General features: G+C 70.9%; 56 protein-coding genes, 1 rRNA gene, 3 pseudogenes and 1 riboswitch (1 of these 61 running past the window's edge). Of the genes and pseudogenes, 23 read left to right on the top strand and 37 right to left on the bottom strand.

The window, feature by feature from the left end; all coding sequences use genetic code 11:
- A protein-coding gene (gene lnt / locus ACWCQS_RS39490) for an apolipoprotein N-acyltransferase (protein ID WP_451008965.1) crosses the window boundary here: on the top strand, window positions 1-1,094 show its 3' portion. It extends 481 nt beyond the left edge of the window; the window shows 1,094 of its 1,575 coding nt (coding positions 482-1,575); its start codon lies off the left edge, out of view; it ends in the stop codon at window positions 1,092-1,094.
- On the opposite strand, the gene ACWCQS_RS39485 is transcribed toward lnt, so the two are convergent.
- Both ACWCQS_RS39485 and ACWCQS_RS39480 read right to left on the bottom strand, forming a co-directional pair.
- Entirely contained in the window at window positions 1,012-1,923 is a 912-nt protein-coding gene (locus ACWCQS_RS39485) for a Gfo/Idh/MocA family protein (protein ID WP_451008964.1), read from the bottom strand. The genes lnt and ACWCQS_RS39485 overlap by 83 nt on opposite strands.
- Before the next feature lie 10 nt (window positions 1,924-1,933).
- Window positions 1,934-3,103, bottom strand: coding sequence for an FAD-dependent monooxygenase (locus tag ACWCQS_RS39480; protein ID WP_451008963.1), 1,170 nt, complete (start codon window positions 3,101-3,103; stop codon window positions 1,934-1,936).
- Between the two features lie 81 nt (window positions 3,104-3,184).
- Here ACWCQS_RS39480 and ACWCQS_RS39475 point away from each other — a divergent pair, with 81 nt between their 5' ends.
- The 3 genes from ACWCQS_RS39475 (at window position 3,185) to ACWCQS_RS39465 (ending at window position 4,911) form a co-directional block, all read left to right on the top strand.
- The gene (locus ACWCQS_RS39475) at window positions 3,185-3,775 is read left to right on the top strand and encodes a TetR/AcrR family transcriptional regulator (RefSeq protein WP_451008962.1); all 591 of its coding nucleotides are present in this window, start codon (window positions 3,185-3,187) and stop codon (window positions 3,773-3,775) included.
- A gap of 43 nt (window positions 3,776-3,818) precedes the next feature.
- Window positions 3,819-4,331 (top strand): DinB family protein, encoded by a 513-nt coding sequence (locus ACWCQS_RS39470; RefSeq protein ID WP_451008961.1) that lies wholly within the window; start codon window positions 3,819-3,821, stop codon window positions 4,329-4,331.
- Window positions 4,332-4,446: 115 nt separating this feature from the next.
- Window positions 4,447-4,911 carry a hypothetical protein gene (locus tag ACWCQS_RS39465; RefSeq protein WP_451008960.1) on the top strand — a complete coding sequence of 155 codons (465 nt, stop codon included), beginning with the start codon at window positions 4,447-4,449 and terminating at the stop codon, window positions 4,909-4,911.
- Window positions 4,912-4,929: 18 nt separating this feature from the next.
- Here the strand turns inward: ACWCQS_RS39465 and ACWCQS_RS39460 are convergent, their stop codons facing one another.
- From ACWCQS_RS39460 to ACWCQS_RS39430, 7 genes are all read right to left on the bottom strand, one after another.
- Complete coding sequence (locus tag ACWCQS_RS39460) at window positions 4,930-5,379, bottom strand: hypothetical protein (RefSeq protein WP_451008959.1); 450 nt, start codon at window positions 5,377-5,379, stop codon at window positions 4,930-4,932.
- A gap of 122 nt (window positions 5,380-5,501) precedes the next feature.
- The gene (locus ACWCQS_RS39455) at window positions 5,502-6,185 is read right to left on the bottom strand and encodes a uracil-DNA glycosylase (protein ID WP_451008958.1); all 684 of its coding nucleotides are present in this window, start codon (window positions 6,183-6,185) and stop codon (window positions 5,502-5,504) included.
- 105 nt (window positions 6,186-6,290) lie between these two features.
- Window positions 6,291-7,865, bottom strand: coding sequence for an ABC transporter substrate-binding protein (locus ACWCQS_RS39450; RefSeq protein ID WP_451008957.1), 1,575 nt, complete (start codon window positions 7,863-7,865; stop codon window positions 6,291-6,293).
- A gap of 187 nt (window positions 7,866-8,052) precedes the next feature.
- A complete protein-coding gene (locus ACWCQS_RS39445; RefSeq protein WP_451008956.1) occupies window positions 8,053-8,820 on the bottom strand; it encodes an SDR family oxidoreductase in 768 nt (255 codons plus the stop codon).
- Window positions 8,821-8,833: 13 nt separating this feature from the next.
- Complete coding sequence (gene fabG, locus ACWCQS_RS39440) at window positions 8,834-9,595, bottom strand: 3-oxoacyl-ACP reductase FabG (protein WP_399178871.1); 762 nt, start codon at window positions 9,593-9,595, stop codon at window positions 8,834-8,836.
- A gap of 149 nt (window positions 9,596-9,744) precedes the next feature.
- Window positions 9,745-10,194, bottom strand: a complete 450-nt coding sequence (locus tag ACWCQS_RS39435; protein ID WP_451008955.1) for a DUF3037 domain-containing protein — start codon at window positions 10,192-10,194, stop codon at window positions 9,745-9,747.
- The gene (locus tag ACWCQS_RS39430; protein WP_451008954.1) at window positions 10,191-10,955 is read right to left on the bottom strand and encodes a HipA family kinase; all 765 of its coding nucleotides are present in this window, start codon (window positions 10,953-10,955) and stop codon (window positions 10,191-10,193) included. Before ACWCQS_RS39430 ends, ACWCQS_RS39435 begins: the two co-directional genes overlap by 4 nt.
- Window positions 10,956-11,116: 161 nt before the next feature.
- Between ACWCQS_RS39430 and ACWCQS_RS39425 the strand changes: the two genes are divergently transcribed.
- The gene (locus tag ACWCQS_RS39425; protein ID WP_451008953.1) at window positions 11,117-11,608 is read left to right on the top strand and encodes a Rieske (2Fe-2S) protein; all 492 of its coding nucleotides are present in this window, start codon (window positions 11,117-11,119) and stop codon (window positions 11,606-11,608) included.
- A gap of 6 nt (window positions 11,609-11,614) precedes the next feature.
- Here ACWCQS_RS39425 and ACWCQS_RS39420 read toward each other — a convergent pair whose 3' ends face one another.
- On the bottom strand, window positions 11,615-12,259 hold the full coding sequence (locus ACWCQS_RS39420; protein ID WP_451008952.1) for a cysteine hydrolase: 645 nt from the start codon (window positions 12,257-12,259) through the stop codon (window positions 11,615-11,617).
- A 118-nt stretch (window positions 12,260-12,377) separates the two neighbouring features.
- On the opposite strand from ACWCQS_RS39420, the gene ACWCQS_RS39415 reads away from it, so the two are divergent.
- Window positions 12,378-12,848, top strand: coding sequence for a pyridoxamine 5'-phosphate oxidase family protein (locus ACWCQS_RS39415; RefSeq protein ID WP_450985495.1), 471 nt, complete (start codon window positions 12,378-12,380; stop codon window positions 12,846-12,848).
- A 3-nt stretch (window positions 12,849-12,851) separates the two neighbouring features.
- Here the strand turns inward: ACWCQS_RS39415 and ACWCQS_RS39410 are convergent, their stop codons facing one another.
- Entirely contained in the window at window positions 12,852-13,754 is a 903-nt protein-coding gene (locus tag ACWCQS_RS39410) for a LysR family transcriptional regulator (protein WP_451008951.1), read from the bottom strand.
- A gap of 74 nt (window positions 13,755-13,828) precedes the next feature.
- Between ACWCQS_RS39410 and ACWCQS_RS39405 the strand changes: the two genes are divergently transcribed.
- Window positions 13,829-14,761: a DMT family transporter gene (locus tag ACWCQS_RS39405; RefSeq protein WP_451008950.1), complete on the top strand. Its 933-nt coding sequence runs from the start codon at window positions 13,829-13,831 to the stop codon at window positions 14,759-14,761.
- Window positions 14,762-14,801: 40 nt separating this feature from the next.
- Here the strand turns inward: ACWCQS_RS39405 and ACWCQS_RS39400 are convergent, their stop codons facing one another.
- Window positions 14,802-16,133: an aminotransferase class I/II-fold pyridoxal phosphate-dependent enzyme gene (locus tag ACWCQS_RS39400; protein WP_451008949.1), complete on the bottom strand. Its 1,332-nt coding sequence runs from the start codon at window positions 16,131-16,133 to the stop codon at window positions 14,802-14,804.
- A 76-nt stretch (window positions 16,134-16,209) separates the two neighbouring features.
- Here ACWCQS_RS39400 and ACWCQS_RS39395 point away from each other — a divergent pair, with 76 nt between their 5' ends.
- The gene (locus ACWCQS_RS39395) at window positions 16,210-16,890 is read left to right on the top strand and encodes a pyridoxamine 5'-phosphate oxidase family protein (protein ID WP_451008948.1); all 681 of its coding nucleotides are present in this window, start codon (window positions 16,210-16,212) and stop codon (window positions 16,888-16,890) included.
- 283 nt (window positions 16,891-17,173) lie between these two features.
- Here ACWCQS_RS39395 and ACWCQS_RS39390 read toward each other — a convergent pair whose 3' ends face one another.
- Both ACWCQS_RS39390 and ACWCQS_RS39385 read right to left on the bottom strand, forming a co-directional pair.
- Complete coding sequence (locus ACWCQS_RS39390) at window positions 17,174-18,178, bottom strand: EamA family transporter (RefSeq protein ID WP_451008947.1); 1,005 nt, start codon at window positions 18,176-18,178, stop codon at window positions 17,174-17,176.
- A gap of 70 nt (window positions 18,179-18,248) precedes the next feature.
- Complete coding sequence (locus ACWCQS_RS39385; RefSeq protein WP_451008946.1) at window positions 18,249-18,824, bottom strand: Clp protease N-terminal domain-containing protein; 576 nt, start codon at window positions 18,822-18,824, stop codon at window positions 18,249-18,251.
- Window positions 18,825-19,054: 230 nt separating this feature from the next.
- On the opposite strand from ACWCQS_RS39385, the gene ACWCQS_RS39380 reads away from it, so the two are divergent.
- Window positions 19,055-19,483, top strand: a complete 429-nt coding sequence (locus ACWCQS_RS39380) for a type II toxin-antitoxin system Rv0910 family toxin (protein WP_451008945.1) — start codon at window positions 19,055-19,057, stop codon at window positions 19,481-19,483.
- Window positions 19,484-19,546: 63 nt separating this feature from the next.
- Here ACWCQS_RS39380 and ACWCQS_RS39375 read toward each other — a convergent pair whose 3' ends face one another.
- Both ACWCQS_RS39375 and ACWCQS_RS39370 read right to left on the bottom strand, forming a co-directional pair.
- The gene (locus tag ACWCQS_RS39375) at window positions 19,547-20,173 is read right to left on the bottom strand and encodes a PadR family transcriptional regulator (RefSeq protein WP_451008944.1); all 627 of its coding nucleotides are present in this window, start codon (window positions 20,171-20,173) and stop codon (window positions 19,547-19,549) included.
- Window positions 20,174-20,665: 492 nt separating this feature from the next.
- Window positions 20,666-21,232: a TetR/AcrR family transcriptional regulator gene (locus ACWCQS_RS39370; RefSeq protein ID WP_451008943.1), complete on the bottom strand. Its 567-nt coding sequence runs from the start codon at window positions 21,230-21,232 to the stop codon at window positions 20,666-20,668.
- An 18-nt stretch (window positions 21,233-21,250) separates the two neighbouring features.
- Between ACWCQS_RS39370 and ACWCQS_RS39365 the strand changes: the two genes are divergently transcribed.
- The gene (locus ACWCQS_RS39365; RefSeq protein ID WP_451008942.1) at window positions 21,251-21,745 is read left to right on the top strand and encodes a nuclear transport factor 2 family protein; all 495 of its coding nucleotides are present in this window, start codon (window positions 21,251-21,253) and stop codon (window positions 21,743-21,745) included.
- Window positions 21,746-22,027: 282 nt separating this feature from the next.
- Here the strand turns inward: ACWCQS_RS39365 and ACWCQS_RS39360 are convergent.
- Window positions 22,028-22,381, bottom strand: a pseudogene (locus tag ACWCQS_RS39360) (MerR family transcriptional regulator); the annotation flags it as partial.
- Between the two features lie 92 nt (window positions 22,382-22,473).
- Between ACWCQS_RS39360 and ACWCQS_RS39355 the strand changes: the two are divergent.
- A complete protein-coding gene (locus ACWCQS_RS39355; protein ID WP_451008941.1) occupies window positions 22,474-22,908 on the top strand; it encodes a hypothetical protein in 435 nt (144 codons plus the stop codon).
- A 44-nt stretch (window positions 22,909-22,952) separates the two neighbouring features.
- Window positions 22,953-23,765, top strand: a complete 813-nt coding sequence (locus ACWCQS_RS39350) for a PhzF family phenazine biosynthesis protein (protein WP_451008940.1) — start codon at window positions 22,953-22,955, stop codon at window positions 23,763-23,765.
- Between the two features lie 9 nt (window positions 23,766-23,774).
- Here ACWCQS_RS39350 and ACWCQS_RS39345 read toward each other — a convergent pair whose 3' ends face one another.
- Together ACWCQS_RS39345 and ACWCQS_RS39340 are read right to left on the bottom strand one after the other, a co-directional pair.
- Window positions 23,775-24,587 (bottom strand): CPBP family intramembrane glutamic endopeptidase, encoded by an 813-nt coding sequence (locus ACWCQS_RS39345; protein ID WP_451009015.1) that lies wholly within the window; start codon window positions 24,585-24,587, stop codon window positions 23,775-23,777.
- Between the two features lie 106 nt (window positions 24,588-24,693).
- On the bottom strand, window positions 24,694-26,211 hold the full coding sequence (locus ACWCQS_RS39340; RefSeq protein ID WP_451008939.1) for a glutamate--cysteine ligase: 1,518 nt from the start codon (window positions 26,209-26,211) through the stop codon (window positions 24,694-24,696).
- Window positions 26,212-26,780: 569 nt separating this feature from the next.
- Between ACWCQS_RS39340 and ACWCQS_RS39335 the strand changes: the two genes are divergently transcribed.
- Together ACWCQS_RS39335 and ACWCQS_RS39330 are read left to right on the top strand one after the other, a co-directional pair.
- On the top strand, window positions 26,781-27,380 hold the full coding sequence (locus tag ACWCQS_RS39335) for a hypothetical protein (RefSeq protein WP_451008938.1): 600 nt from the start codon (window positions 26,781-26,783) through the stop codon (window positions 27,378-27,380).
- Between the two features lie 277 nt (window positions 27,381-27,657).
- The gene (locus ACWCQS_RS39330) at window positions 27,658-27,864 is read left to right on the top strand and encodes a DUF5999 family protein (RefSeq protein WP_067045924.1); all 207 of its coding nucleotides are present in this window, start codon (window positions 27,658-27,660) and stop codon (window positions 27,862-27,864) included.
- 99 nt (window positions 27,865-27,963) lie between these two features.
- Here ACWCQS_RS39330 and ACWCQS_RS39325 read toward each other — a convergent pair whose 3' ends face one another.
- The 3 genes and pseudogenes from ACWCQS_RS39325 to ACWCQS_RS39315 form a co-directional block, all read right to left on the bottom strand.
- The gene (locus tag ACWCQS_RS39325) at window positions 27,964-29,010 is read right to left on the bottom strand and encodes an endo-1,4-beta-xylanase (protein ID WP_451008937.1); all 1,047 of its coding nucleotides are present in this window, start codon (window positions 29,008-29,010) and stop codon (window positions 27,964-27,966) included.
- Window positions 29,011-29,039: 29 nt separating this feature from the next.
- Window positions 29,040-29,570, bottom strand: a pseudogene (locus tag ACWCQS_RS39320) (carbohydrate ABC transporter permease); the annotation flags it as partial.
- Window positions 29,571-29,858: 288 nt separating this feature from the next.
- Window positions 29,859-31,333, bottom strand: a pseudogene (locus ACWCQS_RS39315) (glycoside hydrolase family 43 protein).
- A gap of 206 nt (window positions 31,334-31,539) precedes the next feature.
- Here ACWCQS_RS39315 and ACWCQS_RS39310 point away from each other — a divergent pair.
- The 3 genes from ACWCQS_RS39310 to ACWCQS_RS39300 all read left to right on the top strand — a co-directional run bounded on the left by ACWCQS_RS39310 (window position 31,540) and on the right by ACWCQS_RS39300 (window position 35,095).
- Entirely contained in the window at window positions 31,540-32,070 is a 531-nt protein-coding gene (locus ACWCQS_RS39310) for a universal stress protein (RefSeq protein WP_451008936.1), read from the top strand.
- Between the two features lie 189 nt (window positions 32,071-32,259).
- The gene (locus ACWCQS_RS39305; RefSeq protein WP_451008935.1) at window positions 32,260-32,835 is read left to right on the top strand and encodes a hypothetical protein; all 576 of its coding nucleotides are present in this window, start codon (window positions 32,260-32,262) and stop codon (window positions 32,833-32,835) included.
- Between the two features lie 304 nt (window positions 32,836-33,139).
- Window positions 33,140-35,095 (top strand): APC family permease, encoded by a 1,956-nt coding sequence (locus ACWCQS_RS39300; protein WP_451008934.1) that lies wholly within the window; start codon window positions 33,140-33,142, stop codon window positions 35,093-35,095.
- 41 nt (window positions 35,096-35,136) lie between these two features.
- Here ACWCQS_RS39300 and ACWCQS_RS39295 read toward each other — a convergent pair whose 3' ends face one another.
- Window positions 35,137-35,718, bottom strand: coding sequence for a DUF1707 SHOCT-like domain-containing protein (locus tag ACWCQS_RS39295; protein ID WP_451008933.1), 582 nt, complete (start codon window positions 35,716-35,718; stop codon window positions 35,137-35,139).
- Window positions 35,719-35,843: 125 nt separating this feature from the next.
- On the opposite strand from ACWCQS_RS39295, the gene ACWCQS_RS39290 reads away from it, so the two are divergent.
- A complete protein-coding gene (locus tag ACWCQS_RS39290; RefSeq protein WP_451008932.1) occupies window positions 35,844-36,239 on the top strand; it encodes a TOBE domain-containing protein in 396 nt (131 codons plus the stop codon).
- Between the two features lie 18 nt (window positions 36,240-36,257).
- Here ACWCQS_RS39290 and ACWCQS_RS39285 read toward each other — a convergent pair whose 3' ends face one another.
- Together ACWCQS_RS39285 and ACWCQS_RS39280 are read right to left on the bottom strand one after the other, a co-directional pair.
- Window positions 36,258-36,509, bottom strand: a complete 252-nt coding sequence (locus ACWCQS_RS39285; protein ID WP_451008931.1) for a PucR family transcriptional regulator — start codon at window positions 36,507-36,509, stop codon at window positions 36,258-36,260.
- 160 nt (window positions 36,510-36,669) lie between these two features.
- On the bottom strand, window positions 36,670-37,158 hold the full coding sequence (locus tag ACWCQS_RS39280) for a molybdopterin-dependent oxidoreductase (RefSeq protein WP_451008930.1): 489 nt from the start codon (window positions 37,156-37,158) through the stop codon (window positions 36,670-36,672).
- 206 nt (window positions 37,159-37,364) lie between these two features.
- On the opposite strand from ACWCQS_RS39280, the gene modA reads away from it, so the two are divergent.
- From modA to ACWCQS_RS39260, 4 genes are read left to right on the top strand one after another with little or no spacing between them, the layout of a single operon-like run.
- The gene (gene modA, locus ACWCQS_RS39275; RefSeq protein ID WP_451008929.1) at window positions 37,365-38,186 is read left to right on the top strand and encodes a molybdate ABC transporter substrate-binding protein; all 822 of its coding nucleotides are present in this window, start codon (window positions 37,365-37,367) and stop codon (window positions 38,184-38,186) included.
- Entirely contained in the window at window positions 38,183-39,043 is an 861-nt protein-coding gene (gene modB / locus ACWCQS_RS39270) for a molybdate ABC transporter permease subunit (RefSeq protein WP_451008928.1), read from the top strand. The genes modA and modB overlap by 4 nt, the downstream gene beginning before the upstream one ends.
- A gap of 41 nt (window positions 39,044-39,084) precedes the next feature.
- Window positions 39,085-40,170: an ABC transporter ATP-binding protein gene (locus ACWCQS_RS39265; protein ID WP_451008927.1), complete on the top strand. Its 1,086-nt coding sequence runs from the start codon at window positions 39,085-39,087 to the stop codon at window positions 40,168-40,170.
- Window positions 40,171-40,198: 28 nt separating this feature from the next.
- Complete coding sequence (locus tag ACWCQS_RS39260) at window positions 40,199-40,618, top strand: TOBE domain-containing protein (protein WP_451008926.1); 420 nt, start codon at window positions 40,199-40,201, stop codon at window positions 40,616-40,618.
- A gap of 74 nt (window positions 40,619-40,692) precedes the next feature.
- On the opposite strand, the gene gcvP is transcribed toward ACWCQS_RS39260, so the two are convergent.
- A complete protein-coding gene (gene gcvP / locus ACWCQS_RS39255) occupies window positions 40,693-43,578 on the bottom strand; it encodes an aminomethyl-transferring glycine dehydrogenase (protein WP_451008925.1) in 2,886 nt (961 codons plus the stop codon).
- A 168-nt stretch (window positions 43,579-43,746) separates the two neighbouring features.
- Window positions 43,747-43,841, bottom strand: a riboswitch (glycine riboswitch).
- Between the two features lie 119 nt (window positions 43,842-43,960).
- Between gcvP and ACWCQS_RS39250 the strand changes: the two genes are divergently transcribed.
- Window positions 43,961-44,332 (top strand): PRC-barrel domain-containing protein, encoded by a 372-nt coding sequence (locus ACWCQS_RS39250; protein WP_388632405.1) that lies wholly within the window; start codon window positions 43,961-43,963, stop codon window positions 44,330-44,332.
- Here ACWCQS_RS39250 and ACWCQS_RS39245 read toward each other — a convergent pair.
- The 11 genes from ACWCQS_RS39245 to rrf form a co-directional block, all read right to left on the bottom strand.
- Complete coding sequence (locus ACWCQS_RS39245; RefSeq protein WP_451008924.1) at window positions 44,254-45,669, bottom strand: DNA polymerase IV; 1,416 nt, start codon at window positions 45,667-45,669, stop codon at window positions 44,254-44,256. The two genes, ACWCQS_RS39250 and ACWCQS_RS39245, sit on opposite strands and share 79 nt — an antisense overlap.
- Before the next feature lie 67 nt (window positions 45,670-45,736).
- On the bottom strand, window positions 45,737-46,420 hold the full coding sequence (locus tag ACWCQS_RS39240) for a MerR family transcriptional regulator (protein WP_388632400.1): 684 nt from the start codon (window positions 46,418-46,420) through the stop codon (window positions 45,737-45,739).
- Between the two features lie 228 nt (window positions 46,421-46,648).
- On the bottom strand, window positions 46,649-47,122 hold the full coding sequence (locus tag ACWCQS_RS39235) for a bifunctional nuclease family protein (protein WP_053666762.1): 474 nt from the start codon (window positions 47,120-47,122) through the stop codon (window positions 46,649-46,651).
- 84 nt (window positions 47,123-47,206) lie between these two features.
- The gene (gene ftsR / locus ACWCQS_RS39230; RefSeq protein ID WP_451008923.1) at window positions 47,207-47,944 is read right to left on the bottom strand and encodes a transcriptional regulator FtsR; all 738 of its coding nucleotides are present in this window, start codon (window positions 47,942-47,944) and stop codon (window positions 47,207-47,209) included.
- Between the two features lie 44 nt (window positions 47,945-47,988).
- Window positions 47,989-48,525, bottom strand: a complete 537-nt coding sequence (locus tag ACWCQS_RS39225) for an FHA domain-containing protein (protein ID WP_450985471.1) — start codon at window positions 48,523-48,525, stop codon at window positions 47,989-47,991.
- 481 nt (window positions 48,526-49,006) lie between these two features.
- Window positions 49,007-49,855 (bottom strand): DUF881 domain-containing protein, encoded by an 849-nt coding sequence (locus ACWCQS_RS39220; protein WP_451008922.1) that lies wholly within the window; start codon window positions 49,853-49,855, stop codon window positions 49,007-49,009.
- Between the two features lie 5 nt (window positions 49,856-49,860).
- A complete protein-coding gene (locus ACWCQS_RS39215; RefSeq protein ID WP_003988855.1) occupies window positions 49,861-50,193 on the bottom strand; it encodes a small basic family protein in 333 nt (110 codons plus the stop codon).
- Window positions 50,190-51,098, bottom strand: a complete 909-nt coding sequence (locus ACWCQS_RS39210) for a DUF881 domain-containing protein (RefSeq protein WP_451008921.1) — start codon at window positions 51,096-51,098, stop codon at window positions 50,190-50,192. The genes ACWCQS_RS39215 and ACWCQS_RS39210 overlap by 4 nt, the downstream gene beginning before the upstream one ends.
- Before the next feature lie 156 nt (window positions 51,099-51,254).
- Window positions 51,255-53,750 carry a sugar phosphate nucleotidyltransferase gene (locus tag ACWCQS_RS39205; RefSeq protein WP_388632389.1) on the bottom strand — a complete coding sequence of 832 codons (2,496 nt, stop codon included), beginning with the start codon at window positions 53,748-53,750 and terminating at the stop codon, window positions 51,255-51,257.
- Between the two features lie 116 nt (window positions 53,751-53,866).
- Window positions 53,867-54,475 (bottom strand): CDP-alcohol phosphatidyltransferase family protein, encoded by a 609-nt coding sequence (locus tag ACWCQS_RS39200; protein ID WP_228616882.1) that lies wholly within the window; start codon window positions 54,473-54,475, stop codon window positions 53,867-53,869.
- 107 nt (window positions 54,476-54,582) lie between these two features.
- A 5S ribosomal RNA gene (gene rrf, locus ACWCQS_RS39195) occupies window positions 54,583-54,677 on the bottom strand; the annotation flags it as partial.

The raw sequence follows: 54,677 nt of genomic DNA, 5'->3' as shown, positions 1-54,677 counted from the left end.
CGGTCGGCGGAGTGTGGCTGCTGAGCTTTCTGGTGGTGGCCGTCAACGTGGCGGCGGCCGTGCTGATATCCGTGCGCGAGGCCCGCGTCCCGGCCGTGGCCTCGCTGGTCGCCACGGCCGCCGCGACCTCGGCCGTATGGGCCTGGGCACCGCGCCCGCAGGTCGACGGGCAGGTGCGGATCGCCGTCGTACAGCCCGGGATCGTGGACGGGCACGACAGCGGCGAGAAGCGGTTCGACCGCGAGGAGCAGCTGACCCGGCGGCTCGTCGGACAGGACCTCGACCTGGTCGTGTGGGGCGAGTCCAGCGTCGGGTACGACCTGGGCCACCGGCCCGACCTGGCCCGGCGGATCGTCGCGCTGTCCCGCGCGACCGGCGCGGACGTGCTGGTGAACGTGGACGCCCGCCGCTCCGACCGGGCCGGGATCTACAAGAGTTCGGTGCTGATCGGTCCTGACGGCCCGACCGGCGAACGGTACGACAAGATGCGGCTCGTGCCCTTCGGCGAGTACATACCGGCACGCTCGCTCCTCGGCTGGGCCACCTCGGTCGGCAAGGCGGCCGGCGAGGACCGCAGGCGCGGCACCGAGCAGGTCGTGATGAACGTCGGGCACGGGCTGCGGATCGGCCCGCTGATCTGCTTCGAGACCGCGTTCCCCGACATGAGCCGGCATCTCGCCGAGGACGGCGCCGACGTCCTGCTCGGGCAGTCGGCCACCTCCACCTTCCAGGACAGCTGGGCACCGGAGCAGCATGCCTCGCTGGCCGCGCTGCGGGCCGCCGAGACCGGCCGCCCGATGGTGCACGCCACCCTCACCGGCGTCTCGGCCGTGTACGGCCCGGGCGGGCAGCAGCTCGGTCCGTGGCTCGGCACCGACGCGAGCACTGCCCGCGTGTACGACGTACCGCTCGCGCACGGCATCACGCCGTACGTCCGCTACGGCGACTGGCCGGTGCACGGCGCGCTGCTGGTGCTGGCGGCGCTGTGCGTCACCGAGAGCCTGCGGACGCTCAGGCTGCGGCGGAACGGTCCCGAACCGCTCGTACCACCCGCTCGCACAGCTCATGGGTCGCCAGCGCGTCCCGGGCACTGAGCACCTTCCCGGCGCGCACGGCGTCGAGGAAGGCGAGGACCGCCTGTTCGATGCCGCGCTGCCGGGCCACCGGCACCCAGTCGCCGCGCCGGCGCACGGTCGGCTGGCCCTTGTGGTCGATCACCTCGGCGAGGTTGAGCACCTGGCGCTTGGTGTCCTGCCCGGAGACCTCCAGGATCTCCTCCGTGGACCCGCTGAGCCGGTTCATCACGCCGAGCGCGGTGAAGCCGTCCCCGGCGAGCTGGAGCACGACATGGTGCAGCAGCCCGGCCTCGACGCGGGCGCGCACGGTGATGTCGTCGATCGTCCCCGGCACCAGGAAGCGCAGAGTGTCGACGACGTGGATGAAGTCGTCCAGGATCATCGAGCGCGGTTCCTCGGGCAGCCCGACCCGGTTCTTCTGCATGAGGATCAGCTCGCGCGGGTGCTCCAGACACTGCGCGTACCCGGGCGCGTACCGACGGTTGAAGCCGACGAACAGGGAGGCCCCGCGCTCCTCGGCGAGGCTCACCAACCGCTCGGAGTCGGCGAGTTCGTAGGCGAGCGGCTTGTCCACGTACGTCGGTACGCCCGCGTCGAGCAGCCGGGTGACGATCTCGGGGTGGACGGCGGTCGGCGCGTGCACGAAGGCCGCGTCGAGACCGGCGGCGAGCAGGGAGTCGAGCGTGGTGTGGCGCCGGCCGGGCGGCAGATGCAGGCTGTCCGCGACCCGGTCCAGAGTGGCGGGCGTCCTGGTCTGGAGGTGCAGGTCGACCCCCGGCTGCATGGCCAGCACCGGCAGGTACGCCTTCTGCGCGATGTCCCCGAGTCCGATGCAGCCGACCTTCACGTGCTCTCCCCTACCGCTCGATTGCCTCTCCGGCAGCATACGGGGGCCGCCAGCCGGCGATGTCGTCGAAGCCGCGCAGGAGGAGCGCGGGTGCGGCCTTGGACAGGGCCGCGATCACGGTGTCGCGTACGGCGACGGCGACGGGGTCGCCGGCCATGTTCACGCGGGCGGCCTTGACGGCCCGGCGGGCGATCGCGGTGGTGCGCGGCAGCCGGGCGGCGGTGTAGGCGGCGAGGTCACCGCTGTGGTGGGCGAGCACGACGGCGTCCTCGATGGCCTGGTTGCCGCCCTGGCCGAGGGTCGGCGGCATGGCGTGGGCGGCGTCGCCGAGCAGGGCCACCCGGCCGAAGTGGTAGGCGGGCAGGGGCGTGACGATGTGGTGGACGTCGTGCCGGAGGACGTCCTCGGGGCGGACAGCGGCGAGCACGGCGGGGATGGGGTCGTGCCAGTTGCCGAACAGGCGCAGGAGTTCGGCCTTCTCGTCGTCGGGCGCCCGCCCGCCGGCCGGGGTCATGGCCGCCGCATAGGCGTAGACGCGGCCGTCCTTGACCGGGTGGGTGCCCCAGATGCGGCCCCGGCCCCAGGTCTCGTGCGAGGCGAACTCCACGCCGGGCACCGGGGTAAGCACCCGCCAGGTGGTGAACCCCGCGTACACCGGGCCGGGATGGTCCGGGAACAGGGCGCCGCGGACGCGGGAGTTGATGCCGTCCGCGCCGACCACCAGCTCGGCCTCCAGTTCGTCGTGGCCGATGCGCACCCGGGCGGGCCGCCCGCCGTCGCCGGGGTCGGCGAGATGCGCGGCGGTAGCCGTGCGGACGGCACCCGGCGGGAGCAGGGCGGCGAGGCGGTCGACCAGGGCGGCGCGAGGCAGCAGGACCAGCGGGCCGCCGAAACGGGCGGACGCCGCCTCGGCGCTGGACCGGGACAGCCACCGCCCGCCCGGCGTACGCAGTCCGCCGTCCCCCTGCCAGGCAGCCAGATCCCGGATCTCCTCACCGATGCCGAGCACGTCCAGGGCGCGCAGGGCGTTCGGCGCGAGTGAGATGGCCGCGCCGACCGGCTCCAGGGAGCGGGCCCGCTCCAGCACGCTCACCTCCCAGCCCCTGTGGTGGAGAGCCGCCGCCGCGGCCAGACCTCCGATGCCGCCACCGATGACGATCGCGCGCCCCGACCGAGCCATGGCTCCTCCGAAACTCCTCGAACTACATCTGTAGTGAGTGCGACTCTACTACAGCCGTAGTGAGACAGATAGGGTCACCTCATGTCCGTACGCACCCCCAGTGCCTCCCGAGCCGACCTGGTCGCCGACGCAGCCCTCGCCCTGCTCGCCGAGCGTGGGATGCGCGGGCTGACGCACCGGGCGGTGGACGAGGCGGCGGGGCTGCCGCTCGGCTCGACGTCGAACGTGGCGCGCACCCGGCAGGCCCTGCTGGAACTGACGGTACGGCGGCACGCCGAGCGTGAGGCCCGGGTACTGGACCTGGCCGAGATGCCGGATCCGAGCGGCGGACCCGACGCGCTCACCGACGGGCTGGCGCTGGCCGTGCACCGCTCCCTGACCCGGGGCCGCGACCTGCTGATCGCCCGCTACGAACTCGCCCTGGAGGCCACCCGCCGCCCCGAACTGCGCGCCTTCTACGACCGGACCGGTGCCGTCTTCAGGGAGCAACTGGCCGCGATGCTCACCGCCGTGGGCTCACCCGACCCGGCCCGGCATGTGCTGTCCCTGGTCGCCTGGGCGGACGGGCTGATGTTCTCCTGCGCGGCGGGGTCGTTCAGCGCTGATCAACCGGGCCTGGAGGACATCCGCAAGGGCCTGCGGGAACTGCTCGCGGGGATGCTGGGCCGCTGAAAACCCTTGGTGGGGGGCATGGAACCTCGGCGAGGATACGGGCATGACGACCGAACGCCGAGAGCCCGCCCTGAACGCCGGTGAACGCGCCATGCTGGAGGGCTGGCTGGACTACCACCGCCGGACGCTGGCCTGGAAGTGCGAGGGCCTGACCGACGAGCAACTGCGGACCGCGTCCGTGCCGCCCTCCGAGCTGTCCCTCATGGGCCTGGTGCGGCACATGGCGGAGGTGGAACGCGGCTGGTTCCGCAAGGTGCTCGTGGGCGACGACCCCGGCCCGATCTACTACACGGAGGACGACCGGGACGGCGAGTTCCATCTCACCGAGGCCGACACCTGGCAGGAGGCGTACGCGACCTGGCAGGCGGAGATCGAGATCGCCCGGCGCAACGCGGCCGGCTTCGCTCTCGACGATCCGTCCAAGGGACCGAGCAGGTTCAGCGACGAGCCGTTCAGCCTGCGCTGGATCTACACCCACATGATCGAGGAGTACGCCCGGCACAACGGCCACGCCGATCTGATCCGCGAACGGATCGACGGCACCACCGGCGACTGAACGTCAGCCCCGTCACCCCGAACCCCTCCGTACGGGGCACGAGATCACCCGTGCGGGGGCAACAACCTCGGCTCCCTGGTGCCAACCCGGGCACCGAACCAGCAGAGTTGACCGGGTGCATCGAACGACGACCACCACAGCGCTCCTGGTCACCGTGGCCGTCTCGGCCCTCTCCGGCTGTGTGACGGTACAGCGCCCCGCGGCACCCGCGCCACCGAGGGACATGGCCGCCTCGCTCCCGACCGCACCCCGGCCGGACGGCAGCGCCAAGCCACGGATGGTACAGGCGCCGGCCCAGGAGGCACTGGAGATGACGGGGCCGTCCCGGCGCCCGAGGCGCGCCACGCCGGCCACGCCGCAGCCGACGGTGGAGGCACCCCGGGTCGTACATCAACCTCCGGCGGCTCCCCCAGCTCCGTCAGGTCCCCACGAGCGCCCCCGGCGGTCGCACACCGCCGCCCCGGACCTGTCGAACGCGGTCCCGAAGGCCCCGAACGTGTGCGCCCTGGGGGGGCAGTACGGCGGCTGGCGAGCAGACAGCCCGGAGGCGGAGATCTGCGAGCAGACGTACGGCCACTGAAGCGCACCCCGGAGGGCGTCAGTCACCCAGCCGCGACTCCAGCCGCCCGATCGCGGCCCATACCCCATCGCCGTACCCGTCGTCGGGCAGGACGTCCGCGGCATCGCGCGCCCGTCGCAAATGGCTGCGGGCCGCCTCGTCCCGGCCCAGCTTCACATAGTCGGCGGCAAGATCGAGATGGAGCGAGGGGACCAACCCCCGCACGCTCGGCGGGGCACCCCGGTCCTCCGCCGCCGACAAGGCCCTGAGATCCCAGGCGAGTTCGTCCTCCGGGTCGTCCTGGGTGTCCGCGAGGTAGTGGGCCAGGGTGCAGCGGTGCAGTGGGTCGCCGTCCTCGCCGATCTCCGCCCACAGGTTCAGAAAGCGGCTGCGGGCCTCCTCGCGGTCGCCGCCGTGGTGCAGCATCACGACCTGCCCGATCCGCGTCAGCAGGGCATCCGGTGCCGCCTGCTCCTGTTGCTCCGCCACGGGGGCCCTCCGGGCTGTCGACCGTTGTGTGGTCCTGACGCTAAACGGCGCCGTCTGGATTCCTCGGCAGGCGGCGCCGATGTGGCTCGGGCCGGTGGTCGGCTTCGAGGCGCCCCCTGTCCTCAGCCCAGAGCCGGGATGCGCCAGTCGATCGGCTCATGGCCCTGCGCGGCGATCGCCTCGTTGATCTGGGTGAAGGGGCGGGAGCCGAAGAACTTCTTCGCGGACAGCGGCGAGGGATGCGCGCCCTTGACCACCACATGCCGCTTTTCGTCGATCAACGGCAGCTTCTTCTGCGCGTAGTTGCCCCACAGGACGAAGACCGCCGGGTCGGGGCGGGAGGCCACCGCGCGGATCACCGCGTCGGTGAACTTCTCCCAGCCCTTGCCCTTGTGCGAGTTGGCCTCGCCGGCCCGGACCGTGAGGACCGCGTTGAGCAGCAGCACGCCCTGCCGGGCCCACGGCATCAGATAGCCGTTGTCCGGGATCGGCAGGCCCAGCTCCTCCTTCATCTCCTTGTAGATGTTGCGCAGGGAGGGCGGGGTCTTCACGCCGGGGCGAACCGAGAAGCACAGGCCGTGGCCCTGGCCCTCGCCGTGGTACGGGTCCTGGCCCAGCACGAGGACCTTGACCTGCTCGTACGGCGTCGCGTCGAGCGCGGCGAAGACCTCCTCGCGCGGCGGGTAGACGGGACCCTTCGCCCGCTCCTCCTCGACGAACTCGGTCAGCTCCTTGAAGTAGGGCTGCTGCAGCTCGTCGCCCAGAACCCCGCGCCAGGACTCGGGCAGCATGGCGATGTCGGTCACGTCAACGTCCTCATGGTCGATCGACTACGTCGTGCGGTCACTTGCAGGATTCAGAACCTACAGGTGACCACTGACAATCGCTGCCGCAAGGGCCGTTCACCGGGCTCACCAGCTGGTCTTGCGGTGCAGCGCCCACATCATCATGATCGTCGACGGGTCGAGGGCCTGCTCGCCGCCGGAGATGTCCTCGCTGGCGGCGATGAACTGCCGGCCCTGCCACAGCGGGATCAGCCGCGCGTCGTCGACGAAGATCTGCTGGGCCTGCTCCATGTCCTTGACCGTCTGGGCGCGGTCGCTCTCGGCACGCGAGTGGGGCAGCAGCTTGTCGGTGATCTCCTTGGCCGGGTAGGGCGTACCGAGCGCGTTGTGCTCGCCGACGAACGGGGCGATGAAGTTGTCCGCGTCGGGGAAGTCGGGGAACCAGCCGCGGCCGAACACCGGGTACTCGCCCTTCTGGTAGCCGACCACATAGGTCTTCCAGGGGCGGCTCTTGAGCGTGATCGTGAACAGCCCGGAGGCCTCCAGCTGCCGCTTCAGCTCCTGGAACATCAGCGCGGTCTCGGAGCCGTAGCGGTCGGTGGTGTACCAGAGGGTGAGCGGCACGGGCTGGTGGATGCCCGCGTCGGAGAGGATCTTGCGGGCCTTGGGGACGCTCGGGTCGCCGTAGTTGTCGAAGAAGCCGGTGGTGTGTCCGGTCAGGCCCCTCGGGACCATCGAGTACAGCGGGTCGACGGTGTCCTTGTAGACCTTGTGCGCGATGGCACCCCGGTCGACGATCTGGGCGACGGCCTTGCGCACGGCGGGCTGCTTGGCCCAGGGGTCCTTGGGGTTGAACACCAGGTAGCTGATGTCGATGCCGGAGCCGTCGACCAGCTGGAGGTTGCTGTCGCTGTGCTGTTGGAGGGCGAGGATGTCGTCGGCGGCGAGGCCGCGGTAGGTGACGTCGATCTGCTTGTCCCGCAGCGCCTTGACCATCTGGGCCGAGTCCTGGAAGTAGCGGATGGTCACCGCGTCGTTCTGCCGCTTGGCGAAGCCCTGGTAATTGCCGTTGGCGACGAGGACGACCTGCTTGCCCTCCGAATAGGACTGGACCTTGTACGGCCCGGAGCCGTAGACGTTGTCGTCCTTGCGCAGGGAGCGCGCGGGGTAGTCGTCCGGGTCGACGATGGACATGGCGGGCGTGGCCAGCACGAACGGGAAGGTGGCGTCGGGCTGGTTGAGGTGGAAGACGATCTCGCGGTCGCCGAGCGCCTGCACCCGGTCCAGGCTGCCGAGCAGACCCGCGGGGCCGCCGGGGGCGTCGATCGTACGGATGCGGTCGATGGAGTGCTTGACGGCCTGGGCGTTCAGCGGGTCGCCGTCGGCGAACTTCATGCCCGCGCGCAGCGTGCAGCGGTAGGTGCGGCTCGACGTGTCGGTGAAGGAGCAGCTCTCGGCGGCGTCGGGCTGGGGAGCGGCGGCACCGCTGGGGAAGGCCATCAGCGTCTGGAAGATGTTGCGGTACAGCTCCCAGGAGCCGTCCCAGGCGCCGGCGGGGTCCAGCGTGCTGGGGGCGCTGGTGGTACCGACGACGATGGGGCCCTTGCCGTTGTTGTTGTCGGACAGCAGGCTGCAGCCGGCCACCAGGGATATGGACGCGATCGCCGCGACTCTCCGCAGGAATCGGTTCCGGTTGAACACGCGCACGCTCCTCGATCTGCCATACCAAGGGTCGGCAGACCATACCGCAGCGTTCGACGCCCTGAACCTCCCCTGAAACGAGGCTTCTTGATCGATTTCGCGATGACGACGTTGTCAGTCCGCTGTGCGGATTCCATACGGTGTTCCGGGCGCCGATCCGTCCGAAAATCGGCGCCCGGAAGTTGGCTCAGCCCACGCCGGCGTTCAGGAAGATGCCGCCGTCCACGACGAGCGTCTGACCGGTGATCCAGTCGGACTGCTCGGAGGTGAGGAAGGCGGCGGCCCCGCCGATGTCGGAGGGCACGCCGAGCCGGCCGAGGGGGTAGGCGGCGGCCGCCTCCTCCTCGCGGTTCTCGTACAGCGCCTGCGCGAACCTGGTCTTGACCACGGCCGGGGCGATCGCGTTGATCCGCACCCTGGGCGCGAACTCGTGCGCCAGCTGCTGGGTCAGATTGATCATCGCGGCCTTGCTGACGCCGTAGGCGCCGATGAACGGCGAGGGCGCGAGGCCCGCGACCGAGGCTATGTTGACGATCGCGCCGCCGTTGTCCTTCTGCCAGGCGTGCCAGGTCTTCTGGGCGAAGCCGAGCGCGGAGATCACGTTGGTCTCGAAGACCTTGCGGGCCACGTCCAGGTCGAGGTCGGCGATCGGACCGAAGACGGGGTTGGTGCCCGCGTTGTTGACCAGGAAGTCCAGGCGGCCGAAGGCCTCCATGGTGCGCTCGACGGCCTCGGCCTGGTGGGCCAGGTCGTGCGCCTTGCCGGCGACGCCGATGACCCGGTCGGAGCCGAGCTTGTCGACGGCCTCCTTCAGCGCGTCCTCGTTGCGGCCGGTGATGCACACGCGGTCGCCACGGGCGACGAGCGCCTCGGCGACGCCGTAGCCGATGCCGCGGCTGGCGCCCGTGACGAGGGCGACCTTGCCCGAGAGCTCGGGGAGTTCAGCGGAAGTCATGTACCCGATTCCCTTAGTTGAGCGGTCCGCCGGCGACGTACAGCACCTGGCCGGAGACGAAGCCGGCCGCCTCGCCGGTGAAGAAGGCGATGGCGTTGGCGATGTCCTCGGGCTCGCCGACGCGCTGCACCGGGATCTGGGTGGCGGCGGCCTTCTTGAAGTCGTCGAAGCCCATGCCGACGCGGTCGGCGGTGGCCTTGGTCATCTCGGTGGCGATGAAGCCGGGGGCGACTGCGTTGGCGGTGATGCCGAACTTGCCCAGCTCGATGGCGAGGGTCTTGGTGAAGCCCTGGAGGCCGGCCTTGGCGGCGGAGTAGTTGACCTGGCCGCGGTTGCCGAGCGCCGAGGAGGAGGAGAGGTTGACGATCCGGCCGAAGCCCGCGTCGACCATGTGCTTCTGGACGGCCTTGGTCATGAGGAAGGAGCCGCGCAGATGGACGTTCATGACGGTGTCCCAGTCGGAGACGCTCATCTTGAACAGCAGGTTGTCGCGCAGCACGCCCGCGTTGTTGACCAGGATCGTGGGGGCGCCCAGCTCCTCGACGATCCGGGCGACGGCCGCCTCGACCTGCGCCTCGTCGGACACGTCGGCGCCGACCGCGATCGCCTTGCCGCCGGCCGCGGTGATCTTCTCGACGGTGTCCTTGCAGGCGGCCTCGTCGAGGTCGATCACGGCGACCGCGCGCCCCTCGGCGGCCAGTCGTACGGCGGTGGCGGCGCCGATGCCGCGCGCCGCGCCGGTGACTACCGCGACCCGCTGTTCAGTGGTGGACATTGCTGCTTCTCCTCGCCCTTGAGAGAACCTGTCGGGGCCCTCGGAACCGAGCCCCTCGTGCGGTGAGCGACCGCTTAGTACCTTCAGTACACGTGACGCTAGAAGCCCTGGCACCCGGTGTCAACGGCACACCGGGCGCGTGTGATCCATTACCTCACCAAGAGGTCCAGCAACCGCTCCGTCTCGGCGGCCGGGTCGGTGGTCAGGCCGGTGTGCACGGGACCGGGCTGGACGATGGTCGAGCGGGGCGCGATCAGCCAGCGGAAGCGGCGGCCCGCGTCGTCCCCGGCGGCCTGCCCGGCCTCCTCCCCGCCCGCGCAGTGGCGCTCGATCGCACCGAGCGCCGCCCGGATCCCGGCCAGGTCCGCCTCCGGGTCCAGGGCGAGCAGCCGGGCCTCGTCCAGATGGGTACGGGCGCCGACGTAGCCTCGCGCGCGGCTGTAGACGACGACGCCCGCGTTGATGCACTCGCCGCGCTCCACGCGCGGTACGACCCTGAGCAGCGCGTACTCGAACACGTCCCGGTCGCCGCCCTGGCCCGCCCGGGTGATGTGCCGCTCGGTGACATGGCCGGCCATGTGGATGTGGGTCTCGCTCACTTGGTCCCCTCGATGCCGGTGATGCGTTCGGCGATGACGGCCGCCCGCGCGAGCAGCGGGCCGGCGTAGGCCCGGCGCAGGTCGTCCGGGGTGTCGAAGCCGGGCTCGTCGGTGAGCCAGGCGTCCGGGATCTCGGCGGTGACCTCGGCGAGCAGGTCCTCGGTGACCCGGGGCGCCAGGGCGGCCGCGGCGGCGGCGACGTCCGGGGCGAAGCGGGCGAGGGCGTGGTCGGCGGCGTCGTAGGGGCGGGCCGCGGAGGCCTCGGCGGAGGGCCAGTTGTGGTGCCAGATCATGGTCGCGCCGTGGTCGATGAGCCACAGCTCGCCGCGGTGCACCAGGAGGTTCGGATTGCGCCAGGACCGGTCCACGTTGTTGATCAGCGCGTCGAACCAGACGATCCGGCCCGCTTCCTCGGGGCTCACCGGGAAGGCGAGCGGGTCGTAGCCGAGGGCGCCGGAGAGGAAGTCCATGCCGAGGTTGCTGCCGCCGCTGGACCTGAGCAGGTCCTGCACCTGCTGTTCGGGTTCGCCGAGGCCCAGGACCGGGTCCAGCTGGACGGTGACCAGGCGGGGCATCCGGAATCCGAGGCGGCGGGCGAGTTCGCCGCACACCACCTCGGCGACCAGTGTCTTGCGGCCCTGTCCGGCGCCGGTGAACTTCAGGACGTAGGTCCCGAAGTCGTCGGCCTCGACGAGCCCCGGCAGCGAGCCTCCCTCACGCAGTGGCGTGACGTAACGGGTCGCGGTGACTTCCTTGAGCATCGCCCCAGGTTACTGGTGGCGGCCGACAGCAGGCCCACAGCGGGCGCCTACGGCCGCCTCATACCCGGACGGCAAGGATCTGGCTGCCCGTCTGAACGGGCGGCGCCCGGGCGCCGTACCCCTGGACGGATCACGAGAAGCTCCGCGGAAGGGAATCCCACATGACCAGCGCCTCGTCCCAGCCCCTCGCCGGACCGGCCCGCCGCACGGTGGTGGCGGCGGCCGGAGCGGCGGGGCTCGCCGCCGCGCTGACCGCCTGCGGTTCCGGCGACAACAGCTCGTCCGACACGGTCAACACCGGGTCCGGTTCCTCCGGCACGACCGGCTCCACGGGAGCGTCGCAGAACAGCGGCGGCTCCACCGGGGGCGCCGCGCTCGCCAAGACCTCCGACATCCCCGAGGGTGGCGGGAAGGTCTTCAAGGACCAGGGCGTGGTGGTCACACAGCCGGCGGCGGGCACGTTCAAGGCGTTCTCGTCCAAGTGCACCCATCAGGGGTGCGCGGTCGGCAGTGTGGCGAACGGCGTGATCGTCTGTCCGTGCCACAACAGCCACTTCTCCGCCGAGGACGGAAGTGTGAAGCAGGGCCCCGCCACCCAGCCGCTGCCCGCGGCGAAGATCACCGTCTCCGGCGACGAGATCAAGCTGGCCTGAGCCGGCTCAACCGCGCGGGCGCGGCCGTTTCAGACAGCCGAGCACCTCGTCGGTGGTCGAGACCGTGGCGACCAGCGCGAGGGTGTGCCGGATCATCGCGGAGGTGTACTCGGCGGGCACCCCCGCGACGGCGTCGGCCGGGACGACGGCGGTGTAGCCCAGGTTGACCGCGTCGAACACCGCGTTGGGTATCGCCACATTGGCGGAGACACCGGTGACGATCAGTGTGCGGCAGCCGAGGTTGCGCAGCAGGGCGTCGACGTCGGTGCCGTGGATCGGGGACAGGCCGTGCAGCCGTCGTACGACGAAGTCCTCCTCGGTGACCTCGATCGGGGGCGCGACCCGCACCGCCGTAGTGCCGCTCAGCTGCTGCACGGGAAGCCGCTCGGCGGCCCGGAACAGCCGGGCGTTGCGGCTCGCGCCCCGGCCGTCCGGGCGGCGCTCGGCGATCGCGTGGACCACCTGGACACCGGTCTCGTGGGCGGCGGCGACCAGCCGGGCCACATTGCGCAGTGCGCCGGAGGAGCGGGCCTCGCGGGCGAGTTCGGGCAGGGCGCTGTCCGGGCCGACGACCCCCTGCTGGCACTCCACGGTGAGCAGGACGGTGCTCACGGGGTCGAGGAGTTCGCCGAGCTGTTCGTACGACGGCATGGCGCGCCCCCTTGAGACGATCCCGTTGAAACCGGCCTGTTCTCTTTTCTGACGTGATGTCAGAGGATCACCAGGACACCATAGTTCTCTGGCACGACGTGGGAGAAGAGGGGGCCGCATGACCGTCACTGAGCAGCGCCGGGGCCGGAAGATCATGATGACGCCCGGCGAGCTGGACGAGTTCCTCACCAGTCAGCGCACCTGCCGGGTCGCGACCGTCTCGGCGGACGGCGCGCCGCATGTGAGCGCGCTCTGGTTCGCCTGGGACGGCACCTCGCTGTGGCTGTACTCGGTGGTGCGCAGCAGGCGCTGGGCCCAGCTGCGCCGCGATCCGCGGGTGGCCGTCGTGGTCGACTCGGGCGAGGAGTACGACCAGTTGCGCGGGGTCGAGCTGTCCGGCCGGGTGGAGTTCGTGGGAGAGGTGCCGCGCACCGGAGAGCTGTGCGCCGAACTCGACACGCCCGAGACGCTGTTCGCACGGAAGAACTTCGGGCTGGACGAGATGCCGCACGACGGCCGCCACGCCTGGGCCCGGCTGACCCCGGAGAAGATCGTCTCCTGGGACTTCCGCAAGCTGGGGTCGCCGTAGGGCTCAGCCGACCTTCTGTGCGGCCGCGCGCAGGGCCTCCACCGCCGCCCGGATCGAGGGGCGGCGGTCGGCGTCCGCTCGCCAGACCACGTACACGTGCCGGCGCACCCGCTGCTTGAGTGGCACGAGGACCACGCCCTCCGGGACGGGATGCCGGCCCAGCAGCGGCGCGATGCACACACCCAGTCCGGCGGCGACCAGACCGAGCTGGGTGTGGGTCTCGCCCGCGCGGTGGCCGACGATCGGCTCGACGCCCTTGGACCGCAGGGTGAACATCAGCCACTCGTGGCAGAACTCGCCCTCGCCCCAGGTGATCCACTCGTCCTCGGCGAACTGAGTGAGGTCCACCTCGTCCCGGCCGGCGAGCCGGTGCCCGGCCGGCATGGCGACCTCGGCCGGGTCGTCCAGCAGGGGTGCCTTGACCAGGCCGTCGGGCACGGGCATCGGCTTGTTGTACCAGTCCAGGACCACCGCGAGATCGAGATCGCCCCGCACGACGGCCGCGATGCCCTGCTCCGGCTCCAGCTCGCTGGAGCGCACGCGCAGCCCGGGATGCCGGGCCCGCAGCGCGCCGAGCGCGACCGGGAAGAGCCCGCGAGCGGCGGTCGGGAACGCGGACAGCCTCAGCTCGCCGACGACCTGCCCGCGATGCGCCTCCAGGTCGGACTCGGCGAGCTCGACCTGCGACAGGATGCGCGCCGCATGCTCCGAGAGCAGCCGGCCGGCGTCGGTGAGCCGCACCCCCCGGCCGTTCTTGGCGAGCAGCTGCTGGCCGATCTCGCGCTCCAGCTTGCCCAGCTGCTGGGAGACGGCGGATGTGGTGACGTGCAGCGCGTCCGCGGCCGCGCTCACCGAGCCGTGCCGGGCGAGGGCGTCCAGGGTGCGCAGGCGCTCCAGGTTCAACATGTAAGGGATTCTAAGAGGTACCAGGTGGGAAATGTCGATTGTGCTACGAGGTTGCCTCCAGCATCCTTGAGGCCATGAGTACGGCCACCGCACCCACGACCCAGTCCCTCGCCCCCGCCCGGCCCCGCGCCCGCCTCGACTGGCGACTCCGCTTCGGCGCGCTGTCCCTGATCTGGGGCTTCAGCTTCCTGTTGATCAAGGTGGGCACGGAGGGCTACGCACCCTTCCAGGTCACCCTCGGGCGTCTGGTGTTCGGTACGGCGGTGCTGGCGGCGGCGATGGCCGTCAAGCGGGAGAAGCTGCCGCGCGGCGCCCGGCTGTGGGGGCATATGGCGGTCGCCGCGTTCTTCCTGAACGCGCTCCCGTTCTCGCTCTTCGCCTATTCCGAGCTGACGATCCCGTCCACGCTGGCCGGCATCTGCAACGCCACATCGCCCCTGTGGGGCATGGCCCTGTCGCTGGTCGCCCTCTCCGAGGACCGGCCGACCCGGGTTCGCGTGGCCGGGCTCGGGCTGGGATTCCTCGGGGTGCTGACGGTCCTGGGCGCGTGGCAGGGCTTCCATGGGCTCGACGCCACGGGTACGGCCATGGCCCTGCTGGCCTCGCTGAGCTACCCGGTGGGCTGGATCTACGTGCGGCGGACGCTCGCGGGGACGGGCAACTCCCATCTGTCCATGACGGGGGCGCAGTTGCTGCTCGCGACGCTTCAGCTGGCGGTCGTCACCCCGCTGTTCGCCGGGTTTCCCACGCATGTCTCGCCGGTGCCGCTGCTCGCGATCGCCGCGCTGGGCGCCCTGGGCACGGGGCTGGCGGTGCTGATCCAGTACGGCCTGGTCGCCGAGGTCGGCCCGACGACCGCGCAGATGGTCACGTACTTCATCCCGGTCATCGCCACGGCGGCCGGTGTGGCGATTCTCGGGGAGTCGCTGCGGTGGACCACCCCGGTGGGAGCGTTGATCGTTCTTGCGGGGGCCGCGCTCACTCAGGTGCGGCGCAAGAGCGCCTGATGGGGAGGGGTGCGGGGCTGTATCGATGTGCGGCTCCGCCTCAGCCATAGACGCGCGCCGCTGACGGTCGTACCGCTGCTGCCACCGCGTCTGCCAGGAGGCTGATGTCCTCCTCGGTGAGGGTCGAGATCGTGATGCGGATCGCCGGGCCGCTGTTCAGGCGGAAGCGAGCCCCCGGTGCCACCGCCCAGCCCGCCTGCAGCAGTCGGGCCACCGCGCCGGTCTCGTCGGGGACCGGTACCCACACGTTCATGCCGCTGCGGCCGTGGGCGGCGACTCCGCGTTCCGCCAGCGCGTCGACCAGCGCGTCCCGCCGGGCGGCGTATGCCTTCGCCACCGCCGGCCGGTCCACCGCGCCCTCGGACCACAGGCGGGCCACGGCCCGCTGTAGCAGCAGGCTCACCCAGCCCGGGCCGAGGCGCTGGCGGCCGCGTACCCGGTCGACGGTGACCGGGTCGCCGGCGACGACGGCCACCCGCAGGTCGGGGCCGTAGGCCTTGGAGGCGGAGCGGACGACGGCCCAGTGGTGGGTGACGCCCGCGAGCGGATGCAGCGGGAGGTCGACGATGCCGTGGCCGTGGTCGTCCTCGATCAGCAGGGTTCCCGGGTGCTCGCGCAGCACCGCGCGCAGGGCACGCGCGCGTGGGGCGGTCACCGAGGCACCGGTCGGGTTCTGCGCGCGGTCGGTGACGATCAGCGCGCGGGCCCCGGACTCCAGGGCCCGGCGCAGGTCTTCGGGGCGCGGCCCGTCGTCGTCCATGCCGACCGGGACGGCGCGCAGGCCCAGCGCCGGGACCAGGTCGAGGACACTGCCCCAGCCGGGGTCCTCGACGGCGACCGCGTCGCCCGCTCTGAGGTGCGCGGCGAGGACGCGCTCGATGGCGTCGAGGGAGCCGGAGGTCACGGTCAGCGGGCCGTCCGGGACGCCGTCGGCGTCGAGTTCGGCGCGGGCCGTCCGGACGAGTTCCGGGTCCATCGGGTCGTCGCCGTAGAGGACGGGCCGCCGGTCGCCCTCCTGTGCCGCCGCGGCGAGGGCCGGGGCGAGATGGGGCAGCAGGGCCGGGTCGGGGTTGCCGGCCGCCAGGTCGCGGCCCCCGGCGGGGACCTCCACCCGCAGTTCCTCGCGGCCGGTGGTGGCCGGCTTGGGCCGGACCCGGCTGCCCCGGCGGCCGGCCGTCTCGATCACCCCCCGCTCGCGCAGGATGCGGTAGGCGGCCGCCACGGTGTTGGGGTTCACCCGGAGCCGGGTCGCCAACTCCCGCATGGGAGGCAGCGGTTGACCGGGCCGTAGCTCACCGGTGCCGACCGCGCGCTCGACGCTGGCCGCGATCTCGGCTGCGCCACGCCCGTCGATGGGATACTCTCCTAGCACAAAGGACATTATGCACTAGTGCAATATCAACCGCAAGATCGCCAGATCGCCGTTGCTCGCCCATGGAGGAACCGTCATGCAGGGGACGACCGAGGAAGCCCGGGCCGCCGCCTACACCCCGACCGAGCGCACCGTGCCCACGCGCTCCGCGGACCGGGCGTCGTACGACAGGGAGCTGGTGCACGCGATACTCGACGAGGGGTACGTCTGCCACCTCGGCTTCGTCCGCGACGGTGCCCCGGTGGTGCTGCCGACCCTGTACGGCCGGGTCGGCGAGCGGCTGTACGTGCACGGATCCACCGGTTCCCGCCCGCTGCGGATGACCGGCGAGACCGACCCGGGGCTGCCGGTGTGCCTGACGGTGACCCACGTGGACGGGCTGGTGCTGGCCCGGTCCGCGTTCCACCACTCCATCAACTACCGCTCCGTGGTGGTGCACGGCGTCGCGCACCAGGTCACCGACCCCGAGGAGCGGCGGCTGGCCCTGGACGCGCTGGTGGACCACGTCGTGCCGGGCCGCGCCGCCGACTCCCGGCCCGCGAACAAGAAGGAACTGGCCGCCACCGCGGTGATCCGGCTGGACCTGGACGAGGTCTCGGCCAAGGTCCGCACCGGCGGCGCGAACGACGATCCGGAGGACCTCGCCCTGCCGCACTGGGCCGGCGTCGTCCCGCTGCAGAAGGGCTACGCCGCGCCGGTCCCCAACGCCGACCTGACACCGGGCGTCGAACTGCCGGCCTACCTGAAGGCCCTGTAGGGCACGGACAAGGCGCCGCACCGGAACCGCCGCCCGACCGCCGCGCGGGCCTCTCCCACCGCGAGGCCCGCGCCCGCGCCGAGCAGGAGCAGGGCGCCCAGCGCGAGGAGGACGGTGCCCGCGCCGAGCGCGACCGGCCCGCTTCGGCGGGGCGCGCGGACGTCGTCTGCGGGCGAGCACCGTCCGGTCCTGCGCGCACCTGCGCGGGGCCGGTGGTCCCTCAGACGCGCCTCAGGCGGCCGGGGGCGGCAGGACGACTGCCTTCGACGGCCTGATCAGCACCTCAGGCAGCCGTACCGCGGGCCGTCAGCTCCCTTTCGGCCCCGCCCGCGGCCACCGGCTCGGCGGAGCCCTTCGCGGGGGTCGAGGACTGGGCGATGAACGCTCCGACCAGGACGACCACGCCACCGGCCACCTGGGGCGCCGACAGGTGTTCGCCGAGCAGCACCCAGGCCAGCACGGTGGCGATGACCGCCTCCAGACAGGCGACGACACCGGCGACCTGCGGGGACAGCCGGCGCACGGACAGCACGCCCGTGACGTACGCGACGACGGTGGCGATCAGCACGATCCAGCCCAGCAGCGCGAGGGCCGGTACGGCGGTGCCGTTCATGTCGGCGGAGCCGGTCAGCACCGACCAGCGCATGCTCCACGGGCGGGCGACGACCGTCAGCACGAGGGCCCCGACGAGCAGGCCGTAGGCGATGACGCCGAGCGGGTCGGGCGCCTCGTCGCCCGCCTCGCCGCCGTGGTCGGCCAGGACGAAGTAGCCGACCTGGCAGCAGGCGGCGCCGAGCGCGAGCAGCAGGCCCAGCGCGTCGAAGCTCAGCCCCGACCAGACCTCCACCACACAGGCGAGACCGCCGGCCGCGAGGACCACGCCGAGCGCGGCGGCGCGCGTCACGGGCCGCCGCTGCACGAACCGGACCCAGCCGAGCACCAGCGCGGGGGCCAGGTACTCGACGAGCAGCGCCACGCCCACCGGAATACGGGACAACGCGGCGAAGTAGCAGGCCTGGACGCCGGCCACGGCGAGCAGTCCGAACCCGGCGAGCAGCGCGGGCCGGCGGCGCAGCAGCGCGCGGTGCCGTACGGCGACGGGCAGCGTGACGACGGCGGCGCCGGCCACGCGCAGCCAGACCACGTGGAGCGGGTCGAGGCCCGCCTCGATCAGCGGCTTGGCGGCCACTCCCGACCCGCCGAAGGCCAGTGCCGAGGCGAGCGCGAGACCGAGCCCGGCACCCTTGCCGCGGCTGCCCTGACTGCTCTCTGACGTACGCACGGGCACATGATGACAGGCGACGACATGAGCGTCATCCCCGTTGACACCTGTCTCAGGGGCTGGACGTCCGCCGGTGTCAGTGGGTCGGGCCGCTGTCGCCGGCGTACTCGTCCGGGCCGGGTCCGACCGGAGTGTTCAGCTCGCGGATGCCGGCGCGTCCGAGGACCTCGACGGCCCGCGCGCCCGGTTCCGCGGTGAGCGCGGCAAGGAGGTCGAGGCCGGTGACGCGGGGCTCGCCGCGCAGCCGGGCCCGCTCGCGGGCGTCGGCGAGGGCGGCGGCAGCCGTGGGCGACCAGCCGGCGGCGTCCCTCGGCTCGCGGGCGCGGGGCACGACCGCGGCGGGTACGACGGCGAGCGCGCCGGAGTCCTCGACGCTGCCCTGCCAGCGCAGCCCGTAGCCGATGCTGCGCTGTACCAGGTAGCCGAGCAGCCGGGCGAGTTGCTGCGGGCCGCCGACCGCGGCGCGCACCTCGGGATCGTGCTCCAGGAGGGAGTGCAGCAGATGGGCGGTGTCGGTCTGGCGGTCCCCGTCCCGGACGGCCCTCCGGCGCGCACCGGCGATCACCGCTGCCAGCTCGGCGCCGAGCACGGCATCGTCGTCCGGGTGCGCCGCCTCGTCATGGGCGGTCCAGTGGGCTGTACGGGGTTGCACAACCCCTACCCCATCAGCCTCAACGGGCCGGGTCATCCACGAGCGGAACCATCTTCGCGTCCCACACAGAGTGGACCTGGGCGTTCGGGATCTCATCCTTACGGAGGAGAATCACTCACGGAGCCGGCACTCGGAATTCCTGACGGTTCATCAGTATTGAATGTTCACGCCCCTGCGGCTACGTTCCGCGACACCTTAGCCCGCTACGCCCGATCCGAAGGGGTGGTCCCATGGCCGAAGTCAGCGCGGAGGCACGCATCCAGGCACCGGCCGAGGAGGTGTGGGCCCAGCTCACCGACTGGTCGTCGTACGGGGAGTGGAACGCCACCCACACCAGCTTCCCCGACGGGGGCCCGCAGAGCCTGGCCGTGGGCGGGACCTTCCAGGAGAACATGAAGCTGATGGGCTTCCCGGCCGAGGTCGACTGGACCATCGAGGAGCTGGAGCCGGCCCGGGTGTTCGCCATCCGGGGCAAGGGCCCGATGGCGGTGACGGTCGCCACCCGCTACACCCTCACGCCCGACGGCGACGCCACGTCCGTGCGGATCGACGGCGAGTTCACCGGCGCGGCGGTGTCGCTGATGGCGGGCAAGCTGAAGGACTCGGCGACGGCCGCGCTGAACGAGTCGCTGCGCAAGCTGGCCGGCCTGGTCGCCTGAGTCCGGGCGCGCGAAGGCGCCCCGCGCGGTGTCGCACGGGGCGCCCGGTCCGACGTACGAGCCTCAGTGCTCGTCGGCGAGGATCAGGTACAGCTTCTTGCGGGCGTCGTTGATGACGGCCAGCGCCTTTTCGCGCTGTTCCTTGCTGCCGGTCTTCCAGACCTGACTGAAGGCCTCCATCAGACCGAAGCCGGCCTGACGGATCTCACTGAGGGCCTCCCAGTCGACCCCGCGGGAGGCCTCCTCCCAGGGGGCGTCCGGACCCTCGTCGGCGGCGGCACGCCCGTCCTCGGTGAGCGCGAACAGCTTCTTGCCGCCCTCGCTCTCGCTGGCGATCAGGCCCTCGTCCTCCAGCAGCTGGAGCGTGGGGTAGACCGAGCCGGGGCTGGGCTTCCACGCGCCGCCGCTGCGTTCGGCGATCTCCTGGATCATCTCGTAGCCGTGCATGGGACGGTCCTTGAGCAGGGCCAGGATCGAGGCCCGCACATCACCGCGCCGCGCCCGACCCCTAGGGCCACCGCGCCCTCGGGGTCCCCAGGGGCCTGCCCCGAAACCGGGGCCGCCGGGGCCGAACCCCGGGCCGCCCGGACCGAAGGGCCCGAAGGCGGCCCGACGCCGGTCGAATCCACCCATGCCCCGCTGGCCGGGGCCCTCGTGCCGATGTCCGTGCTCGTATCCGTGAGTACGCATCGCGATCACTCCGTTCGATCGATGATCTGTCACGTATGCATCGCGTATCGTTCGCGATACCTCAACGATATATCGGAACCGATCGCATGACAAGGCCTCTGGATGCAGCCAGGTGTCCTGTCTCACTCAATCGAGTCGTTTTCTCAACGAACCGAGTCGTTCGGGCTTCTGTCTCAGCGAACCTGTCGCGCCGCTGAAAGCGCTGGGGGTGCTGGATGGCTGTACCGGCTGGGGTGGATCAGGCGGGGCCGTGCGTCGAGTTGTCGTACGTGGACGCGGTACACGGGCGTCGTCGGCGTCCGCTGCGGGACTGTGTGACGGGTCGAGGATGTTGCTCCGGTACGCACGTTCCGGTGGTCGCAAGGAGCCATCCCGCCACCACGCCGGCCCGATGAAACCGATGCCGAAACACGGTGGAGCCCCTTCCACCCCTACTACCGCTGCTGAGCCTGAGTACAGCCTGCTCACATTCCGAGCGACGGGGCATTGGGTTCACCCCGGCGGTCCTGTCAGGGCCTTGATGGCGGGGCGGAGCAACGCGGCGATGTGATCCGCAGGGGCCTCGCGAAGCGCGGCCAGGCCGAGGAGTTGGTGGCCGATGGTCACGCCCAGCAACGCGGTGACAACCAGTGCGGCACGCAGTTCGGGATCCTCGGCAGCGGGCAGGGCGGCACCGACGCTGTCGATCTGCCGGCCGAGAGCGGCACGAACGTGATCGGCTGCCGCCTGGTCGGTGAGCATCGACCGCATCATCGCCAGCGTGCCCTCGGGAAGACCACCGAGCTTGAGGCCGAGCGAGGCCAGCAACTGATCGACGAGCTCGTCGGCATCAGTGGCCGTCAGCGGGGCGGGCAGCGCCTGCACAGCTTGGCTGAACAGCTCCCGCTTCGAGCCGAAGTACTGCATGACCAGAGCCGGATCGACGCTCGCCGCGGCCGCCACGGCGCGAATGGTGGTGCGCTCGAATCCCTTCTCGGCGAACAGCTCCCGGGCGCTGTCGAGGATGCGCACCTCGGTCGCTCGGCGTCGGTCGGCTCGGGACTGGCGAGAAGTGGACACCAATTCACTCTACAGCCGTTGACCGAACTTCCGGCCGACCCTACGGTGATTGGGTCAACAAGTGTTGAGCGAATGGAAATGGCCACCGTGTCGCATCTGGATACACCTGCTGCTCGCACCCCTCACGAGGTGCTGACCTGCTACTACCAAGCCATGCTCGACAAGTCCCCAGACGATCTCGCTGATCTCTATGCCATCGACGCGGTGCACGAGTTCCCGTTCGCCTCACCCGGATTCCCTCCATACTTCGAGGGTCGTGAGGCCGTGCGCGCCGGATACCGGGCAGCCTGGGGCGCCAGCCCCGTCCAGGTGGAGGAGGTCAGGAGGGTCGCCGCCTACGAGACCGCCGATCCCGAAGTGATCGTCGCCGAGCATGTCGTGGTGGGAACGCTGCCGGCCAAGGCCACCACGTTCACCGTCCCCGGCCTCCTGATACTCCACGTCCGCAACGGACTGATCACGCGAGTCCGCGACTACATGGACGGCTTGGGCGTCGCCGGCGCCAGAAAGTGAAGGCCCGAGCAGTACAGCGGCAGCCTGACCTGAGACGAGACGGCACTCAGCCCGTTCGGCCCTGACCCCCGGGGTCTGTCTCGACGAATCAAGTCCTCGCGTCTCACCCGATCCAGTCCACGCAGGTCAGCGCAAGGGCGGACGACCAACTTCTTGAGACAGGACACCAGGAGAACGCGGCGCCCGAAGGGTGGATGCTCAGCCGACCATTCCACCGCTGGGCATCGTCGAACTGCTCCATGCCGACCAGGCTGAGGTGTCCCGCGAACCTCGGTCGCCCCGGCCCTCCGCCCGCAGCGGGCAGCCGGTGCCGCCACGTGAGGTGAGGTCCGCGCGCAGTGCGGTCAGTTCGGCCATGCGCACGTCGATGATCCGGATCTTGTCCTCGAAGAGGGCGGACAGGGCCTCGGCGCTGTCGGGGGCGTCCCGCAGCTCCTCCCCGTGCCGGGCGATCTCGGCCAGGGTGAAGCCGAGCGCCTGAGCGGTGCGGACGTAGCGCAGCCAGATCACGGTCTCCGGCGGGAAGTCCCGGTAGCCGTTGGGCAGCCGGTCGCCGTCGAGCACGCCGATCCGCTCGTAGAAGCGCAGGGTGTCCTTCGACAGCCCGGTGCGCGCGGCCAGTTCTCCGATACGCATGCTTCCCCCGCCGCCTGGTCGACTTGACCTTGGAGCGTACTCCGCTGTTTAGCGTGGGCGGCGCCCGAGCGAACCTTCCCGAGGAGTCCCCGATGACCCCTGCCTCCCCTGCCTATCTGCGCCTTGTCCGCGCGAGCGGCTGGTACGACCTGATCGTCACGGCCGGTTTCGCCACGCCGTGGACGTACGCCCTGCTGCACCGCCTGCTGTCGGCCGGAGGCGACGCGGCCGGCCTCGGCACCATGCCCGCGCTCACCCCTATGCAGACCCTGTACGCCAACCTGATGGGCTCGGTCGTCGTGGTCTGGTCCGTCCTGCGCGTGGTGCGGCCCCTCCCCCTGCACGGCCTCCTCGACGGCATCGCCCGCGCCCTCTTCGCCCTGTGGCAGGCGTATGCGCTGGCGCACGGCGGACCCGGGGTGCTGTGGCCGTTCCTCGTGCTGGAGGTCTCGTTCGGAGTCACCCAACTCGCCCCCTGGACAAGGCCGCGGGCCACGACCGTGCGCAAAACGTGCCAGGGTTCGTGAATTGGCCTTGGTCGGGCGGCCGTCGCGCCCTTAGCGTCGGCGTCATGCGCATTCGAATCGTGGACGCCTTCACCGACCGCCCCTTCGCCGGCAACCCGGCCGGAGTCCTGCTCCTGGACGACGTCTTCCCGGACGACGACTGGCTCCAGAACGTCGCCACGGAGGTCAACCACGCCGAGACGGCATTCGCCCACCGGCTGCCCGAGGGCGGCGAGGCGGACTGGGCGCTGCGCTGGTTCACGCCCGTCGCCGAGGTCGCCATGTGCGGGCACGCCACGCTCGCCACCGCCCACGTCCTGCACACCACCGGCGCCCACGAGGGCCCGGTGCGGTTCGCCACCCGCAGCGGCGTGCTCATCGCCACGCCCGCCGGGGACGGCTCCATCACCCTCGACTTCCCGACGGCCCCGCTCACCCCGGCCGAGATCCCGGCCGGGGTCGCCGAGGCCCTCGGCGCACAGCCGCTCGCCGCCTTCGACACCGGCCCGAACGTCGGCGACCTGCTGCTGGAGCTGGCCGACGAGAAGACGGTCCTCGGCCTCGCGCCGGACCACAAGTCCCTCGGCGCCTACTCCGCGCGCGGCATCATCGCCACGGCCCGCGCCGACGACCCGTCCCTGGGCTACGACTTCGTCTCCCGCTGCTTCTTCCCGAACGTCGGCATCGACGAGGACCCGGTCACCGGCAGCGCCCACACTGCGCTCGCCCCCCACTGGTCCGCGCGCCTGGGCCGCGAGGACCTCACCGGGCTGCAGGCCTCCCGCCGCACCGGGCTGGTGCGCACCGGCCTGCGCGGCGAGCGCACCCTGCTCACCGGCCGCGCGGTCACGGTGATCGAGGGCGAACTGCACGCGTGACCCCGGTGCTCAGGCCGTCGGCAGCCAGCCCACCTTGCCCGCGAGCAGGGCGTAGCCGACGAACGCGCCGATGTCGAGCAGGGAGTGGGCGACGACCAGCGGACCGACCCGTCCCCAGCGGCGGTACAGGTACACGAACACCACGCCCATGACCATGTTGCCGATGAAGCCGCCGACGCCCTGGTAGAGGTGGTATGAGCCGCGCAGGACCGCGCTGGCGACCAGCGCGGTCCCGGGGGTCCAGCCCAACTGGCCCAGCCTGCGCAGCAGATAGCCGACGACGATGACCTCTTCTAGGACCGCGTTCTGCACGGCGGACAGGATCAGCACCGGGAACTTCCACCAGACGTTCGGCAGCGCCTCGGGCACGACCGTGAGGTTGAAGCCGAGGCCGCGGGCGGCCAGGTAGAAAGCGATCCCGGTGCTGCCGATCACGGCCGCGATCGCGGCACCCCGGCCCAGGTCGGGCCAGGGCCGGGTGCGGTCGAAGCCGAGGGTGCGCAGGCTGCCGCCCTCGCGGATGAGCAGATGGGCGACCAGGGCGACGGGGACGAGCGCGCTGGCGATGCCGAACAGCTGCCAGGCCAGGTCGAGCCAGGGGCGGCCGGGCGCGGCCGAGGCGTTGAGGGTGGCCGCCTGGTCCTTCAGGCCGCCCGGCTTGGTGACCGCGCCGATGAAGCTGATCAGGGCGGAGACCCCGCTCGCGCCCAGCGACAGCGCCAGGACGAGCAGCGTCTCGTCCCGCAGGATGCGCCGCGGGTCGCGCTCCCGCGCCCCGGCACCGGCCACCGAGTCAGCCTCCACCTGCACCCCTGCCTCCATCCGGCTCATGGGCCCCTGGCCCACCTCTGCCTGGCAAGGATCGCAGAAGGAGATAAGCACCGCGTAGCGGCCGAGGACCTTGGCAGCTCCGCCGTCCAGCCGCTGATCAACCGAGAGGCACCGCCTCCGGCAGCCCCACCGGCCACATGTGCACCGGCTCCCCCACATGCATCAGCTCGGCATAGCGCCGGGTCGTGGCGGCCAGCGCGGCCTCGCGGGTCAGGCCCTGTTCCAGGAGCCGGTGGAACGTGGCCGCCTGCCAGGACGCCCCGTTCACCCGGCGCCGGCAGCGCTCCTCGATGACGCCCAGGTAGAGGTCCCGGTCGGCCGGCTCCACGCCCCAGGCGTCCAGCCCGGCCGAGGCCAGCGGCAGCAGCTCGTCGCGGACCAGGGTGACCGCGTCGACCTCGCCCGTGCCGCCGTAGCGTCCCCGCCGGGGCCACACGAACCGCGCGTCGATGCCGTACCGGCACGCGGCGTCGAAGTTGGCCTGCGCCGCGGCGAAGGACAGCCGGGTCCACACCGGGCGGGACTCCTCGGCGAGGGCGCGGACCAGGCCGTAGTAGAAGGCCGCGTTGGCGATCACGTCGGTGATGGTCGGCCCGGCCGGCAGCACCCGGTTCTCCACCCTGAGGTGCGGGACGCCGTCGGCGATGCCGTACACCGGCCGGTTCCAGCGGTAGATCGTGCCGTTGTGCAGCACCAGCTCGGCCAGTCGGGGCGTGCCGCCCGCCTCGACGACCTCCAGTGGCTCCTCGTCGTCGCAGATGGGCAGCAGCGCCGGGAAGTAGCGCAGGTTCTCCTCGAACAGGTCGTAGGCGGAGCTGATCCACCGCTCGCCGAACCAGGTGCGCGGCCGTACGCCCTGGGCCTGGAGCTCCGGCGGGCGGGTGTCGGTGGACTGCAGGAACAGCGGGGGCCGGGACTCCCGCCACAGCTCGTGACCGAACAGGAACGGAGAGTTGGCCCCGACGGCGATCTGCGCGGCGCACGCCACCTGTGCCGCGTTCCACACGTCCGCGAACCGGGCCGGGGTGACCTGCAGATGCAGCTGTACGGAGGTGCACGCGGCCTCGGGGACGATCGACTTCGAGGTGCACACGAGGTGTTCCACGCCCTCGATGTCGAGCCGGAAGTCCTCGCCGCGCGCGGCCACGATCTGGTCGTTGAGCATGGTGTAGCGGTCCACCTCGGAGAGGTTGGAGGAGACCAGGTCGTCGCGGTCGAGCGTGGGCAGGATGCCGATCATGACGATGCCGGCGTCCACCTCGCCCGCCTTGCGGTCGGCGTAGGCGAGCGAGGTGCGCAGTTCCTCGGCGAGCCGGTCGAATACACGTCCGCCCAAGCGGTGTGGGGCTATGTTGACTTCCAGATTGAACATGGCGAGTTCTGTTTGGAAATCCCGGCTCGCGATGCGCTCCAGCACCTGCCCGTTCAGCATTTTCGGCATACCGTCCGGCCCGGCGAGATTCAATTCGATCTCGACTCCCATGAGGTTCTTGGGACGATCGAATCGCTTCTCCCGCAACAGTCGCTCCAGTCCCGCGAGGCACTTCTGGAGCTTTTCGCGGTAGCGCTGGCGATCGGACAGGTCGAACTGCCCCGCCACGACCTTCTCCCCCATCGAAGTGTCCCTCCTCGGATGGGCGGGCCGACGGTCCGGCCGCCGGGCTCCCGGGTACGGGGGATGATGCCCCGTGGAAAGCGATCGATAACGCCCCGCGCGAGCCGGGCAGCCGCTACTCTGTCGGAATGTTCCCCGCGGCACATTCACGGGGCATGCGTCAGCCTGCACCTCGGGTTCCCCCGGCACCTCGTGAAAAACGCCGACGACATTCGGCCGACCGTTACCGGTGCGTATTACGAGGTCAGCAGCGGCGGGACGGTTCGGAAACCGGGAGGAGTCCCGCAAATCGTCGGCGCATTACCGCCTTGCGCGACTTCCCGAAATAAGATAGACGAAACAACGGCCGAACATGCGTCATATAAACTTCGCCCACAAGGCAGAAGGTTGACGCCTCGGTCCTGGTTCCTGCCGTGTTCAGGCCGTCCCCGAAGACGGCGGCAGGCCGAGCCGCACCCATGTTCACCGACCCGGGCCTCCACCCTTCCGGCCTTCCCGTGAGCAGACAGCGCCGTCCGCCCCACCCCTCCTCGCGCCGCCGCGCCTGTCGAACGAGAGAGGCGACCCACATGCCGCTGCACGTGCCCCCTGCCCCCGCGCCTGCCCTGCGTTCCGTCCTCACCGCCCTCGGTTCCCCCACCGCGGTGCGTGAGGCCCGCACCCCCTCCCTGCGCGCCGCGCCGGGGCCGACGACCCCCGAACTCCCGCTGCCCGTGCACGTACTGGACCGCATCACCGCACCGGGCCTGTCCGCGACCCGGCTGGCCGGCTGGCGCTTCCTGATCCGCTGCGGCGACCGGGCCGTGGCCGCGGCGGACACCATGCTGACCCCCGACGGCTGGGCCTTCTCGCACTTCTTCGAGGGCCCCTACGTCCCCTCCACCGAGCGCGCCCTGCAGCAGGCGGAGGCGCTGCAACAGCCGTACCAGGCCCGGCTGCTCTCCGTGCCCGGTCTGTACATGCTCACCCTGTGGCTGCACGGCGACCTCACCGCCGACGGAGCCGAGGGACATCCGGCCGGCACCGATCTGCTCGTCCCACTGGCGCCGGCGCCGCCCGGCATATCGGCGCACCGCCCCTTCCGGGTCACCGAGTTGCTTCCCGTGCTGACCCATCGTGCGACTCCGCTGCCGCTGCTCGGCCCGCCCGTGCTGGGCTCGCCCGCCTGACCGGCCGCCCGCGTACCCCGCTTGCCCGCAAGGGAAGCGGGGTACGTTCATGTCAGGGGTCCGGCCTGCAGGGACTAGCCCGATCCGGCCACTGCGAACCACCCGAAGTGACAGTGCACTTGGACTGAACCGTCCGCGCGGGTGACGCGTCATGAACCTGTGAGAAGCGGTGCTGCGAAATCCCTGCGGAATGACGCCGAGAAGGCAACACTGGGTTCCGACCGACTTATCACCACGGGGGACGGCCATGACCACGACAGAGCGAGAGATCCCACCCATGTGCCAGCACCAGCCACCGTGTCCGCCAGCCGAGTCCGCCGACCGGGAGTCCGCCCGTCTCGTGGCGCACCACCCGGAGCAGGGATGGAGTCTGCTGTGCAACGGCGTCCTGCTCTTCGAGGACACCGGTGAGCTGCTGCCCGACGGCCGGATCATCGCTCCGCACCGCCCGCTGGGTGCGGAGCATGTGATGACCGCCGCCTGAGCGGAGCGCGGGCGAACGACCCGAGGGGCCGGCCGCACCCATCCGGTGCGCACCGGCCCCGATGTGTGTCCGGGGTCGGCTACGGCCCGTAGCCGGGCGCTATCGGAGAGCGTCCCGCAGCGCCTGGTACGCCGGCTTGGGCTTCAGCTGTTCGTCCCAGGGCAGGGCGGCGCCCTCGCCCGGGAAGAAGGCCGGGATCCAGGAGTATTTGTCGGTGTAGTCCCAGATGGTCAGGCCCACGCAGCGGCGGACGGCCAGACAGGCCTTGCTCAGGCTCCCGTACCAGCTCGCCTGCTCGGCCAGCTTCTCCTCGGTCGCCGGCAGCTGCATCCGGATGTCGACCTCGGTGAGGGCGGTGTCCAGGCCCAGGGCGGAGAAGCGGCGCAGGTTGTCCTCCAGGCTGCTCGGATAGCCGTACTGCAGGGCCAGATGGGTCTGGAAGCCGATGCCGTCGAGCGGCACGCCCTGGGCCTTGAGGTCCTTGGCCAGCGTGTAGTAGGCGTCGCTCTTCGGGCCGACCGCCTCGATGTTGTAGTCGTTCAGATAGAGCCTGGCGTGCGGGTCGGCCTCGTGGGCCCAGCGCAGCGCGTCGGCGATGTAGCCGGGGCCGAGGGTCTTGTACCAGAGCGTCTCGCGATAGGTCCCGTCCTCGTTGAAGGCCTCGTTGACGACGTCCCAGGAGTACACCTTGCCCCGGTAGTGCCGCACCTCGGTGGTGATGTGCTTCTTCAGCACGGCCCGCAGCTCGCTCGCGGTCCACTGCCTGGACGTGAGCCAGTCGGGCAGCTGGCTGTGCCAGACGAGGGTGTGGGCGCGGACCTTCTGGTGGTTCTTCCGGGCCAGGTTCACGATCTGGTCGCCGTTGGTCCAGTCGAAGACGCCCTGCCGGGGCTCGGTGGCGTACCACTTCATGCCGTTGCCGGGCGTGATCATGTCGAACTCGCCGCCGAGGATCTTCGTGTAGGCGCTGTCGGTGAGTTCGGGGTTGTCGGTTGCGCTGCCGAAGTAGCGGCCGTGGCGTTCGGCGAGGTCGGCGAGGGTGGGCTGCCGCTCGTGGGCCCGGGCCGCCGGGGCGGCGAGTCCGGTGGCCATGAGGGCGGCCGCGAGGGCGCCGGCGAGCCTGAGACGCGTGCTCGTGCTGGGCATGGTGCGACTCCTGTCTGTCGGAGGGGCTTTCAGCCTTTTGTGGCGCCCGCGGTGAGGCCGCCGACGAGCTGGCGTTCGGCGACGGAGTAGAAGGCGAGGGCGGGGACCATGGCGAGGACGAGGTAGGCGAAGACGCGTGCGGTGTCGGCGGAGGACTGGCCCTGGACCTGCTGCACGCCGATCGGGATCGTCCACCAGGTGTTGTCGGTGAACACCAGCAGCGGCAGGAAGAAGTTGTTCCAGCTGGTGACGACGGCGAGCACGGAGGCCGTGCCGAGCGCGGGCCGGGCCATCGGCAGCAGCACCCGCCAGAAGAAGCCGAGCGGTCCGCAGCCGTCGAGCGTGGCCGCCTCCTCCAGTTCGCCCGGGATCTGCCGGAAGAAGCCGCGCAGGATGATGATCGTCATTGGCAGCCCGAACGCGGCCTGCGGCAGGATCACACCCAGCGGGTTGTCCAGCAGTCCCATCGAGCGCAGCAGCAGGAACAGCGGCAGCGCCGCCACCGCGAAGGGGAACATCAGCCCCATCGTGAAGAGGGTGAACAGCAGCTCCCGGCCCCGGCCCACACGGTCTTGGTGGGTTCGGTGGTCGAAATGTTCCACCACTCGATCGTGGTCGTCCCCGAGGACGACCCTCCGTCCGGGTCGCCGCCGCAGCCGCTGAGTGCGGTCACACCGAGACCGGCGGCGACGGATGCCGCCAGAAGGCCGCGGCGGGACAGTGCAGGGTCGCCCATCTTGCGCTCCTTCGAAAAGTTTCGGAGTTGCTTCGCAGAGGGTGATTCCGAAACATTCGAAGAGAGCCTCGAACGTTCCGGACCGCGACTCTAGAAACGCGCGTGGGGAGCGTCAAGGTGTCGTGCAGGAGGTTGCGGGGTCGTACTCGAACCAGTCGAAGGCCGCGTGGCCCTCGGTGACGTACATCCCGATGACACAGCCGGTGAATCCGGTGGTCACCTGGGTGGAGAGATGACGACCGTCCAGTTCGGCCAGTCGGACGGATCCCTCGGAAGTTTCGACGGAGAAGGCGACGTGGTCGGGGCCGCTCCCGGGTCCGGGGTCGCGGGTCGCGCGGATGTCGACGGCCAGGGTGACCGGGCCCGCAGGCAGCGGGAGTTCCGCGACGCGCTGCCGCAGGGGGCCGATCCGGGCGATCACGGCCACGGTTCCCGCTTCCGGGCCGTGCTCGGCACGCGCCTCCAGGTCGTAGTGATGGTCCTCGTCGAGGCGGACGGACAGCCCGGCCCGGCCCGTCCAGTTCTCCAGCCGCGCGACGGTGACAAAGGTGTGGCCGGGCCGGTCGAGGCTGTCCCCGCCGGCGGTCAGCGTGAGCCGGCCGGGCCGCTCGGTGAGCGACCAGCACCTCCCTAGCCTGCGGCGCGGGGATATCCAGTACGGCGCGAGTACCGGCGAGGTGAAGTCATCACGCACCGGCGGCAGTTCGAGCGTGGTCCAGGCGGCGGGCGCGGGATGCCGCTCGCGCACCGGGCCCACCCGGGGCCGGCCGTCGGACCACTCCACCGGGACCAGGAAGGTCTCCCTGCCCAGCACATGGAACTCGGGGAAGCTGCCGCGCGGCCGGGTGCCGAGCAGCAGCATCCACCAGGTGCCGTCGGCCGCCTGGACCAGGTCGGCATGGCCGGTGCACTGGATCGGCAGACCAATGCCGCGGTGGGACAGCAGCGGGTTGCCGGGGGCCGGTTCCCAGGGGCCGCGCGGCGAGCGGGCGCGGGCGGCCGAGACACCGTGGCCCAGCGCGGTCCCGCCCTCGGCGAGCAGCAGGTACCGCCAGTCGCCGATCCGGTACATGCGGCGCCTCGGGGTCCCTGAGGCCCGTGCCGGACCACATCGGCAGCGGGCCTTCGAGCACCTCGCCGGTGCGCGGGTCGATCCGGGCCACGGTGACCCCGGCCATGGCGCACCACAAGGAACCGTCCTCGTCCCCAGGCCAGGTCGGGGTCGATACCGGGCAGGTCGATCCACACCGGGCCCGACCAGGGACCCTCGGGGCGCTCGGCGGTGACGAGGAAGGTGCCTGAGGCGCTGACGTTCGTGGTGACGACGTGGAAGAGCCCGTCGTGGTGGCGGATCGTCGGCGCGTAGATGCCGCCCGAGGCCGGTGTGGCGTCGGGCAGCGTCAGCTGTCCCGGCCGGTCGAGGACGTTGCCGATCTGGCGCCAGTGCACCAGGTCCTGGCTGTGGAACAGCGGGACGCCGGGGAAGTACTCGAAGCTGGAGCACACCAGGTAGTACTCGTCCCCGGCCCGGCACACGCTCGGGTCGGGGTGGAAGCCGGGGAGGACGGGGTTGTCGTAGGTTCGCATGGTTCGTCCCTAACAGGGCGCTCGAAAGTTTCGGCTGCGGCGTCGAATCTTGGCGAGCGGACGTGCCGGCCGCCGGGGAAAGACACCGCCGCCCCACTGGTCGAATCGCCGGTACGGGAGTGGGATGGAAGGAAGCAAGGGCCTTGCAGGGCGGGCACGACCGCGCGCGAGACGCCCCGGCGTCGCCCGCGAGGAACGGTGGAGTGATGTCCGGTTACGACGCCTCGACGACGGCTCGGGTGGTGGTCGGTGTGAGCGGCTCCCTGGGCAGCGTCACGGCCCTGCGGCGGGCCACCGCGCTGGCCCGCCGGCTGGGCGCGGAACTGTGGCCGGTGCTGGCCTGGGAGCCGCCGGGCGGTGACCCCGCCGCGCGCCGCTCCCCCGCCGCCGGTCTGCTGGTGGAGGACTGGCAGCGGCTGGCCGGACAGCGGCTGGCCTTGGTACTGGAGGAGATCTTCGGCGGGGACGCCCCCGGTGTGCCGATGCACGCCGTCGTCGTCCGCGGCGCCGCCGGCCCGGCGCTGGTGGCGACCGCCGACCGGGACAACGACGTCCTGGTGGTGGGCGCGGGCCGGCGCGGTCTGCAGCGCGCCTTCTCAGGCCGCGTCTCCCGGCACTGCCTGGCGCACGCGGTCTGCCCGGTGCTCGCGGTGCCGCCGTCCCCGCTGGAGTCGGAGCTGCTGTCCGTCCACCGGCGCAACACCTGGCATCTGCGCATGGACATCCGGCGCCTGTGAGGCCGGCCCGGGCGCGATGACGGCGCGATGAGGTGCCGCGGAGCCCAGGGCCTCGGTGCGGAATCCAGGGTCTTGATGCGCCGGGCGCGCTGGGGTTGCGTCAAGAACGGCCCGCCTGCCGTCAGAGCACGGTCAAGGAGTTGCTGCGGCCGTGCTCCGGCGGGACCAGGACTGTCTACCGTCTCAGGCATGAGGCACCGCGACGACACTCACACCCGGCTCACGGGCTCGTACCCGACCGGCACCGCCGGCACGGCGTACGACCGTGCCTGGGCAGCGGATGTGTGTGCGTCGCTCCGGTGCGCGGCCGTGCTGCTCGGGTTGCTGCTCCTCATCGACCGGGCGGCCGGCACCCTCACCTGGTGGCGCGGCGCCCTGTGGGCGGGCGTCGCCCTGTTCCTGTTCCTCGCCCTGTTCCTGTTCCTCGTGCTGCCCCCGGCGTCGGTCTCGGCCGGTGCGGGTTGGCCTGCCGCGCGCCGTCCGCTGCGCACCCGCCGCGTCCGCACCGATCTGCTTGTCGCGGTGCGCCCGCTGGACGGCGTCGCGCGGCGCCTGGTCCTGCGCGACGCCCTCGGCAACCGGGCCGAGATCGACCCCGAGGTCCTGATCCGCAACCCGGACCTGTGGCATCTGCTCGACGCGGGCGCCCGGGTGTCCGAGGCCGCCGGCACCCTCCTGTGCGGCCCGACCGCCCTGCGCGGCCTCGCCCGCCGCCTCGACCGGGAGACGGCCCGGGCGGTGTTCCGGGCCTCCGGCATGGAATGAGGCGGTGCGTCCAAGGCTCTGCGACCCGACCATCGGTGGCACTTCACGGCTCCCGGGACCATGACACTCGGTGGCCGCCTCCGGCTCCGCACCATGGGCGGTCGACCGGGCGGCCGTGCTCCCGGCGAACCTCTCCGGCCTCCCCTTCTTGATGGAGCTCTGCCGCTCCCGCGCCATTCTTAACGCAAGATTGACGCCCGCCCACCCCGGATCCGTGGGCCCAGGCGTCACTCTCTGCATACGCTGGTGCCCGCCGTCCGCGTGATGGCCGGAAACAAGCTGAGCCGCACACAGGAGCCCACTGATGGCCACGACCGAGCACCCCCCTCCCAGTCGCTTGCGCAACTGGATGCTGGAGGGGCTCTCCGACATGGGCAAGCACGGCGGCCACACCGGGCCTCACGCCGAGCCGGAACCCCCGCACAAGGGCCAGCGCTGGTGGCGCGTCATGTGCCTGACCGGTGTCGACTACTTCTCCACCCTCGGCTACCAGCCGGGCATCGCGGCGCTCGCGGCGGGACTGCTGGGGCCGATCGCGACCATCGTCCTCGTCATCGTCACCCTGGCCGGCGCGCTTCCGGTGTACCGCCGGGTCGCCGAGGAGAGCCCGCACGGCGAGGGTTCGATCGCCATGCTGGAGCGGCTGCTGTCCTTCTGGCAGGGCAAGCTCTTCGTGCTCACGCTGCTGGGCTTCGCCGCCACCGACTTCCTGATCACCATCACCCTGTCGGCCGCCGACGCCTCCACCCACCTGATCGAGAACCCGCATCTGGCCAGCGCCCTGCACGGACAGCAGATGCTGATCACTCTGATCCTGGTGGCGCTGCTGGGCGCGGTGTTCCTCAAGGGCTTCCTGGAGGCGATCGGCGTCGCGACGGCGTTGGTCGGTGTCTACCTCGCGCTGAACGTCGTCGTCGTGATCGTCGGCCTCTACCATGTGGTCACCGCGGGGCATGTGATCACCGACTGGTCCAGTGCGCTGACCGCGCAGCACGGCAACATCTTCGTGATGATCGGCCTGGCCCTGATCGTCTTCCCCAAACTCGCGCTCGGCCTGTCCGGCTTCGAGACCGGCGTCGCCGTCATGCCGCACGTCCAGGGCGACCCGGACGACACCGAGGAGAAGCCGACCGGCCGGATCCGGGACACGAAGAAGCTGCTGACCACGGCTGCGCTGATCATGAGCGCCTTCCTGATCGCGTCCAGCTTCATCACCACGCTGCTCATCCCGGCGAACGAGTTCAAGACCGGCGGCCAGGCCAACGGGCGCGCGCTCGCCTACCTCGCGCACGAGTACCTCGGCGGCGCCTTCGGCACGGTCTACGACATCTCGACCATCGCGATCCTGTGGTTCGCCGGCGCCTCCGCGATGGCCGGCCTGCTGAACCTGATGCCGCGCTATCTGCCCCGCTACGGCATGGCCCCGCACTGGGCCCGCGCCGTGCGCCCGATGGTCATCGTCTTCACGCTCATCGCCTTCCTGGTCACCTGGCTGTTCGACGCCAACGTCGACGCGCAGGGGGGCGCCTACGCCACCGGTGTGCTGGTGCTCATCAGCTCGGCGGCGATCGCGGTGACCATCGCCGCCCGCAAGGCGGGGCAGCGCAAGTGGACCATCGGGTTCGCCGTGATCTCCGCCGTGTTCCTCTACACGACCGTGGTGAACGTCATCGAGCGCCCGGACGGTGTGAAGATCGGCGCCTGCTTCATCGTCGGCATCATCCTGGTCTCGCTGCTGTCCCGGCTCGCCCGTGCCTTCGAACTGCGCGTGACCAGCCTGACTCTGGACCCGATGGCGGAACGCTTCATCCGGGACATGGCCAGCCGGAAGATACGCTTCATCGCGAACGAGCCCGGCCATCGCGACAAGGCCGAGTACCGCGACAAGGTCGAGCAGATCCGGGCCGACAACGACATGCCGGAGCAGGAGGACTTCGTCTTCGTCGAGGTCACGGTCACCGACCCCTCCGAGTTCGAGGCGGGCCTGACCGTGCGCGGCGAGGTCCTGCACGACCGCTACCGCGTGCTGACCCTGGAGTCCTCCTCGATCCCCAACGCTCTCGCCGCGCTCCTCCTCCATGCGCGCGACATGACGGGCTGCACCCCGCACATCTACTTCGAGTGGACCGAGGGCAATCCCTTCGCCAACTTCCTCCGCTTCTTCCTCTTCGGCCAGGGCGAGGTCGCCCCGGTCACCCGCGAGGTCCTGCGCGAGGCCGAACCGAACCGGGAACGCCGGCCGCGGGTGCACACCGGCTGAGACCGGGCGGCCCCGACGGCGGCAGAAGGCGGCGGGGCGGTCTACCTGCCGAACCAGCGCCGGGGCGGCCGCACCTCCAGACACCCCAGGCTGAGCCGGCCGTGTATCTCCACGCGGAGCACGGCCTGCTCCCCGGGATCGCCGGCGGACCGCACCTTGGTCTTGCCGTAGCCGATCACCAGCGCGTCGGCGTCCACGACGACACCGGGCCGGGTGATCAGCCGCAGGGTGCCGCCGCGCATGCCGACGTCGATGCGGAGGGTTTCATGCGTGATCTCCGCGCTGGAGAAGTCGAGGGTCACGTCTCCCCAGGCCGACGCGATCTCCATGCGGCGCGGCACCGCCCAGCCGCCCGCGCGCACGGCCGATGCGCCCTGCTGCTCGATCCGCACGACGTCCTTGGCCGGTGCGGCGCAGGCCACGTGCGGCAGATCGGCGGTGAGCGCCGCCAGCTCGCCGAGCGTGCGCGCGGACAGGGCGGCCGCCACGCGCTCGTCCAGCTCCTCGGCCGTGATCCGGCCGTCGCCCGCGGCGCACGTCAGGACGTCCACCACCCGGTCCCGGTCCGCGTGCGAGGCACGCAGCCGGGACGGCATCTCCGTGTGCAGCAGCTCGGCCGCCATAGCTTCACCCCGATTCAGCACGTCCCCGTCGGGGGCCGTCGTCCCAGACTAACGCTATATCGCGTTATACCCAACGGCCAACCCCATGTCCACGGTTCCCCCCGCGTGGCCCTATCGTGACCGCCATGCAGTCCTACACGATCGGCCAGGCGGCACGGCTGCTCGGCGTCAGCCCGGACACCGCCCGTCGCTGGGCCGACGCGGGCCGGGTGGCGACCCATCGCGACGAGTCCGGGCGCCGGCTCATCGACGGCAGGGATCTCGCCGCGTTCTCGGTCGAGCTGGCCAAGGCCGGCGCCGGCGAAGAGGACACCTCTTACACCTCCGTGCGCAACGCCTTCCCCGGCATCGTCACGGCGATCAAGCTCGGTGACGTCGCGGCCCAGGTGGAGATCCAGGCGGGCCCACACCGGCTGGTGTCGCTGCTGACCCGGGAGGCCGTCGAGGAACTGGGCCTGGAGGTCGGCATGGAAGCCACCGCGCGGGTGAAGTCCACCAACGTGCACATCGACCGCGTCTGACCCGCCACACGGCTGCCGTCACCGGCACACCAACGCCGCCCACAGGTCGAGCCGGTCCCGCAGCCGGGACAGATCGCGCCCGGTGAGCCGCTCGATGCGCTCCACCCGGTAGTGCACGGCGTTGACGTGCAGATGCAGCGCCTGCGCCGCACGTACCCAGGAGCCGTCGCAGGCCAGGAAGGTCTCCAGGGTGCTCAGCAGCACGGCGGTGGCGGGCCGGTCGGCCTTCAGCAACGGACCGAGGACCGCACGGCTGAAGGCGGCTCGCACATCGGCCGGCACCCCCGTGAGCAGGGCGTCGAGGGTGGTGAGGAACCGGCGTCGGTGAGGCGGGAGGCGTCGGGCGCGGTGGCGCGGGTCGAGGCGAGGGCGTAACGCGCCCGCGCCGGCGCGCCGCCGAGCCCCTCGGGCGCCGCCGCGGGCGTGCGGTTCACCGAGGTGCCGCTGCTGCGTGACCGGGTGTGGCGGGCGCTGGAGCGGCACAGCGGTAGCCGCCGTCCACCCGGATCGCCGTGATCCCGCTGATGTGCCGGGCCCCGCACCGGTCCTGTGGGAGCACCAGTTGGGGCCCGGCCGCGTCCAGCGGGGTGTCGTCGATGCGCACGCCCAGCAGGACGGGCGCGTCCGCGAAGTCGGGGTCGATCTCGGCCCAGGACAGCAGGGCGTGGTGGCCGTCCGTCCCGGTGACGGCGATGAGGAAGCGGAGCCGGTCCTTGCGGCGCGCCGGGTCGAAGCCGGGCCCCGCGTCGGCGAGCACGTCGTACAGGCGCGGGCCGGCGAACCGGTGGTGCTGGATGCCACTGGTCGCGCACTCGAAGCTGACGTCCACCCGGTGCTGCGGCCAGCGGAGCAGGTCCGGCACGGTCAGGCGGGCGGGGCGGGCCAGATCGCCGGTCAGGGCGAGTTCCGCGAGCGTCACCTGCGACCACCTCCCGAAGCACGGTACCCGCCTCGGCGCACCGTGCAAACGCACATGCAAGCTGCAAGTCACAAGTTCGCAGCTCATGCGATGAGACAGGAGACTTACGGCTGGCAGATGCGGCAGTATCATCGCCGCACGGCCGGTCCTTCCGGCCGTGCCAGGGCGCGACAGTCGTTCCACAGAACCTGAGGAGTAGATCCGTGATGACCCGTTCCGTGCGCCGGACCCGGCGGATGCTGCAGCTGGCCGGTGCGGGAGCCGCCGCCCTGATGGCACTCAGCGCCTGCTCCTCGTCCTCGGACTCGTCCAACGCGAAGTCGGACACATCGAACTCCGCGTCCCCGAAGCTGTCCGGCGACGTCACCGTGTTCGCCGCCGCCTCCCTGAAGGAGAGCTTCACGACCCTGGGCAAGGAGTTCGAGCAGCAGCACCCGGGCACCAAGGTCAGCTTCAACTTCGGCGGCAGCGACACCCTCGCAGCGAGCATCACCGGCGGTGCGCCGGCGGACGTCTTCGCCGCCGCCAGCCCCAAGACCATGGCGATCGTGACGGCCAAGAAGGACGCGGTCGGCACCCCGGCCACCTTCGTGCGCAACCAGCTGGAGATCGCCACCTTGCCGGGCAACCCGAGCAAGGTGTCCTCCCTGAAGGACCTCACCAAGTCCGGTCTGAAGGTCGTGCTGTGCGACAAGACCGTGCCGTGCGGCGCCGCCGCGCAGAAGGCCCTGGACGCCGCCAAGCTCAAGCTCACCCCGGTCTCCTACGAGCAGGACGTCAAGTCCGCTCTCAACAAGGTGGAGCTGAAGGAGGCCGACGCGGCGGTCGTCTACAAGACCGATGTGAAGTCCGCGGGTGGCAAGGTGCAGGGCGTGGAGTTCCCCGAGTCCGCCGAGGCGATCAACGCCTACCCGATCGTCCTGCTGAAGAACGCGCCGAACGCCCAGGCGGCCAAGGCGTTCATCGCCCTGGTGCAGTCCGCCGAGGGCCAGAAGGTGCTCAGCGAGGCAGGGTTCCTCAAGCCGTGACCCCGCTCCACCAGCCCGACGCCGCGACCGGTCCCCGCACGGACCGGCCGCGGCGTCGCCGCGTCGGCACGGGGGGCCGGCGCGGGGTGCCGTTGCCGCTGCTGCTGCCGGGCCTGCTGGCGCTGGCGTTCCTGCTGGTGCCGCTGGTCGCGCTGATCATCCGCGCGCCCTGGCGCAGCCTGCCGGACCAGCTGTCCAGCACGGAGGTGTGGCAGGCGCTCCAGCTGTCGCTGGTCAGCGCCACAGCGGCAACGGCCGTGAGTCTCGTCCTGGGGGTGCCGCTGGCCTGGCTGCTGGCCCGTACGGAGTTTCCCGGCCGGGGCCTCGTACGGGCCCTGGTGACACTGCCCCTCGTGCTGCCACCGGTGGTCGGCGGTGTGGCGCTGCTGCTGGCCCTCGGCCGCAACGGCGTGATCGGCAAGTCGCTGGACGCCTGGTTCGGGATCACGCTGCCGTTCACCACCACCGGGGTCGTGATCGCGGAGGCGTTCGTCGCGATGCCGTTCCTGGTCATCAGCGTCGAGGGCACCCTGCGCGCGGCCGACCCGCGCTTCGAGGAGGCGGCGAGCACGCTCGGGGCGTCCCGCTTCACCGCGTTCCGCCGGGTCACCCTGCCGCTGATCGCGCCCGGCATCGCGGCCGGCGCGGTCCTGGCCTGGGCGCGTGCGCTCGGCGAGTTCGGCGCGACGATCACCTTCGCGGGCAACTTCCCCGGCCGCACCCAGACCATGCCCCTCGCGGTCTACCTGGCCCTGCAGAACGACCCCGACGCCGCGATCGCCCTCAGCCTGGTCCTGCTGGCGGTGTCGATCGCGGTGCTGGCGGGGTTGCGGGACCGCTGGCTGACGGGAGCGTGAGCGTGGCAGCCGACCCGGGGCGTGTGCCAACGTACAGACCCATGACCGACATCGACGCCCCCGAAGCCGACCTCCGGACGGTGGGCAAGGAGGGACTCGACGCCCGGCTCGTCGTGGACCGCGGCTCCTTCGAACTCGACGTGGCCCTGACCGCCGCCCCCGGAGACGTCCTCGCCCTCCTCGGCCCCAACGGCGCCGGCAAGACCACCGCCCTGCGCGCCCTCGCCGGTCTCACCCCTCTGACCGACGGCCATCTCCGCCTGGACGGCACCGCGCTGGAGCACACTCCCCCGGATTCCCGCCCGGTCGGCGTCGTCTTCCAGGACTATCTGCTCTTCCCCCACCTCTCCGCCCTGGACAACGTCGCCTTCGGCCCCCGCTGCCGGGGCGCGAGCAAAGCGGAGGCCCGCGCACAGGCCGCGGCCTGGCTGGAGCGCATGGGCCTGGCCGACCACGCGAGCGCCAAGCCGCGCCGCCTGTCCGGCGGTCAGGCCCAGCGCGTGGCCCTGGCCCGCGCCCTGGCCACCCGCCCCCGGCTGCTGCTCCTGGACGAACCACTCGCCGCGCTGGACGCCCGCACCCGCCTGGAGGTCCGCGCCCAACTCCGCCGCCACCTGGCCGAGTTCGAGGCCGTGGCCGTACTCGTCACGCACGACCCGCTGGACGCCATGGTGCTCGCCGACCGGCTGGTCGTCATAGAGCACGGCCGCGTCGTCCAGGAGGGCGGCCCCGCCGACATCGCCCGCCATCCGCGCACCGACTACATCGCCCAGCTCGTCGGCCTCAACCTCTACCGAGGCCGGGCGGACGGGCACACCGTACGACTCGACGCGGGCCCGTCGATCACTACCACCGAGAAGCTGTCCGGCCCGGCGTTTGTGGCGTTCCCGCCGTCCGCCGTCACCCTCTTCCGGGACCGGCCCACCGGCGCCAGCGCCCGTAACCTCTGGCGCTGCGAGGTGGCCGGCCTGGAGACGCACGGCGACCAGATCCGCGCCGACCTCGCCGGCGAACTCGCGCTCGCCGCCGATATCACCACGGTCGCCGCCGCCGAGCTCGATCTGCATCCGGGCGCTGCCGTCTGGGCGACGGTCAAAGCGGCGCAGACGCACGCATACCCGGCCTGAACGGGTGGGCGCTCTACCGTGAGTGCCCATGACCCTGAGCATCCGCAACCAGCTCCCCGGCACCGTCACCGCCGTCCACCCGGGCGAGGCCATGGCCACCGTCGAACTCCGTCTGGACGGCGGCCAGCACCTCATGGCGGCCATCACCAAGGAGTCCGCCGAGGACCTCTCCCTCGCCCCTGGCTCGCCCGTCCGCGCTCTGGTGAAGTCGACCGAGGTTTCCCTGGCCACCCAGCGGGTGACGGGCCTGTCGATCCGCAACCAGCTTCCCGGCGCGGTCACCGGCCTCACCACCGGCACCGTCATGGCCACCGTCAAGATCACCGTCGACGGCGGTGAACTGACCGCGGCGATCACCAAGGACGCGGTGGCCGATCTCGGGCTCTTCGTGGGCTCGGACGTGGTCGCCCTGATCAAGGCGACCGAGGTGTCCCTGGCGACGGCATGACACGGCGAGGGCCCCGCCCGGAATCCGGACGGGGCCCTGTGGCACCGCTTGCTCAGTCCTCGTACTCGACGGCGTCAGTCCTCGTACGCGTCCAGCGGCGGGCAGGAGCACACCAGGTTGCGGTCGCCGAAGGCCTGGTCGATACGACGGACCGGCGGCCAGTACTTGTCGGCGGCCGAGACACCGGCCGGGAAGACGGCCTCCTCACGGCTGTAGGCGTGCGTCCACTCACCGCCGAGCGCGGCGGCGGTGTGCGGGGCGCCCCGCAGCGGGTTGTCCTCCGCCGGCCACTCGCCCGCGCCGACCTTCTCGATCTCCGCGCGGATGGCGATCAGCGCGTCGCAGAACCGGTCCAGCTCGGCGATGTCCTCGGACTCCGTCGGCTCGATCATCAGAGTGCCGGCCACCGGGAAGGACATGGTCGGCGCGTGGAAGCCGTAGTCGATCAGGCGCTTGGCCACGTCGTCCACGCTCACGCCGGTCGCCTTGGTCAGCGGACGCAGGTCGATGATGCATTCGTGCGCGACCAGGTTGCCGGGGCCGGTGTAGAGCACCGGGTAGTGCGGCTCCAGGCGCTTGGCGATGTAGTTCGCCGACAGCACGGCCACCTGCGTGGCGCGCTTGAGGCCCTCGCCGCCCATCAGACGGACGTACGCCCAGGAGATGGGCAGGATGCCGGCGGAACCCCAGGGGGCGGCCGAGATCGGGCCGACGCCCGTCTCCGGGCCCGCGGCGGGCTGCATCGGGTGGTTCGGCAGGTACGGCGCCAGGTGCGAGCGGACCGCGACCGGGCCGACACCGGGACCGCCGCCGCCGTGCGGGATGCAGAAGGTCTTGTGCAGGTTCAGGTGGGAGACGTCACCGCCGAAGTGGCCCGGCTTGGCGAGGCCGACCAGGGCGTTGAGGTTGGCGCCGTCGACGTAGACCTGGCCGCCGGCCTCGTGGACCCGGGCGCAGATGTCCGCGACGTGCTCCTCGAACACACCGTGCGTCGACGGGTAGGTGATCATCAGCACCGCCAGCTCGTCGCGGTACTGCTCGATCTTGGCGCGCAGGTCCTCGACGTCGATCTCGCCGTCCTCGGCGGTCTTGACGACGACGACCTTCATGCCGGCCATCACGGCGCTGGCGGCGTTGGTGCCGTGCGCGGAGGACGGGATCAGGCAGACGGTGCGCTGCTCGTCACCGCGCGCGCGGTGGTAGCCGCGCACGGCGAGCAGACCGGCCAGCTCGCCCTGGGAACCGGCGTTCGGCTGGAGGGAGACCTTGTCGTAGCCGGTGACCTCGGCGAGACGTTCCTCCAGCTCGCGGATGAGCGTGAGGTAGCCCTCGGCCTGCTCGGCCGGGGCGAAGGGGTGCAGCTGGCCGAACTCGGGCCAGGTGACCGGCTCCATCTCCGTGGTCGCGTTGAGCTTCATGGTGCAGGAGCCCAGCGGGATCATGCCGCGGTCGAGCGCGTAGTCGCGGTCGGCCAGCCTGCGCAGGTAGCGCAGCATCGCGGTCTCGGAGCGGTGCTGGTGGAAGACCGGGTGGGTGAGGAAGGCGTCGGTGCGCAGCAGCGCCTCGGGGAGGGTGTCCTCGGCGGTCGCGTCCAGCGCCTCGATGTCGCCCTCGACGCCGAAGGCGGACCACACGGCGGCGACCTGAGCCCGCTTGGTCGTCTCGTCGCAGGCGATCGAGACGTGGTCGGCGTCGGCCAGGTGCAGGTTGACGCCGTGGTCCCGGGCGGCGGCGACGATCTCGGCGGCCTTGCCGGGCACGCGCGCGGTGAGGGTGTCGAAGAAGGCGCCGTGCACGATCTCGACGCCGCCGGCCTTCAGTCCCTCGGCGAGGATCGTGGCGTAGCGGTGGGTGCGGCGGGCGATGGTCTGCAAGCCCTCCGGACCGTGGTAGACGGCGTACATGCCGGCCATCACGGCGAGCAGCACCTGCGCGGTGCAGATGTTGCTGGTGGCCTTCTCACGGCGGATGTGCTGCTCACGGGTCTGCAGCGCGAGCCGGTACGCCTTGTTCCCGTCGGCGTCGACGGAGACACCGACCAGCCGGCCGGGCAGGCTGCGCGCGAACTTCTCGTGCACGGCCATGTAGCCGGCGTGCGGACCGCCGAAGCCCATCGGCACACCGAAGCGCTGGGTGGTGCCGACGGCGATGTCCGCGCCGAGCTCGCCCGGCGAGGTCAGCAGGGTCAGCGCGAGCAGGTCGGCGGCGACGGTGACGAGCGCGCCCAGCTCGTGGGCCTGGTCGATGACCGGCTTGATGTCGCGTACGGCACCGGAGGCGCCCGGATACTGGATCAGCACGCCGTTTATCTCGCGCGCGGCGATGTCGGCCGGGATGCCGTCGCCGAGGTCGGCGACGACGACCTCGACACCGGTCGGCTCGGCGCGGGTCTGGATGACGGCGATGGTCTGCGGCAGCGCGTCCGCGTCGACCAGGAACAGGCCCTTCTTGTTCTTGCCCATGCGCCGGGACAGCGCCATGGCCTCGGCGGCGGCGGTGCCCTCGTCCAGCAGGGAGGCGCCCGAGGTGGGCAGCCCGGTGAGGTCGGCGACCATCGTCTGGAAGTTCAGCAGGGCCTCGAGGCGGCCCTGGGAGATCTCCGGCTGGTACGGCGTGTAGGCCGTGTACCAGGCCGGGTTCTCCATGACGTTGCGCAGGATGACGGGCGGGGTGAACGTCCCGTAGTAGCCCAGCCCGATCATGGAGTCGAGGACCTGGTTGCGGTCGGCCAGCGAGCGCAGCTCGGCGAGCACCTCGGCCTCGGTGCGGGCGCCCGGCAGGTCGAGGGCGTCGGCGTTCTTGATCACATCCGGCACCGCCGCGGCGGTGAGCTCGTCCAGCGAGCCGTAGCCGACCTGCGCGAGCATCTTGGCCCGCGCCTCCTGGTCGGGCCCGATGTGGCGCTGCTCGAACGGGATGCCCGCTTCGAGCTCCGGGAGCGGAATGCGATGGGCGGTCATTGCGGAGGCCTCCTGGTCTGACGCGACCTTCGAAGGGCACCACGGTGCGGGTGCCCCGACGGCCTCCCCCTCTGTCATCTCAACCTGAGAGCTTCACCGGGTATGTCCCGGCTTTCACCGTCGGTGAGAGCGGGAGCCGTCGACGCCCGCCCTGCTTTCCAGAGTGACCTCGTCCGTGCGGTACGTGAGCCTGAGAGATTCCGGGGAGGATTTGCTCCTTCGGCGCCTCCGAGGTGGTCGGAGGACTCTCCCGCACGGTGTCAGCAGCCGCTGTCAGCCTACCAGCGAGGTCAACAACGAGGCCCTCGAGTGGCCGCCTCCCTGAATGTGCTCTTTCGTAGTGCTTACGGATGAGTTGCGACCACGTGGAGGGAGAGGGACCGTGCAGACCGACATCGATCCGCGCAACCTGATCGGCCGCAAGGCGTTCGACCGCAATGGCACCAAGATCGGGACCATCGACGAGGTGTACCTCGACGACGCGACCGGAGTGCCCGAGTGGGCGGCGATACGCACCGGCCTGTTCTCCCGAGACGCCTTCGTCCCCCTGGAACCGAGCGAACTGATCGAAGGCTCCCTGCACGTCCCCTTCGACCGCGCCCTGATCAAGGACGCCCCCGACTTCGGCGTGGGCCGCCATCTCTCCCCCGAGCAGGAACTCCAGCTCTACCACCACTACGGTCTGGACGTGGCATCACCTCCCTCGGCCCCGGACCACGACTTCGGCAAGCTGGCGGGGTCGGAGGAAACCTGATCGGAGGCCTCCGCGACCAACGGCAGCGGCTCGGCGGGCTCCAGCGCAGGATCACCGACAAGGAACGTCCGCACCCTCCCCGGAAGGGACTGCGGCGTCTCGAACCGCACGGTGACCCGCCCCAGCCCACTCCCCTGCACCCACCCGTGCCCGTGCTCGGCGTGCCTTACGTCCTGTCCCGCACGCCAGTGCCTCTCGACGGGCTCCGGCCGCTCCACGACAACCTCGGCCCCGGCCTCCTCCGGCGTCTCCGCCGCCGGCGAGGGCATCGCCTGCGCGAACAGGTCCTCCTGGGTGTAGTCGGCGAGCCCGGAGACACCCACGCCCAGCAGCCGTACCCCACCCGTCGTGTCCACGGAGTCCAGGAGCCGCGCGGCCGCCTCCCGCACGACCGCCTGATCGTCCGTGGGCCCTCTGAGCGTCTCGGAGCGGGTCAGGGTCGAGAAGTCGTACCTGCGCACCTTCAGCACGATCGTCCGCCCCGACAGCCCGGCTCCGCGCAGCCGCCCCACACACCGGTCGGCCAGCCGCTGCACCTCCAGCCCGATCCGCAGCCGGTCGTGGATGTCCACGTCGTAGGTGTCCTCGACCGACACGGACTTCGCCTCACGCTCGGCCACCACGGGCCGCTCGTCATGGGCCAGGGCCATGGCGTACAGCGCCTGCCCGTGTGCCTTGCCCAGCAGCCGCACCAGCTCGTCCTCGCCCGCCTCGGCCAGCTCCTCGACCGTGGTGATCCCGGCCCGGCGCAGATGGTCCCCGGTCGCGGGCCCGACCCCCGGCAGGGTCCGCACCGGCATCGGCCCCAGCAGCGCCCGCTCGGATCCCGGCTCGATGAGCACCAGGCCGTCCGGCTTGGCCTGCTCAGAGGCGATCTTGGCGAGCATCTTGGAGGCGGCGAGCCCCACCGATCCGGTCAGCCCGGTGACCGCCCGGATGTCCGCGCGCAGCTTGATCCCGACCAGCCGCGCCGACTCCTCGTCCCAGGCTCTCCCCCCGGCCTCCAGATCCACGAACGCCTCGTCCAGGCTGAGCGGCTCCACCAGCGGCGACAGCTCCCGCAGCAGCGCCATCACCTGCTCGCTGATCGACCGGTACACGGTGAAGCGCGGCACCAGATACGCGGCGTTGGGGGCCAGCCTGCGCGCCTGCGCCATGGGCATCGCCGAGTGGACCCCGTAGGCGCGTGCCTCGTACGACGCGGTGGCCACCACCCCGCGCGGCCCGAGCCCGCCCACGACGACCGCCTTCCCGCGCAGGCTCGGCTTGGATGCCTGCTCCACCGAGGCGTAGAAGGCATCCATGTCGAGATGCAGGATCGTGGGCGCGTTTCTCACATCTCCGATGCTGCACCACGGCACTGACAACGCCGTGGCACCGGGAGACGGCTGCGGCGCCTGGCGCTCAGACCGCCCGGTTGCGGCGCCGCGCCAGCTCGTCCGCGGGGTTGTGCCCGACCAGCGTCTCGCCGGTGTCGATGCGCTCACCGTGCAGCTGGGAGAGCGCGCTTTCCACGTCCCGCCACACCACGCCGACGGCGATCCCGAAGATGCCCTGACCGCCCTGGAGCAGGGCGTGGACCTCGTCCGGCGAGGTGCACTCGTACACCGTGGCGCCATCGCTCATCAGGGTCATCCGCTCCAGGTCACGGAAACCGCGTTCCCTGAGGTGCTGCACGGCCGTGCGGATGTTCTGCAGCGAGACCCCGGTGTCGAGGAAGCGCTTGACGATCTTCAGGACGACGACGTCGCGGAAGCTGTACAGCCGCTGTGTCCCCGATCCGTACGCGGGCCGCACGCTCGGCTCGACCAGGCCGGTGCGCGCCCAGTAGTCCAGCTGCCGGTAGGTGATGCCCGCGGCCGCGCAGGCCGTGGGCCCGCGGTAGCCGATCTGTTCCGCCGCCATGGACGCCGCCCCTCCGCCGTTCGGCACCACCGTCGGCCGCTGCGGAGCGTGAGCGACCGCGCTGCTCGGTTGGGGGTACCCCCTGTTCGAACGCAGCTGAGAGCTAGGGGGAGGGTACGGACCGCTCTCCCCGAACCCGCGTCCGGGGGCACCCCCAGCCGTACCGTCGCCGCTGGTTCTCACGCCGACCTCCGTCCTTGACCTGCCTTCACGACGGTAGGCAGTCACCAGGGGTGCGTCAACGATCGCCACACTCGGCACGCCGAGTGATAATCACCCTAGGAGTGGTTTCCCGTGTCCCACCGCGGGGAAAGGCTAGCCGAATGCGTTCGGGGGAGGCCGTAGGACGCTCTCAATGGCCGGTGGCAATTGCCCGCACAGGGGGCGCCGACGCTCACCGGCCGTTCGATCTCACTGGCTGCTGGTGCCGAAGTCCTCGGGCGAGATCTGGTCGAGGAACTCGCGGAACTTCTCCACCTCGTCCTCCTGCTCGTCCGGAATGGCGATGCCGGCGTCGTCCAGCACCGCGTCACTGCCGTAGATCGGCGTTCCGGTGCGCAGGGCCAGCGCTATGGCATCGGAGGGGCGGGCGCTGACCTCGACGCCGCTGGCGAAGACCAGCTCCGCGTAGAAAACACCTTCACGCAGATCGGTGATGCGTACTTCGGTCAGCTCCTGGCCGACCGCCTCCAGCACGTCCTTGAACAGGTCGTGGGTCAGCGGCCTGGCGGGGGCCATGCCCTGCTGGGCGAACGCGATCGCCGTCGCCTCCCCCGGCCCGATCCAGATGGGGAGGTAACGGTCGCCTCCCACTTCGCGCAGGAGCACGATCGGTTGGTTGGAGGGCATTTCGACCCGGACACCTACGACATCGAGCTCGTTCACACAGCAACCCTAGGCCGTGCTCGGGACGTTTGGGTAGTCGGGCCGGGAACAGGTGGCCGATCCGGCCGATCACTGCCCCCCTGTTCAGGGCAGCCGCACCCCGAGAGCGGTCTGCACCAGTGCCGCGTGCAGCTTCACCGTGAGTGCCGCCAGCTCCTTCGCCCGAGCCTCGGCATGGGCCCTCGTCTGCGGGTTGCGGTGGCGCCTGAGGGGGGCCACCACCTGGTCGACCAGACCGGCCTCGCGGTCGGCGGCCGCCTTCATCACCCGAAGGTGGCGCGGCTCGATCCCGAACCGGCCCAGTTCGGCCACGAGAGAGGCCACGGTGACCGCCTCGGCGTCGTACGCCCCGTCCGCCAGCGGAGCGATGAGCCCGTACGACTCCCACTCCTTGAGGTCGCCCTCGTCGATCTCCGCGGCCGCCAGCAGCTCGGCCCTGCCGATCCGGGCCACCGTGGGCACCGCGGCCGGCTCCGCAACCTCCTCACCAGGGCGCTGACGACCCACGACGGGCAGCTGGACGGCCTCGCCCCGCTCCATGGCGTCCAAGTGCTCGCGGATCACCTTGAGCGGCAGATAGTGGTCCCGCTGCATCCGCAGCACATGCGCCAGGCGCTCGACGTCCCCGGCGCTGAACTTGCGGTACCCCGAAGGGGTCCGCTGTGGCTCGATGAGCCCCTCCGACTCCAGGAAACGGATCTTGGAGATGGTGACTTCGGGGAACTCGTCGCGCAGCGCGTTCAGCACCGTGCCGATGCTCATCAGCCCACTGTCCCTGGCGGCGGTACCGCTTCCGGCACCGCCGCTCGGTGTTTGAAGCATGGACCTTCCCTGGGGGTCCCCCCGGACACCGGTCCGGGGGCGGGTCAGATGCCCTGCCGGCTCGCGTAGAACACCAGCCGGTACTTGCCGATCTGCACCTCGTCACCGTTCGACAGAGCGACCTGGTCGATCCGCTCGCGGTTGACGTACGTGCCGTTCAGACTGCCCACGTCGGCCACGGTGAACGAGCCGTCCGGGGAGCGCCGGAACTCCACGTGCCGACGCGAGACCGTGACGTCGTCCAGGAAGATGTCGCTCTGCGGATGGCGGCCGGCCGTGGTCAGGTCGCTGTCCAGCAGGAAGCGGCTGCCCGAGTTCGGCCCCCGGCGCACCACCAGCAGCGCCGAGCCCATCGGCAGCGCGTCCACCGCGGCCTGCGCCTCGGGCGACAGCATCGGCATCTGCGTCTGGCCGGTGACCTCGGCGTCGTAGGCTTCGAGACCGGAGATCGAGATCGTGGACGTCGTCTCGGAGGCACGCTCCGGCGCCACTCCAGGGCGCAGCGGCGCGCCACAGTTGGAACAGAAGCGGGCGTTCTCCGCGTTGCGGTTACCGCACCTCGTACACACCAGGACCGACATGGACGGATCCTCCTGCGGCTGCCCCGCCGGGGCGTTGGACGCGTACGGACCGGGGGCGAACCCTCCACCCGCACCTGAGGTTGACGGTTGCCCGAAACCTATGCCGCCGGACTGGGCAGGGTCAACCGACGCCCCGCTCTGACCTCCGGAAATGTCACCGCCCGGACCAGCGACCTGGTCCCGGAACAGCGGGCGCTGGCCCTCCGCGTCGGGCTGTGCGCGATGACGAGCGGTCGCGTTGTCGCTGCCCTCTCGCGCGCTCTTGCGGAACAACTTCGCAAACAACTTCACGGGCGATTCCCCTTGACCGAAACAGACCCGCCCGTGGGGCAGGACGAACCCTGATTGCCTTCACCGGCCGAGCCGGACATTCTCACAACGTCCGTATCCACCAGACAGTTTCCACCACGCACCACCCCTTCGGTGCGCCGACCCCCCGCAACCTCATGCCCCTGCCGGACGTCCCCCATGCACCGCCGGTTCACTGGGAGGACGACCGAGCGTAGTCAGGCCGCTTCGCCTGTCGCAAGGCGTCCACGACGATCTTGCCCGACTGCTGGACCGTCACCGTGGCCTGCTCCTTCTCCAGCGTCTGCACCACGCCTCCCGGAATGTTCAGCGCCGGCTCCAGGTCCTGCGGCTTGCCGATGACCTTGAAACGATAGGGGGCGTTGATCTTGTTCCCGTCGACGCCGATGCTGTTGCCGGAGTCCGTGAAGTAGGTGCCTGCGACCACCCGGACCCCGTTGACCTGGATCGCCTCCGCACCGGCCGCGCGCAGCTCCTGGATCGCGTCGAGCAGCATGTCCGCCTTGACCGTCCCCTTCGTGTCCTCGATCGTCATCGTGATGCCGGGACCCTGCGCCGCCACGGTGCCCGCCAGGATGCCGAGTTGCCTCTCCTTCTCGGCTGTCTGCTTGCGAGCCTCCGCCGCCTGGTCGGAGCTGCTCTGCAGTTCCTGGCGCTGCTTTTCGAGTCCCTGCTTCTCGTCCTCAAGACGCTGAGTGCGCGAATCCAGTTCATCGAGAATGCGAACAAGATCTTCCTGACGGGCGCCGCGCAGCGCGCTGTCGGTGTCGCTGTTGGACGCCACCTGCACCGCCAGGCCGAAGCCGAGGCCGAACAGCAGCAGGGCGACAATGAGTTGGGCCCGGGTGAAACGCGGCGGCCACAGTCCCTTGACCAGCCGCTGCCGGCCGGTCAGCGGCCGCTCCCCCGTCTGCTCCGGCGCCGGCTCCGGTGCCCGCGCGGGCACCTCCTCGGGCAGTTCCTTGCGCAGGCGGTTCTCCGGCTGCTCCGGCTGCTCGTTCCGTTCGTTCTGCTCGCTCATCGGTGTCACGCCCGGAACACGTGCCGCCGGATCGCCGCGGCGTTGGAGAAGATCCGGATGCCGAGGACGACCACGACACCCGTGGACAGCTGCGCACCCACGCCCAACTTGTCGCCGAGGAACACGATCAGCGCGGCGACGACCACGTTCGACAGGAACGACACCACGAAGACCTTGTCGTCGAAGATCCCGTCGAGCATGGCCCGCAGACCGCCGAAGACGGCGTCCAGCGCCGCGACGACGGCGATCGGCAGATAAGGCTCGACGACCGCCGGAACCTCGGGCCGGACCAACAGGCCGGCCACGACTCCCACGACGAGGCCCAGTACGGCGATCACGATGTGCCCTTCTCAGTCTTCTCGGTGCTCGGCTGTGCTGTGCGTACGATCACACTCGGTGCGGCGGGCAACCGTATGTCACCCTCCGTGGAGATGGTGGTGCGGATGCCGAAGTTCTGCTCCAGGGCGTGCAGATACAGACCGTCCGCGCTGTTCTGGAACCCGGTGTTCAACCGTTCCCCGTCCCCCACCGCCAGCACCGTGTACGGCGGCACCAGCGGTCTGTTGTCGACCAGTATCGCGTCCCCCGCGGCCCTGATCGCGGACAGGGCGGTCAGCCGCTGCCCGTTGATGGAGATGGCCTCGGCGCCGGACTCCCACAGCCCGTTCACCACGCGCTGCATGTCCCGGTCCCGGACCCGGCCGGTGTCGGAGAATCCGGAGGTCTCCCGCGGGTTGGTGCCGTCACCGCCGGTGCTGGCCTCCTTGGCGTCGTCCACGACTAGCTTGACGCCCGGACCGTGGACCGCCGTGGCCCCCGACAGCACGCCCACCAGGTCCGCCTGGGCACTGCCGCCGCTCGACTTCAGCGCCGCCCGCTGGCGCGCGCCGACGTCGTCCCGGAGCCGGTCGACCGTGCCCTCCAGCTTGTCCGCGCTCGCGGTCTCGCTGTCGATGCGGTCGATCAGCTCCTGTCGCTCCTTGGCCACCACGGGCGCCGCTGCCCGCGTCTGCGCCGCCCCGACGGTCACGACCAGCGCCGCGAGGACCAGGCCGGCCGCAAGGCCGAGCTTCGCCCTGAGGGTCCTGGGCAGGCCGCCCTCGCCCTGGGACTTCTTGCGGGCGGCGGCCTCGGCATACCCGTCGTCGAGACTGTGGTCCATGACGTTGGTGATCAACGACATGGAGGCGTCCGGGCGCTGCGCCCGCGTGGGGCTGCTCCGAACGGGGGGTTGCTGCGGCATGCCGCACATCGTCGCATGTCGCGCGGAGTACCTCCGAATGGCCCCACCGGCGTGCCGGACAGGCCCCCTTGGGGGACACTTGTCCGGCACGCGCGCGTGCGTGGGTTTTGCCGCGCGGTGGCAGGTACTCCCACCGCCCGGTCTCACCGTCCGTCCTTACCTCCCGGCGCTGTCCACTACGGCCGACCACTCGTCCAGCAGGGCCTGCGCCGAGGCGTCGTCTGGTCCCTCGGCCCACAGATGGGTGACGGCCTCGGCCGGGTCGGGCAGCACCATCACCCAGCGCCCATCCGTCTCCACGACCCGCACACCATCCGTCGTGTCGACAAAGCGATCCCCTGCGGCCTCGACCACCCGCCGCATGACCAGACCCTTGACGGCCCACGGCGTGGCCAGGTCCCGCTTGAGGACATGCGCCCGCGGGATCCGCGCGTCGATCTGGCTCAGCGTGAGCTGGGTGCGCGCCACCAGCCCGATCAGCCGTACGAAGGCCGCCGTGCCGTCGTAGACGCTGCTGAACTCGGGGACGATGAACCCGCCCTTGCCGTCACCGCCGAAGATGGTGCCCTCCTCGCCGCCGACGCGCGTGAGGTCGTCGGGCGAGGTGGTGGTCCACTCGACCTGGGTGCCGTGATAGGCGGCCACCTGCTCGGCGATCCGGGTCGTGGTCACCGGCAGTGCCACCCGGCCGCTGCGCCGCTCCGCGGCCACCAGGTCCAGCATCACCAGCAGCGCGCGGTCGTCCTCGATGATCCGGCCCTTCTCGTCGACGAGCGACAGCCGCTCGCCCACGGGGTCGAACCGGACACCGAACGCGGCCCCCGAGGACGCGACTATCTCGCCCAGCCGCACCAGCCCCTTGCGCCGCATCTCCTCCGTCTCCGTGGGCCGGGACTCGTCAAGACCGGGGTTGATGGTCAGGGAGTCCACCCCGAGCTTGCCGAGCAGGCTGGGCAGCACCAGACCGGCGCTGCCGTTGGAGGCGTCGACGACGACCTTCAGGCCGGATTCGGCGATCCCGGTCGTGTCGACGTTCCGCAGCAGCGATCCGGTGTAGGAGTCGAAGACGCTCGCCGGGAAGTACAGGTCGCCGATCTCTCCGGGGAACGCCCGCCGGTACTCCTGCCGCGCGAAGACCCGGTCCAGCTTGCGCTGGCTGCCCTGCGACAGGTCGGCGCCGTTGCCGTCGAAGAACATGATGTCGACCGAGTCCGGCACTCCCGGCGAGGTCCGGATCATGATGCCGCCGGCGCTGCCGCGCGCGGTCTGCTGCCGGGCCACGGGCAGCGGTACGTTCTCCAGGTCGCGCACGTCGATCGCGCTGGCCTGCAGGGCGGAGATGACCGCCCGCTTGAGCGCTCGGGCGCCTCGGGAGTGGTCGCGGGCCGTGGTGACCGTGGAGCCCTTCTTGAGGGTGGTCGCGTAGGCGCCTGCCAGCCGCACGGCGAGTTCCGGCGTGATCTCGACGTTCAGGATGCCGGACACACCCCGGGCGCCGAACAGATGGGCCTGCCCTCTGGACTCCCAGATAACGGACGTGTTGACGAAGGCACCGGCCTCGATGGTCTTGAACGGGTAGACCCGGACGTTGCCCTGAACGATCGATTCCTCGCCGATCAGGCACTCGTCACCGATGACCGCCCCGTCCTCGATCCGCGCGGCACGCATGATGTCGGTGTTCTTGCCGACGACACAGCCGCGCAGATTGCTGTGCTGCCCGACGTACACGTTGTCGTGCACGACTGCCTTGTGCAGAAAGGCGCCGCTCTTGACGACGACGTTCGAGCCGACGACGGTGTGCTCCCGGATCTCGGCGCCGGCCTCGACCTTCGCGTAGTCGCCGATGTACAGCGGCCCCCGGAGCACGGCATCGGGATGCACCTCGGCACCCTCGGCCACCCAGACACCCGGAGAGATCTCGAAGCCGTCGATGTCGACGTTGACCTTGCCCTCCAGCACATCGGCCTGGGCCTTCACATAGCTCTCGTGGGTGCCGACGTCCTCCCAGTAGCCCTCGGCGACAAAGCCGTAGATCGGCTTGCCTTCCTTCATCAGCTGCGGGAAAACGTCACCGGACCAGTCGACCGGAACATCGGGTTCGACGTAGTTGAATACCTCGGGCTCCATGACATAGATGCCCGTGTTGACCGTGTCGGAGAAGACTTGCCCCCAGGTCGGCTTCTCCAGGAAACGCTCGACCTTGCCTTCCTCGTCGACGATGGTGATGCCGAACTCCAGCGGATTGGGCACCCGGGTCAGACAGACCGTGACCAGCGCGCCCTTCTCCTTGTGGAAATTGATCAGCTCCGTGAGGTCGAAGTCGGTCAGGGCATCACCGGAGATGACGAGGAAGGCATCGTCCTTCAACGCCTCTTCGGCGTTCTTGACGCTTCCGGCGGTACCGAGTGGCTTCTCCTCATTGGCATAGGTGAGCTCCATCCCGAGCTCTTCGCCGTCACCGAAGTAGTTCTTGACGAGCGATGCCAGGAACTGCACAGTGACGACGGTCTCGGTGAGCCCGTGCCTTTTGAGCAGCCGTAGCACATGCTCCATGATCGGGCGGTTGGCCACAGGCAGGAGCGGCTTGGGCATGCTAGAGGTCATGGGGCGCAGGCGGGTGCCTTCGCCCCCGGCCATCACGACGGCCTTCATGTCGGAAGCGTCCTCCTCACAAGAGACGACGGTCTAGCCGACTTCACCCGTCCAGATTGTCCCGCACTTTTCCACCGCGGGCCATCGTGGCGTAACGTCCGGGACAATCGCCGAGCTCAATCGGCCATGGCGTCCGCCCGAACCAAACGGCGGACCTGTACCACGTAGAGCACTCCTGCCCACCAGTAGAGCGTTGTACCCCATCCGGCGAACGCCCATCCGAAAACAGCGGCCAGTGACGCGATCCAACCGCTGCCATCGCTAAGGAGCAACAACGGGAAGGCGTACATCAAGTTGAAGGTGGCTGCCTTCCCGAGGAAGTTCACCTGGGGCGGCGGATACCCGTGCCGGCGGAGGATGCCCACCATCACCAGAAGCATCAGCTCTCTCGCGAGCAGGAGGGCGGTCAGCCAGAGCGGGAGGATCTCCCGCCAGGTGAGACCGACCAGCGTGGAAAGGACATAGAGTCGGTCGGCGGCGGGATCGAGCAGCCGGCCGAGGCTGCTGATCTGATTCCAGCGCCGGGCGAGCTTGCCGTCCAGGTAGTCACTGATCCCGCTGAAGGCCAGCACGAGGAGGGCCCAGCCGTCGCTCTTGGGACCCCCGAACTCGGGCCTGAGGATCAGCCACAGGAAGACGGGTACGCCGACGAGCCGGGCCATGCTGAGGATGTTGGGGATGGTGAGGACACGGTCCGTCTGGACACGCGTCTCCTGGACCTCCACCCGGGGGCCTCCTGTGCGAAACGAGCCAACGATGCCCCCTGACCTTACCTCAACGCAAAAAAGCTCCGGCCCCTGGGCAGTGCCCAAGAGCCGGAGCTGTAAAAGGAGTTCGGCGGCGTCCTACTCTCCCACAGGGTCCCCCCTGCAGTACCATCGGCGCTGTGAGGCTTAGCTTCCGGGTTCGGAATGTAACCGGGCGTTT

The sequence above is a fragment of the Streptomyces sp. NPDC002076 genome (assembly GCF_053593835.1).
This window is presented reverse-complemented; position numbering and strand designations above follow the sequence as displayed.

Excerpts from the sequence above, each read along its gene's own strand:
- ACWCQS_RS39335 (WP_451008938.1), top strand. The coding sequence starts at position 26,781 with ATGCCGCTGCACGTGCCCCCTGCCCCCGCGCCTGCCCTGCGTTCCGTC.
- ACWCQS_RS39305 (WP_451008935.1), top strand. The coding sequence starts at position 32,260 with ATGAGGCACCGCGACGACACTCACACCCGGCTCACGGGCTCGTACCCG.
- ACWCQS_RS39445 (WP_451008956.1), bottom strand. The coding sequence starts at position 8,820 with ATGACTTCCGCTGAACTCCCCGAGCTCTCGGGCAAGGTCGCCCTCGTC.
- modA (WP_451008929.1), top strand. The coding sequence starts at position 37,365 with ATGACCCGTTCCGTGCGCCGGACCCGGCGGATGCTGCAGCTGGCCGGT.
- ACWCQS_RS39415 (WP_450985495.1), top strand. The coding sequence starts at position 12,378 with ATGACCGTCACTGAGCAGCGCCGGGGCCGGAAGATCATGATGACGCCC.
- ACWCQS_RS39225 (WP_450985471.1), bottom strand. The coding sequence starts at position 48,525 with ATGTCGGTCCTGGTGTGTACGAGGTGCGGTAACCGCAACGCGGAGAAC.
- ACWCQS_RS39265 (WP_451008927.1), top strand. The coding sequence starts at position 39,085 with ATGACCGACATCGACGCCCCCGAAGCCGACCTCCGGACGGTGGGCAAG.
- ACWCQS_RS39325 (WP_451008937.1), bottom strand. The coding sequence starts at position 29,010 with ATGCCCAGCACGAGCACGCGTCTCAGGCTCGCCGGCGCCCTCGCGGCC.
- ACWCQS_RS39430 (WP_451008954.1), bottom strand. The coding sequence starts at position 10,955 with ATGCTCAAGGAAGTCACCGCGACCCGTTACGTCACGCCACTGCGTGAG.
- ACWCQS_RS39395 (WP_451008948.1), top strand. The coding sequence starts at position 16,210 with ATGCAGGGGACGACCGAGGAAGCCCGGGCCGCCGCCTACACCCCGACC.
- ACWCQS_RS39210 (WP_451008921.1), bottom strand. The coding sequence starts at position 51,098 with ATGCCGCAGCAACCCCCCGTTCGGAGCAGCCCCACGCGGGCGCAGCGC.
- ACWCQS_RS39295 (WP_451008933.1), bottom strand. The coding sequence starts at position 35,718 with ATGGCGGCCGAGCTGCTGCACACGGAGATGCCGTCCCGGCTGCGTGCC.
- ACWCQS_RS39375 (WP_451008944.1), bottom strand. The coding sequence starts at position 20,173 with ATGCGTACTCACGGATACGAGCACGGACATCGGCACGAGGGCCCCGGC.
- fabG (WP_399178871.1), bottom strand. The coding sequence starts at position 9,595 with ATGTCCACCACTGAACAGCGGGTCGCGGTAGTCACCGGCGCGGCGCGC.
- ACWCQS_RS39380 (WP_451008945.1), top strand. The coding sequence starts at position 19,055 with ATGGCCGAAGTCAGCGCGGAGGCACGCATCCAGGCACCGGCCGAGGAG.
- ACWCQS_RS39425 (WP_451008953.1), top strand. The coding sequence starts at position 11,117 with ATGACCAGCGCCTCGTCCCAGCCCCTCGCCGGACCGGCCCGCCGCACG.
- ACWCQS_RS39410 (WP_451008951.1), bottom strand. The coding sequence starts at position 13,754 with ATGTTGAACCTGGAGCGCCTGCGCACCCTGGACGCCCTCGCCCGGCAC.
- ACWCQS_RS39330 (WP_067045924.1), top strand. The coding sequence starts at position 27,658 with ATGTGCCAGCACCAGCCACCGTGTCCGCCAGCCGAGTCCGCCGACCGG.
- ACWCQS_RS39405 (WP_451008950.1), top strand. The coding sequence starts at position 13,829 with ATGAGTACGGCCACCGCACCCACGACCCAGTCCCTCGCCCCCGCCCGG.
- ftsR (WP_451008923.1), bottom strand. The coding sequence starts at position 47,944 with ATGCTTCAAACACCGAGCGGCGGTGCCGGAAGCGGTACCGCCGCCAGG.
- ACWCQS_RS39310 (WP_451008936.1), top strand. The coding sequence starts at position 31,540 with ATGTCCGGTTACGACGCCTCGACGACGGCTCGGGTGGTGGTCGGTGTG.
- ACWCQS_RS39220 (WP_451008922.1), bottom strand. The coding sequence starts at position 49,855 with ATGAGCGAGCAGAACGAACGGAACGAGCAGCCGGAGCAGCCGGAGAAC.
- ACWCQS_RS39355 (WP_451008941.1), top strand. The coding sequence starts at position 22,474 with ATGACCCCTGCCTCCCCTGCCTATCTGCGCCTTGTCCGCGCGAGCGGC.
- ACWCQS_RS39340 (WP_451008939.1), bottom strand. The coding sequence starts at position 26,211 with ATGGGGGAGAAGGTCGTGGCGGGGCAGTTCGACCTGTCCGATCGCCAG.
- ACWCQS_RS39480 (WP_451008963.1), bottom strand. The coding sequence starts at position 3,103 with ATGGCTCGGTCGGGGCGCGCGATCGTCATCGGTGGCGGCATCGGAGGT.
- ACWCQS_RS39260 (WP_451008926.1), top strand. The coding sequence starts at position 40,199 with ATGACCCTGAGCATCCGCAACCAGCTCCCCGGCACCGTCACCGCCGTC.
- ACWCQS_RS39420 (WP_451008952.1), bottom strand. The coding sequence starts at position 12,259 with ATGCCGTCGTACGAACAGCTCGGCGAACTCCTCGACCCCGTGAGCACC.
- ACWCQS_RS39350 (WP_451008940.1), top strand. The coding sequence starts at position 22,953 with ATGCGCATTCGAATCGTGGACGCCTTCACCGACCGCCCCTTCGCCGGC.
- ACWCQS_RS39300 (WP_451008934.1), top strand. The coding sequence starts at position 33,140 with ATGGCCACGACCGAGCACCCCCCTCCCAGTCGCTTGCGCAACTGGATG.
- ACWCQS_RS39345 (WP_451009015.1), bottom strand. The coding sequence starts at position 24,587 with ATGGAGGCAGGGGTGCAGGTGGAGGCTGACTCGGTGGCCGGTGCCGGG.
- ACWCQS_RS39205 (WP_388632389.1), bottom strand. The coding sequence starts at position 53,750 with ATGAAGGCCGTCGTGATGGCCGGGGGCGAAGGCACCCGCCTGCGCCCC.
- ACWCQS_RS39475 (WP_451008962.1), top strand. The coding sequence starts at position 3,185 with ATGTCCGTACGCACCCCCAGTGCCTCCCGAGCCGACCTGGTCGCCGAC.
- ACWCQS_RS39290 (WP_451008932.1), top strand. The coding sequence starts at position 35,844 with ATGCAGTCCTACACGATCGGCCAGGCGGCACGGCTGCTCGGCGTCAGC.
- gcvP (WP_451008925.1), bottom strand. The coding sequence starts at position 43,578 with ATGACCGCCCATCGCATTCCGCTCCCGGAGCTCGAAGCGGGCATCCCG.
- ACWCQS_RS39470 (WP_451008961.1), top strand. The coding sequence starts at position 3,819 with ATGACGACCGAACGCCGAGAGCCCGCCCTGAACGCCGGTGAACGCGCC.